The sequence below is a fragment of the Candidatus Palauibacter sp. genome, assembly GCF_965213655.1.
Taxonomy (GTDB): domain Bacteria; phylum Gemmatimonadota; class Gemmatimonadetes; order Palauibacterales; family Palauibacteraceae; genus Palauibacter.
The window spans coordinates 458901-516571 of the sequence record NZ_CBDBZT010000003.1; the positions used below are offsets into that span (position 1 = coordinate 458901).

41 protein-coding genes and 2 pseudogenes (2 of these 43 cut by a window edge) are annotated in these 57671 nt (G+C 67.9%); 22 read left to right on the forward strand and 21 right to left on the reverse strand.

Features of this window, described 5'->3' with window-relative positions:
• From ACOOGH_RS04265 to ACOOGH_RS04275, 3 genes are all read left to right on the forward strand, one after another.
• Positions 1 to 2709, forward strand: partial view of an Ig-like domain-containing protein gene (locus ACOOGH_RS04265; protein WP_420447736.1) — the 3' portion only. It extends 363 nt beyond the left edge of the window; only the last 2709 of its 3072 coding nucleotides appear in the window; its start codon lies off the left edge, out of view; its stop codon occupies positions 2707 to 2709.
• Between the two features lie 62 nt (positions 2710 to 2771).
• Positions 2772 to 5279 carry a CehA/McbA family metallohydrolase gene (locus ACOOGH_RS04270; RefSeq protein ID WP_420447737.1) on the forward strand — a complete coding sequence of 836 codons (2508 nt, stop codon included), beginning with the start codon at positions 2772 to 2774 and terminating at the stop codon, positions 5277 to 5279.
• Positions 5276 to 5740 (forward strand): NUDIX domain-containing protein, encoded by a 465-nt coding sequence (locus tag ACOOGH_RS04275; protein WP_420447738.1) that lies wholly within the window; start codon positions 5276 to 5278, stop codon positions 5738 to 5740. The genes ACOOGH_RS04270 and ACOOGH_RS04275 overlap by 4 nt, the downstream gene beginning before the upstream one ends.
• On the opposite strand, the gene ACOOGH_RS04280 is transcribed toward ACOOGH_RS04275, so the two are convergent.
• Complete coding sequence (locus ACOOGH_RS04280; RefSeq protein ID WP_420447739.1) at positions 5737 to 7188, reverse strand: sodium:solute symporter family transporter; 1452 nt, start codon at positions 7186 to 7188, stop codon at positions 5737 to 5739. The two genes, ACOOGH_RS04275 and ACOOGH_RS04280, sit on opposite strands and share 4 nt — an antisense overlap.
• A gap of 219 nt (positions 7189 to 7407) precedes the next feature.
• Between ACOOGH_RS04280 and ACOOGH_RS04285 the strand changes: the two genes are divergently transcribed.
• From ACOOGH_RS04285 to ACOOGH_RS04305, 5 genes are read left to right on the forward strand one after another with little or no spacing between them, the layout of a single operon-like run.
• Positions 7408 to 7875, forward strand: coding sequence for a hypothetical protein (locus ACOOGH_RS04285; protein WP_420447740.1), 468 nt, complete (start codon positions 7408 to 7410; stop codon positions 7873 to 7875).
• Positions 7876 to 7931: 56 nt separating this feature from the next.
• Positions 7932 to 9227, forward strand: coding sequence for a pyridoxal phosphate-dependent decarboxylase family protein (locus tag ACOOGH_RS04290; RefSeq protein ID WP_420447741.1), 1296 nt, complete (start codon positions 7932 to 7934; stop codon positions 9225 to 9227).
• Positions 9228 to 9242: 15 nt separating this feature from the next.
• Positions 9243 to 9914: a hypothetical protein gene (locus ACOOGH_RS04295; protein ID WP_420447742.1), complete on the forward strand. Its 672-nt coding sequence runs from the start codon at positions 9243 to 9245 to the stop codon at positions 9912 to 9914.
• Positions 9915 to 9917: 3 nt separating this feature from the next.
• Positions 9918 to 10556 carry a thymidine kinase gene (locus ACOOGH_RS04300; protein WP_420447743.1) on the forward strand — a complete coding sequence of 213 codons (639 nt, stop codon included), beginning with the start codon at positions 9918 to 9920 and terminating at the stop codon, positions 10554 to 10556.
• Positions 10557 to 12383, forward strand: a complete 1827-nt coding sequence (locus ACOOGH_RS04305; RefSeq protein WP_420447744.1) for a gamma-glutamyltransferase family protein — start codon at positions 10557 to 10559, stop codon at positions 12381 to 12383.
• Between the two features lie 16 nt (positions 12384 to 12399).
• On the opposite strand, the gene ACOOGH_RS04310 is transcribed toward ACOOGH_RS04305, so the two are convergent.
• The 4 genes from ACOOGH_RS04310 to ACOOGH_RS04325 form a co-directional block, all read right to left on the reverse strand.
• Positions 12400 to 13311, reverse strand: coding sequence for a Kdo hydroxylase family protein (locus tag ACOOGH_RS04310; RefSeq protein WP_420447745.1), 912 nt, complete (start codon positions 13309 to 13311; stop codon positions 12400 to 12402).
• 31 nt (positions 13312 to 13342) lie between these two features.
• Positions 13343 to 13789 carry a RidA family protein gene (locus ACOOGH_RS04315; protein WP_420447746.1) on the reverse strand — a complete coding sequence of 149 codons (447 nt, stop codon included), beginning with the start codon at positions 13787 to 13789 and terminating at the stop codon, positions 13343 to 13345.
• Positions 13790 to 13852: 63 nt separating this feature from the next.
• Positions 13853 to 15976 carry a PQQ-dependent dehydrogenase, methanol/ethanol family gene (locus ACOOGH_RS04320; RefSeq protein ID WP_420447747.1) on the reverse strand — a complete coding sequence of 708 codons (2124 nt, stop codon included), beginning with the start codon at positions 15974 to 15976 and terminating at the stop codon, positions 13853 to 13855.
• Between the two features lie 162 nt (positions 15977 to 16138).
• Positions 16139 to 17893, reverse strand: a complete 1755-nt coding sequence (locus ACOOGH_RS04325) for an N-acyl-D-amino-acid deacylase family protein (protein WP_420447748.1) — start codon at positions 17891 to 17893, stop codon at positions 16139 to 16141.
• A gap of 137 nt (positions 17894 to 18030) precedes the next feature.
• Here ACOOGH_RS04325 and ACOOGH_RS04330 point away from each other — a divergent pair, with 137 nt between their 5' ends.
• Together ACOOGH_RS04330 and ACOOGH_RS04335 are read left to right on the forward strand one after the other, a co-directional pair.
• The gene (locus ACOOGH_RS04330) at positions 18031 to 20094 is read left to right on the forward strand and encodes a S9 family peptidase (RefSeq protein WP_420447749.1); all 2064 of its coding nucleotides are present in this window, start codon (positions 18031 to 18033) and stop codon (positions 20092 to 20094) included.
• A gap of 57 nt (positions 20095 to 20151) precedes the next feature.
• Entirely contained in the window at positions 20152 to 21450 is a 1299-nt protein-coding gene (locus tag ACOOGH_RS04335) for a CaiB/BaiF CoA transferase family protein (protein WP_420447750.1), read from the forward strand.
• Here ACOOGH_RS04335 and ACOOGH_RS04340 read toward each other — a convergent pair.
• A complete protein-coding gene (locus ACOOGH_RS04340) occupies positions 21386 to 22765 on the reverse strand; it encodes a M24 family metallopeptidase (RefSeq protein ID WP_420447751.1) in 1380 nt (459 codons plus the stop codon). The genes ACOOGH_RS04335 and ACOOGH_RS04340 overlap by 65 nt on opposite strands.
• Before the next feature lie 152 nt (positions 22766 to 22917).
• Between ACOOGH_RS04340 and ACOOGH_RS04345 the strand changes: the two genes are divergently transcribed.
• Positions 22918 to 24351 (forward strand): amidohydrolase family protein, encoded by a 1434-nt coding sequence (locus tag ACOOGH_RS04345; RefSeq protein ID WP_420447752.1) that lies wholly within the window; start codon positions 22918 to 22920, stop codon positions 24349 to 24351.
• Positions 24352 to 24372: 21 nt separating this feature from the next.
• On the opposite strand, the gene ACOOGH_RS04350 is transcribed toward ACOOGH_RS04345, so the two are convergent.
• From ACOOGH_RS04350 to ACOOGH_RS04365, 4 genes are all read right to left on the reverse strand, one after another.
• The gene (locus ACOOGH_RS04350) at positions 24373 to 28734 is read right to left on the reverse strand and encodes a hypothetical protein (RefSeq protein WP_420447753.1); all 4362 of its coding nucleotides are present in this window, start codon (positions 28732 to 28734) and stop codon (positions 24373 to 24375) included.
• Positions 28716 to 29993, reverse strand: coding sequence for an ATP-binding protein (locus tag ACOOGH_RS04355; protein WP_420447754.1), 1278 nt, complete (start codon positions 29991 to 29993; stop codon positions 28716 to 28718). Before ACOOGH_RS04355 ends, ACOOGH_RS04350 begins: the two co-directional genes overlap by 19 nt.
• Before the next feature lie 42 nt (positions 29994 to 30035).
• Entirely contained in the window at positions 30036 to 31097 is a 1062-nt protein-coding gene (locus tag ACOOGH_RS04360; protein ID WP_420447755.1) for a YpdA family putative bacillithiol disulfide reductase, read from the reverse strand.
• Positions 31098 to 31170: 73 nt separating this feature from the next.
• Positions 31171 to 31857 carry a hypothetical protein gene (locus ACOOGH_RS04365; RefSeq protein WP_420447756.1) on the reverse strand — a complete coding sequence of 229 codons (687 nt, stop codon included), beginning with the start codon at positions 31855 to 31857 and terminating at the stop codon, positions 31171 to 31173.
• A gap of 155 nt (positions 31858 to 32012) precedes the next feature.
• Here ACOOGH_RS04365 and ACOOGH_RS04370 point away from each other — a divergent pair, with 155 nt between their 5' ends.
• Positions 32013 to 32795 carry a class II aldolase/adducin family protein gene (locus ACOOGH_RS04370; protein ID WP_420447757.1) on the forward strand — a complete coding sequence of 261 codons (783 nt, stop codon included), beginning with the start codon at positions 32013 to 32015 and terminating at the stop codon, positions 32793 to 32795.
• Here the strand turns inward: ACOOGH_RS04370 and lhgO are convergent.
• From lhgO to ACOOGH_RS04395, 5 genes are all read right to left on the reverse strand, one after another.
• Positions 32783 to 33985 (reverse strand): L-2-hydroxyglutarate oxidase, encoded by a 1203-nt coding sequence (gene lhgO / locus ACOOGH_RS04375; protein ID WP_420447758.1) that lies wholly within the window; start codon positions 33983 to 33985, stop codon positions 32783 to 32785. The genes ACOOGH_RS04370 and lhgO overlap by 13 nt on opposite strands.
• Positions 33982 to 34839, reverse strand: coding sequence for a hypothetical protein (locus ACOOGH_RS04380; protein WP_420447759.1), 858 nt, complete (start codon positions 34837 to 34839; stop codon positions 33982 to 33984). Before ACOOGH_RS04380 ends, lhgO begins: the two co-directional genes overlap by 4 nt.
• On the reverse strand, positions 34836 to 35927 hold the full coding sequence (locus ACOOGH_RS04385) for a hypothetical protein (RefSeq protein ID WP_420447760.1): 1092 nt from the start codon (positions 35925 to 35927) through the stop codon (positions 34836 to 34838). The genes ACOOGH_RS04380 and ACOOGH_RS04385 overlap by 4 nt, the downstream gene beginning before the upstream one ends.
• A gap of 82 nt (positions 35928 to 36009) precedes the next feature.
• Positions 36010 to 37218 (reverse strand): winged helix-turn-helix domain-containing protein, encoded by a 1209-nt coding sequence (locus ACOOGH_RS04390; RefSeq protein WP_420447761.1) that lies wholly within the window; start codon positions 37216 to 37218, stop codon positions 36010 to 36012.
• Between the two features lie 339 nt (positions 37219 to 37557).
• Positions 37558 to 39897 carry a response regulator gene (locus ACOOGH_RS04395; protein WP_420447762.1) on the reverse strand — a complete coding sequence of 780 codons (2340 nt, stop codon included), beginning with the start codon at positions 39895 to 39897 and terminating at the stop codon, positions 37558 to 37560.
• Positions 39898 to 40342: 445 nt separating this feature from the next.
• On the opposite strand from ACOOGH_RS04395, the pseudogene ACOOGH_RS04400 reads away from it, so the two are divergent.
• Positions 40343 to 40517: pseudogene (locus ACOOGH_RS04400) on the forward strand (IS30 family transposase); the annotation flags it as partial.
• A 567-nt stretch (positions 40518 to 41084) separates the two neighbouring features.
• Here the strand turns inward: ACOOGH_RS04400 and ACOOGH_RS04405 are convergent.
• Together ACOOGH_RS04405 and ACOOGH_RS04410 are read right to left on the reverse strand one after the other, a co-directional pair.
• On the reverse strand, positions 41085 to 42317 hold the full coding sequence (locus ACOOGH_RS04405; protein ID WP_420438216.1) for an IS256 family transposase: 1233 nt from the start codon (positions 42315 to 42317) through the stop codon (positions 41085 to 41087).
• Positions 42318 to 42517: 200 nt separating this feature from the next.
• Positions 42518 to 43697: pseudogene (locus tag ACOOGH_RS04410) on the reverse strand (IS3 family transposase).
• A gap of 193 nt (positions 43698 to 43890) precedes the next feature.
• Here ACOOGH_RS04410 and ACOOGH_RS04415 point away from each other — a divergent pair.
• Positions 43891 to 44124: a hypothetical protein gene (locus tag ACOOGH_RS04415; protein WP_420447763.1), complete on the forward strand. Its 234-nt coding sequence runs from the start codon at positions 43891 to 43893 to the stop codon at positions 44122 to 44124.
• 260 nt (positions 44125 to 44384) lie between these two features.
• On the opposite strand, the gene ACOOGH_RS04420 is transcribed toward ACOOGH_RS04415, so the two are convergent.
• Together ACOOGH_RS04420 and ACOOGH_RS04425 are read right to left on the reverse strand one after the other, a co-directional pair.
• Positions 44385 to 45155: a SprT-like family protein gene (locus ACOOGH_RS04420; protein ID WP_420447764.1), complete on the reverse strand. Its 771-nt coding sequence runs from the start codon at positions 45153 to 45155 to the stop codon at positions 44385 to 44387.
• 24 nt (positions 45156 to 45179) lie between these two features.
• Positions 45180 to 47357, reverse strand: a complete 2178-nt coding sequence (locus tag ACOOGH_RS04425; protein WP_420447765.1) for a prolyl oligopeptidase family serine peptidase — start codon at positions 47355 to 47357, stop codon at positions 45180 to 45182.
• A gap of 80 nt (positions 47358 to 47437) precedes the next feature.
• On the opposite strand from ACOOGH_RS04425, the gene ACOOGH_RS04430 reads away from it, so the two are divergent.
• The 8 genes from ACOOGH_RS04430 to ACOOGH_RS04465 all read left to right on the forward strand — a co-directional run bounded on the left by ACOOGH_RS04430 (position 47438) and on the right by ACOOGH_RS04465 (position 56057).
• The gene (locus ACOOGH_RS04430) at positions 47438 to 48688 is read left to right on the forward strand and encodes a DUF418 domain-containing protein (protein WP_420447766.1); all 1251 of its coding nucleotides are present in this window, start codon (positions 47438 to 47440) and stop codon (positions 48686 to 48688) included.
• A gap of 40 nt (positions 48689 to 48728) precedes the next feature.
• The gene (locus ACOOGH_RS04435) at positions 48729 to 50792 is read left to right on the forward strand and encodes a M1 family metallopeptidase (protein ID WP_420447767.1); all 2064 of its coding nucleotides are present in this window, start codon (positions 48729 to 48731) and stop codon (positions 50790 to 50792) included.
• Between the two features lie 60 nt (positions 50793 to 50852).
• On the forward strand, positions 50853 to 51140 hold the full coding sequence (locus ACOOGH_RS04440; protein ID WP_420447768.1) for a hypothetical protein: 288 nt from the start codon (positions 50853 to 50855) through the stop codon (positions 51138 to 51140).
• Positions 51137 to 52072 (forward strand): ABC transporter ATP-binding protein, encoded by a 936-nt coding sequence (locus tag ACOOGH_RS04445; protein WP_420447769.1) that lies wholly within the window; start codon positions 51137 to 51139, stop codon positions 52070 to 52072. Before ACOOGH_RS04440 ends, ACOOGH_RS04445 begins: the two co-directional genes overlap by 4 nt.
• A complete protein-coding gene (locus ACOOGH_RS04450; protein WP_420447770.1) occupies positions 52069 to 52902 on the forward strand; it encodes a hypothetical protein in 834 nt (277 codons plus the stop codon). The genes ACOOGH_RS04445 and ACOOGH_RS04450 overlap by 4 nt, the downstream gene beginning before the upstream one ends.
• Before the next feature lie 63 nt (positions 52903 to 52965).
• Positions 52966 to 53202: a hypothetical protein gene (locus ACOOGH_RS04455; protein WP_420447771.1), complete on the forward strand. Its 237-nt coding sequence runs from the start codon at positions 52966 to 52968 to the stop codon at positions 53200 to 53202.
• A 48-nt stretch (positions 53203 to 53250) separates the two neighbouring features.
• Entirely contained in the window at positions 53251 to 54297 is a 1047-nt protein-coding gene (locus ACOOGH_RS04460; RefSeq protein WP_420447772.1) for a hypothetical protein, read from the forward strand.
• Positions 54297 to 56057 carry a stage II sporulation protein M gene (locus ACOOGH_RS04465; protein ID WP_420447773.1) on the forward strand — a complete coding sequence of 587 codons (1761 nt, stop codon included), beginning with the start codon at positions 54297 to 54299 and terminating at the stop codon, positions 56055 to 56057. The genes ACOOGH_RS04460 and ACOOGH_RS04465 overlap by 1 nt, the downstream gene beginning before the upstream one ends.
• On the opposite strand, the gene ACOOGH_RS04470 is transcribed toward ACOOGH_RS04465, so the two are convergent.
• Together ACOOGH_RS04470 and ACOOGH_RS04475 are read right to left on the reverse strand one after the other, a co-directional pair.
• The gene (locus tag ACOOGH_RS04470) at positions 56035 to 57342 is read right to left on the reverse strand and encodes a DUF58 domain-containing protein (RefSeq protein WP_420447774.1); all 1308 of its coding nucleotides are present in this window, start codon (positions 57340 to 57342) and stop codon (positions 56035 to 56037) included. The two genes, ACOOGH_RS04465 and ACOOGH_RS04470, sit on opposite strands and share 23 nt — an antisense overlap.
• Positions 57343 to 57353: 11 nt before the next feature.
• On the reverse strand, positions 57354 to 57671 hold the final stretch of the coding sequence (locus ACOOGH_RS04475) for an AAA family ATPase (RefSeq protein ID WP_420447775.1). Its footprint extends 630 nt past the window's final position; 318 of the gene's 948 nt are visible here — the last part of the coding sequence; the start codon falls outside the window, past its right edge — the gene reads right to left on this strand; it ends in the stop codon at positions 57354 to 57356.

Here is a 57671-nt window from a genome sequence, read left to right on the forward strand (position 1 = left end):
CTGGACCTGCACGACGCGACTGACGGAAAAGACTGGACCGCAAGGGACGACTGGGGGGACGACGCGCCGGTCGGCGATTGGTACGGCGTCGAGGCCAACGCGGAGGGCCGGGTCGTGGCGCTTCGCCTAAGCGAGAACGGACTCACTGGCCAACTCCCGGAGAGCCTCGGAGATCTGGCGTTCCTCACGGAGCTGAGGGTGGACGGAAACGCCCTCACGGGCCCACTGCCGCTGTCTCTGTCGCGCCTCGGCCTCCGGCAACTCCACTACGGCGGTACCATGCTGTGCACGCTGAGCGACGAGGCGTTTCGCGAGTGGCTGGCCGCCATCCCGTCACGCGAAGGAGATGAGCTGGCCTGCAACGAGGAACGGCAGGACCTGGCGGTGATTTACGAGGCCATGGGCGGACCGAGGTGGCGGAACTCGGCGAACTGGCTGACGGATGCGCCGCTCGAGACCTGGTGGGGCATCCAGGTCGACGAGTCGGGGAGGGTCAGCGGCATCCATCTGTACAGCAACGGCCTGTCAGGACGGATCTCTCCGCGGATAGGAAGGTTTCCGCATCTGAGACTGCTGCGGTTCGACGGAAACCAGGTTACGGGCCCCATCCCGCCGGAGCTGGGCGACCTCACCGAACTCCGACAGCTGGAGCTGGACGGGAACGACCTCAGGGGTGCGATCCCACCGGAGCTCGGGAAGCTGGAGCACCTTGAACGGCTGTTCCTGCACGACAACCAACTCGTCGGCGCCCTCCCCCCCGAGTTCGGGAATCTCGTCGAACTTCGCCTGTTCTGGGCCCGGAACAACCTGCTCGAAGGACCAATCCCGCCCGAACTCGGAGCCCTGGTTCGGCTGGAGTGGTTGGACCTCACAGGGAATCGGTTCGAAGGGCCCCTCCCGCCGGAGCTGGGCGAGCTTGCGCGCCTGCGTTACCTGGATTTGAATCGAAACAGGCTCTCCGGCCCCCTCCCATCGCAGTTCGGCCGACTCGCGCGCCTCGAGGAACTGTCCCTGGCGGACAACATGTTCGCGGGCCCCCTGCCACCGGAGTTCGGTCGCATGGCCAGGCTCGATGGACTGTACCTGCAGAACAACCACGAACTTTCCGGCTCCATCCCCGAGACGTTGACTTCGCTCGATCTCGAGGAATTTCTCGCGGGTGGCACCGAACTGTGCGCGCCGGATGAACCTGCCTTTCAGGACTGGTTCGCATCCATCCTGAAACGACGCATCCGGCGATGCGAGGGGGAGGGGGCGGCCGAGGCCTATCTGACGCAAGCCGTGCAGTCGCGAGACTACCCCGTCCCGCTCGTAGCCGGGGAGAGTGCGCTCCTCCGCGTTTTCATCACGTCCGAACAACAGACCACCGCGACGATCCCGCCGGTCCGGGCCACGTTCTTCGTGGGAGGCGCCGAAGGGCATGTGGTGGAAATCCCCGCCGGTTCCTCCGCGATCCCGACCGAGGTGCGGGAGGGCGAACTGGAACTGTCGGCGAATGCGGAGATCCCCGGCGACGTGATTCAGCCCGGACTGGAAGTGGTCGTCGAGATCGATCCCGACGGTACGCTCGATCCGGCACTGGGCGTCGCGCGACGCATCCCGGAGACCGGACGGGCGGCGGTGGAGGTCACGGCCATGCCTCCCCTCGGACTCACCTTGATCCCGTTCATCTGGGCCGGGGACAACGACCCCGCCGCCTCGATGCTCGTCGCGGAGATCCATCCCGACCACGAGATCCTGTGGCAGACGAACAACCTGCTCCCGGTCGGCGCCGTCGAGATCACGACATACCGGCCGGTAAGGCTGGACTTCAATGACGCGTTTGCCGTTCTGAGCGAAGTCTCACGGATCCGGGCCATCGAGGGAGGCAGCGGCCACTGGAAGGGGCTGATGCCCGATCTCGAGGGAGCCGGCGGCGTCGCCTGGATCGGCGGCAAGACGAGCGTGTCGCAGCTCAACGAGTCCACCATCGCTCACGAACTCGGGCACAACTTCAACCTGCGCCACGCGGACTGCGGGAACGCCGCGGGTCCGGACCTCACCTTCCCTTGGCCCAACGCCGCGATCGGCGCCTGGGGGTACGACCCGCGCGACGGCGGGTCGCTCGTACCCCCGGACTGGGCGGACCTCATGAGCTATTGCCCCCCCGAGTGGATCAGCGATTACTACTTCACGAACTCGCTGCGCTACCGGCTGGCGGACGAGGGTTTTCCCGCCCGCGTCCCGACCGCCGCGACTCGATCGCTCCTCGTCTCCGGACAGGTCGCGGCTGACGGGACGCCCCGGCTCGATCCCGCCTTCGTCATCCATGCGCAGCCCGTCGTGCCCGCCTCCGGCGGCGACTACGAACTGCGGGGCGCGCGCGCCGACGGGAGCGAGCTGTTCTCGCTGAGGTTCGATGTGCCGGAGATCGCCGATGGCGACGGTAGCTCGGGTTTCGTCTTCGCCCTTCCGGTGGAGGAGACGTGGCCGGCGGGACTGGCGCGTCTCTCGCTCACTGGTCCGGGCGGTCGCACGGAAATGACGAGTGGGAGCGAACCTCCGATGGCGATCCTGCGGGATCCGGAGACCGGCGACGTACGCGCCATCTTTCGGCACCTGCCGGCCGGTCCGCTCGCCCTGAGCGCGGCGGCGGCACAGGCGCCCGAGCCCGGCCTCGAAATAATGATCAGCCACGGGCTCCCCGACATGGCGGCCTGGCGGCGCTGACTCCAGCTTCGTCTGCCAGGGTCTCGTCCAGGTGTGGACTTCCGCGTGAGGAGGTAGCGCGCATGCGATCGCAATCGGCTTCCCCGTTCTCGGCTTTGCCCCGCCGAGTTCCGTTTTTTCTGCCTGTCGCCGCGGCCGTGTTCGGACTCGCGCTGTCGCCCGCAAGCGGGAACGCGCAGTGGACGCACCGTTACCCGAAAGTCGCCGGGTACAACCACCACGTGTACCTCGAGGGCTACGAGCTTCCGATGCTCACGGCGGGACCCATCGATCCGGCCCCGTCGCCCGACGGCGAGCGGGTCGCGTTCGCGTCGCACGGATGGATCTGGGTCATGGATCTGTCCAGCGGGGTGGCGCGGCGGCTGACCCGGGGGGGCGGGATCGACGCTCGGCCCGCGTGGTCTCCGGACGGGCAGGTCATCGCGCTCGTACGCGACGATACGGAAGACACCGAGATCGTCTGGGTCGCCGCGACGAGCGGCGCGGAACTGGGCCGCGTCGACAGCCCCGGCCTCGAACTCGACCCCGCGTTTTCCGCTGACGGGACGAAGATCTTCTACTCGTCGGCCGAGTCGGAGGCCGGGGCGCTGGATCTGTGGGCGGTGGACATCGCGAGCGGCGTCCGGCGACCGGTGACCGACGCGCCGGGGATCGAACTCAAGCCCCAGCCGGGCGAGCGCGCCCTCGTCTACCTGTGGAAGGGCGGCGGACGCGACCGCGTGGTCGTGCGCTCGGGCGACTCGGCCGAGCCGCGGACGCTCATCGAGGGGAGCCTCGCGTCCATGGCGCGCCCTGCCCTCAGTCCTGACGGGTCGACGGTCGCCGTCAACTGGCCGACGCAGGAGGGGTGGGATCTGCGGCTTCTGAGTGTCGCCGACCCGGGGCCATCGATCCTGCTGGCCTCGGGAGGCCTGCCGCTGACGCCGGCGTGGGATCCGTCCGGCGAGTGGGTCTACTTCTCCGAGGCCGACGAGGATGAACGGTTGAATCTCAAGCGCGTGCGGGCCGCGGGTGGTTCTGTCGAAGCAGTTGAGGTGACGGCCTGGGACTGGGGTGCGGCGACGGCGAGTCTCCGGATACGGACGGTGGCCGGGCAAGGCGGCGCTCCGGTGGCTGCTCGGCTCGCGGTCGTGGGCGGCTCGGGCCATCCCCTGATTCCGGACGGACCTGCCGCGCGGTTCGACGGACAGAGCGGCCGCGTTTTCTTCTATTCGCCGGGAGTGATCGAACTCACCGTTCCTGCCGGCGAGGTCACGGTCTCGGCCGTCCAGGGGCTCGCCACGCCCGAATCCTCCGCGACGGTGCGGGTGGACGCGGCGTCCGGCGCCGCGGAGGTGGAGGTCGTGCTCTCTCCTGTCTGGGATGCCCGCGCGGGCGGCTGGAGTTCAGGGGAACATCACTTTCACCTCAACTACGGCGGCCTGTACGACCTCTCGCCCGAGGACCTGGCACCGATGATGCTCGGGGAGGCGCTCGATTTCGCCACGCCTCTGCTCGCCAACCTCCACAACCGGTTCGAGGACCAGGACCTGTGGACGTGGCGGCACTCCGGCGGCCCGCCCTTCGTCCGTTTCGGGCAGGAGGTCCGTTCCCACTTCCTCGGACATCTCGGGTTGATCGAGACCGATGACCTGTTCTGGCCCTGGGTGTGGGGACCCGGCTACCAGGTCTACGGCTCGGACGACCGCGTGAACGCCGAGCCGCTGCGCCATGCGCGGGCGCAGGGGGGCTTCCAGTACTACGTGCACCCGGTCAGTAACCGAGGTTTGGCGCGCGCGACGCCGTGGGCGGAAGCCTCGATCGCCGACCTCCGGGGCGCCGTACCGGTCGAACTCGTCGCCGACGCGGCGCTGGGGGATCTGGACGCCCTCGAGATCGTCTGCCTGTGGAGCGACGAAGTTCTTACGTCCCAGATCTGGCACCTGCTGCTGAACGCCGGCCTCCCGGTCGTCCCCTCGGCCGGAACCGACGTGATGAACAACTTCTACCGGACGATGGCCATCGGCACGTCGCGCGTGTACGCGCAAACCGGAGCCACCCAGAGCTGGTCCACCTACATGGACGCGCTCCGGAACGGACGGACGTTCGTGACGAACGGTCCGTTCCTCGACTTCAGCGTCGGCGGGACGGGTCCCGGCGGCGTCGTGGCCGCGGGGGAGGTCTCGTGGTCGCTCGGCGTCGCCACGGCGACGGAAGTGGAGCGAGTCGAGGTGTTGGTGAACGGCGAGGTGGCCTGGAGCGGGGAGAGCCTCGACGGGCCGGGTTCGCGCCGCTTCGACGGCGAGCTGAGGCTGCCGGAGGGGGGCTGGGTCGCGGCGCGCGCCGTGGGCGGCCCCGCGCGCTGGCCGATGATGGCGAACTACCCGTTCGCCCACACGGCGCCGGTATGGATCGGGGGCGTCGGCAGTTCCGACCCGGCTGCCCGCCGGGAGGCGGCCGCCGAACTCCTCGCGATTCTGGACGTGGCGCGCGCCAGGCTGGTCGTGGGCTACGGAGGGGCGGAGATCCCCAATCTCCTTGGCCGCTTCGACGCCGCGCGGGAACGGCTGGAGGCACTGGCCGCGCGATGACGCCCCGCCGTCCCGCGATTGCGCTCGTCATCGAAGAGTCCGTGGCGTCCGGGCTGCCGGGAACGGCGGGAGCGCCCCCCCGCTGGCTCCTCGTGCGCCGTCCCGCTGACGATCCCGATCTCCCCGGCGTGTGGGGCCTTCCCGCCGGCTCGCACGCCGAGGGGGAGACCGACGAGGCCCTGGTCCGGCGCATCGGACGGGAGAAGCTCGGCGTGGAGACCGCGGACCTCGGCCGCCTGCGCGAGGGTCATATCGAACGCCCGGGCTATCGGCTCGAGATGCGCCTGCACTCGGCCCGCATCGCTGCGGGCGAGCCCCGCGTGCCCCAGTCCGTCCCCGGCATCACGCAATACTGCGAATGGGGATGGAAGCCCCCGGTCGAACTCCGCGACGGAGCCGACCGGGGATCGCTGTGCTGCCGTCTCGCCCTCGACTTTGCAGGACTGCCGGGACCGAGTTAGAGCTTGATATCGAGGCGCCGTGCCGCGGCCAGCGGCGGCGCTGCGAGGCCGCAAGCGACGTAGGCGGCGAGCGAGAGCGCCATGGCGGGGAATACCTCGTGCACGGCCTCGGAGAACGGGACCCAATCCCAGCACAGCAGCACCACGAAACCGGTCACCAGCGAGGCGACCGCCCCCGCCCCCGTACCGCGCCTCCAGAGCAGGCCGAGCACCACGGCGGGGAAGAAGCAGGCCGCGTAGAGGCCGCCGGAGAATGCGGTCAGCGTCACGATGCTCCCCGGCGGGTTGAGCGCGAGCCCGGCTGTGATGATCGCGAACAGGGCGACCCAGAACCGCGTATTGGCCACCGCGCGCCCCTCGTCCGCCTGCGGCCGGAAGAGCGAGATCACGTCCCGCTCCCACGTCGAGGCCATCACGAGCAGCACGCTGTCCAGCGACGACATCGCCGCCGCGAGCATGGCCACGAGGATGAAGGCCGCCGGGAACGCCGGCAGGATCCCCGCCTCCCCGAGCAGCGTCGGCACGACGAGATCCGATTCCGCGAGGCCGCTGCCGATCACCGCGTGGGCGTAGAGCCCGATCGGGAGCAGCAAGATGTACACACCCAGGAACGCGACCGTCGACACGATCAGTCCACGCCGTACCGCCGTCGGATCGGCGAGCGCGTAGAAGCGCGAGAGCTGTCGCGGGTCGACGATGAACTTGAGCGTCCCCGCCACGATGATCCCGATGAGGACGGGGAAGGGCATGGCCGCGTCCCATCGGAAGAGTTCCGACGTGGCTGGCGCCGCGCGAATCGCGTCGATCGCGCCGAGTCCGCCGGCGCTGTTCAGCGTCCCCCAGAAGAGGAGAATGGCCGCGATCGACATCACGATTCCCTGGACCGCGTCCGTCTTCACGACGGAGATGAAGCCGCCCACCGCCGTATACAGCACGACGACGATGAAGACGAACCCGATCGCCCCCCTGTAGGGGATGTCGAGGAAGATCTCGAGCAGATTCCCGATCCCCTTGAAGACCGCGATCATGTACAGGAAGCTGGCGAAGATCACGACCACCGCCGCCAGGACGCGCGCCGCCCGGCTCTCGAAGCGGAAGCCCACATAATCTGCGAGCGTCACCGAGTCCACGGCTCCGGTGAAGGCGCGCAGGCGCGGCGCGACCCACACCCAGGCCGCGAGCGAGAAGACGACGACGGCAGGCGCGAGCAGCAGCCAGGGCGCTCCGTAGGTGTACGCCTGTCCCGAGAAACCGACGAAACTGTTCGTGCTCGAGTAGGTCGCGAAGAAGGAAAGGCCGAGGACGACCCCGCCCATCGACCGGCCCCCCACGTAGAAGTCCGCCCGCCCCTTCGTGCCGCGGCGGCCCTCGATCGCGTGCCGCACGAGCAGCGCCCCGTACACTGCGAGGAGAGCCACCGCGATCCAGTGTGTCTGCAGCCAGGCCATGCGCTTGTCGGGTCTCGGGTTCGGAGGATTGCCTCGGGTCAGGGCCCGGCGTCCGCGAACCCGGTATCTGACGGGACCCCGCCTCGCCAGACAAGCCCCGGGTCCATGCCCAGGCCGGTCCGCGCCCGGTACGTTGCCCCGCCAATCTCCTGGTACAAGGTTGGATTTCAACGACTGGTAAAGGTCGTGGCACGGGGTCGCAGCGAGAGGAGGCAGCGGATGTCGAGTCGTTTCAGGGGTTCCGACCTGGCCGCGAACATCAAGGCGGCGGTCATCGCCTGGGTCGTGGCCATGGGCGGCTCGCTGCTGCTGGCCGCTCTGCTCCTCGCGCTCTCGGCTCTCGCGTCCGGGTCCGATTCGCTCGCGTCGGTATTGATCTTCGGCGCGTTCGTCGCGTCCCTGGCTGTCCTCTTCCTCGCCGGCTTCGTCTGCTCCAGATTTGCGGCCAGCCGCCCGGCCGTGTGGATCCTGATCGTCCTCCTCCTCCTCCCCGGGCTGCTTCGGAACCAGTGGGGGAGTCCCTGGGTTCTCGTGGGTGGTGGCGGGGGGATGTCCCTGTATGGAGCGGACTTCGTGACGCGGCTGATCGGCGAGACTATGGGGGCGATCTTTACCTGGCTGGTGGGGATTCTTCCGGTACTCGCGGGAGCCGGCTACGAGGAAAGGCGCCGATTCGCGTCCCGCTAGCAGCCGCGGGCTACACTGGTACCAGGTCACACCATCGTCCCACGGAGGGTATCGAAGTGGCACAGGCAACGAGCACCCAGAGTCCCGAAGTCCGGACCCGCAAGCGCCTCCCCGAGCGGGGAATCGACTGGGAGACGCTCAAGAGCGAACTCCTCGGCCGGAAGGCGATCGACTACGACTGGAAGAACGGCCGCGTCCCGTATCTCGTCTACTACGTGGACGAGGACGTGAAGCAGGTGCAGGACGCGTCGCACGCGACCTACTCGGTCGAGAACGCCCTCTCGGGTCAGGGTTCCTTCCCCAGCGTCGGGGCCATGGAGGACGAGGTCATCCAGATGGGCCTCGACATCTTCAACGCACCCGAAGGCGCGGGCGGACAGTTCACCTCGGGCGGGACCGAGAGCATCTTCCAGGCCGTGAAGGTCGCGCGCGACATGAAGCGGGAGGCGCGCCCCGACCTGGGCCGGCTCAACATCGTCGCCGCCTACAGCCGGCATCCGTCAGTGGACAAGGCGGCCCAGATCCTCGACCTCGATATGAAGTACGTGGATTGCCGGTCCGACTGGCGTGCGGATGTGGACGCCATCCGCGAAGCGCTCGATGAGGCTTCGATCTTCATCTACGCCGGGGCACCCACGATCTACTACGGGCTCATCGACCCGATGCGGGAACTGGGAGAACTGGCCCTCGAGACGGGCGTCCGCCTGCACTCCGACGCCTGCTACGGCGGCTTCATCTCGCCCTTCGCGCGGGAACTGGGGTATCCGGTGCCCGATTTCGATCTCTCGGTGCCCGGCGTGTCGAGCCTGTCGGCCGACCTCCACAAGTTCGGGTTCGCGCAGAAGAGCGCCTCGCTCGTCCTCTTCGCCGATGGCAACGACCTCGACTACGCTCGGTACGTCGTCCGCGATCTCGCCGGCGGCACCTACGCCTCCGCCACCGCCCAGGGCTCGCGGCCGGGCGGCGCGGTGGCGTGCGCGTGGACGATGCTCCAGCACCTGGGCCGCGACGGATACCGGGAGATCGTGCGCGGGATCATGGAGACGACGCGTGCGGCCATCGAGGGGGTGAAGGCGATCGACGGCCTCTACGTGTTCGAGCCGGAGGGCGACACGAACCTCTTCCGATACGATGTCGAGCCTGGGCAACCGTTCAACATCTTCGCCGTCGCGCGGCTCATGAACGAACGCGGCTGGATGATGGGACAGCACCATGTGCCGCCCGCCATCCACCAGCCCATCACGTCCGTGCACACGCCGGTGCTCGACGAGTACCTGACCGACCTCGCGGAGTGCGTGGCCATCGCCCGTCGCGATCGCCTCCACGACACCTTCCTCGACGGCACCTACTAGCCAGGGAGGTTCCGGATGCCGGTCGGACTGCTGGCGGCGCTGGTCATCGCGTTCCTGACGCTCTTCGGGGTCGGTACCCGGTACTACGTCAACGGGGACCTCAACGCCATCCATTGTCTGTTCAGCCTGTTCTTCTCGACCAACCTGCTCATCTGCTATTGGGAGGCGTGTCTCTTTGTCCGGCGTGACTACATCGAGAAGCGCGTCGAGCACTGGCGCGAACGGCGGCGCGAGACCGGCCGCATACCCGCCGGCGAGTTCCTTGCCACCCGCGTACCGTTGGGACGGTTGCTGTCTCCGACAGTCTGGGCGGATGTGTGGGCCACGTACTCGACGGTCGATCCGGCCTACACGGATCGCCGGACCTTCGGCTTCAACGCCGACATCGCCAACGGGTTCGCTACGCCGCTCCCGACCCTGGTGCTCTATGCGGCGTACAGCGCGGGCGTTCTGCCGGCCGTCGTTGTCGGCATTGTGGGGGTCGGGCTGTTCTGGCAGTGGGTGTATGTGTCGTCGCTGTACTGGGTGAGCTTCTTCGTGGCCGGGGAGCACCGCGGCATCAGCCGGGGCGAGTTCTACACCTACGTGGGCGCCACGAACGCCGTGTGGGTGTTGTGTCCGATGTTCGGTCTGTACGTCTCCATCCGCCTGATCCTGGACGGCAACTACGGCATTCTCGGCTTCTGATCGATGCTGCACAGAGCCAGACACGGATGGATCGAAGTCGTCGCCGGCGTCATGTTCAGCGGCAAGTCCGAGGAACTGATCCGGCGCGTCCGGCGAGCCCTCATCGCCGGGCGGCGGGTTCAGCTCTTCAAATCACACCTCGACGACCGCTACGGCGGCCAGTTCCGGATCTCGTCCCACGACGGGCGGGAGATCGACGCCGAACCCGTGTCCAACTCCGTGCAGGTCGCCGAGAAGATCCGCACGGCGACGCAGGTGGTCGCCATCGACGAGGCCCAGTTCCTGGACGACGGCATCTGCGAGGTCGCCGACGCGCTGGCGGACGCCGGGATGCGGGTCATCGTGGCCGGCACGGACATGGATTTCCGCGGCGAGCCGTTCGGTCCCATGGGGCTCCTCCTGGCGCGCGCGGAACGCATCGACAAGCTGCACGCGATCTGCGTGGTGTGCGGCGACCCGGCGACGCGGAACCAGCGCCTCATCGACGGTGAACCGGCCCCCGCCGAGGGCCCGACGATCCAGGTGGGAGGCTCCGAGTCCTACGAAGCGCGCTGCCGTCGCTGCCACGACGTGCCGAAACGGGACCGGGCGCAGAGGGAATTGTTGCCGAGGCGCGGAACAGCTGAATGGAAGGGGACCTAGATGAAGACGCACACCTGGACGAGGCTCGCGCTGTTCGCGGCATCTCTCCTGCTCCTGCCGCTGGAGGCCACAGCCGGGCAGTTGTCGCACCGGCCTGCGGTGCCGGGCCCGAACGGGCTGGTTACGGCGGGCCATCCCCTGGCGTCCATGGCGGGTCTCCGCACACTGATGGCCGGGGGGAACGCCGCCGATGCCGCCGTCGCGACGCTGGCCACGCTGAATGTAGTACGGCCACAGATGTCCGGGATGGCGGGGAACGGATTCGTGACCCTGTACGACCGCGTCTCCGACCGCGTGTACTCGCTGGCGGGCACCGGCGCGGCTCCGCTGGCCCTGGATCCCGCGAGCCGCACCGCTGACGAACTGAACAAGGGGATTCACGCGGGTGTCGTCCCCGGCCTGTTCGGCGGCTGGATCGCACTCCTCGACCGTTTCGGCACCATGAGTCTCGCCCAGGTGCTGGCCCCGGCCATCGACTACGCGGAAAACGGCCATCCCATCGAAGCGTCCGTCGTGGCGTCGATCGAATCTCACCGGGAACTGTTCGAGAGCTTCCCCTCGAGCCGGCGCATGTTCCTTCCCCTGGGGCGGGTGCCCGAGCCCGGCGAGACGTTCCGGATGCCCGACTTGGCGAACACGCTCCGGAAGGTGGTCGAGGCCGAGCAGATGGCCCTGGCGGCCGGCAAGACGCGGTCGGAAGCGCTGCAGGCCGCCTTCGACCGGTTCTACCGGGGCGACATCGCCGTGGAGATGGCCCGCTTCTACCGGGAGAACGGCGGCGACTTCACCATGGAGGACTTCGCACGCTACGAGCCCATCTGGGCGGAGCCCCTCCGCACCACCTACCGGGGATACGATGTGTACACCAGCCCGCCGACGTCGCGCGGCGGGCTGGAGGTGACGATGCAGCTGAACCTCGTCGAGGGCTTCGATCTGCGCTCCCTCGGCGCCGGAAGCGCGGAGACGATCCACCTGCTGTCGGAGGCGATCAAGGTCGCGAAGGCCGACGTCTATGCCTACGCGGCCGATCCCGCCCTGGTCGACATGCCTCTCGACGAATTGCTCTCCAAGGACTACGCGGCCGCCCGCCGATCCCTCATCGACCCATCCGGGGTGATGGTGTACCCGGGGCCCGGGAATCCGGTGCGGGTCGACGAATTCCAGTCGAGCCGGTCGGGTGGGGCCGCGGCGGGAGGGGAAGTGCTTGGGCGGCGAGGCCATCTTGCCGAGGCATCGTACGCGGGGAGCACGACCAGCTTTTCCATCGCCGACCGGTTCGGAAATGTGGTGGCCGCGACGCCCACGCACGGTGGGGCCTTCGGCACGGGCGTGGTCGTTGGCAACACCGGCCTGACCTTCAACAACGGAAGCCGTATCGGCTCGACTTCTCCCTATCCCGACCACGTGAACTACGTCCGGGGCGGGCAGATTCCGATCCTCAACAACTCCCCCATCATCGTGCTCAGGGACGGCCGGTTCCATGCAGCCCTCGGAACGCCGGGCGGCGAGACGATCGGCCAGACGCAGTTCCAGGTGCTCGTGAACCTCCTCGACTTCGAGATGCCGATCCAGGAGGCCATCGCGGCGCCCCGCTTCGCCCTGAGCGGAGAGCCGAACTTCTACATGCCGGGAGCCGAGGTCCATTTCCGTCTGGAGGATCGACTGCCAGGCGACGTGGTCGGGTCGCTCGAAGGGTTGGGATACACCGTCGAGCTTGCGCCCGGATATGCCTTCGGCAGCATGCAGGGCATCACTCTCGATGCCGTCACAGGAGCGCTCATGGCGGGCGCCGATCCCCGGCGCGTCGCCTACGCCGTGGGTTGGTGAGGTCCCTGGCTTCCAGCTAGCCTCGGGCGCCCGGGCCGGACCCGGCGCGCCCGCGAAGGATGTTGATGGGGGCGAGTTCCGGGCGGCGGCAGGCGGCCAGCCGAAGGATGAACGTGTCGACTAGGGCGTGCCGGCCCGACACGCTCGCGTGGCTCACCATGTCGGTGAGCACCATCCAGGCGGAGAAGGGTGGGAAGCGAATCTCGCGCCACGTCTCGTCCCGCTCCTGGAAGGATGGCGTGTCCTTCATGTAGTTGTGGAAGCGCCGCATGCGCCGGTCGTACGGACTGGAGTCCGCCAGCACCGCCTCCCCGAGTCCCGCCTTCGCGATCCCCTTCAACAGGCGCCCGCGGAGGCGGTCACGAGCGCCCCGCTCCAGCGGGCCGCCGCCCGCGACGCCCGCCTCGGCCCCATAACGTGCGAACACGTCGGGAAACGTCCCCTTCGTGCACCACACGCGGTCCTCCTCGGGGTTCACGTTCACGAAGAAGCGCAGGATGCGATCGCCGTCCGTCGCCCCGTAGGCGCCCGCATCGAAGTGGATGAGTTCGTTACTGGCATGTGCGGAGAGGCCGCGGCCCCGCTCCTGGATCGGACGGAAGCTCGTCGTGCCCACGGTCCATCCCGCGGTGAGCCCAGGCAGGCAGTCACGCAGGAAGGCGCGAACGCTGGCGCCGTGCGCGGTGAGCGTGGCGCGAACCGCGTCCCGCAGCCCTCCGTGCCCCCTCACGCCGCGCAGACGCCCACCCTCCGGGTGAAAGCTGACGTTCTTCGCTTTCAGTTGGCGCGGAAGTTCCGCCCGCAGCCGCTCAAGGTCGCGATCCGGCGGGAGTTCCACCGGACAGGCGGGGAAGAAAACGATCTCCCCCCGCTCCAGCGCGTCGGCGAGATCGGGCCGGGGCCCGCGCCCGGGCCCCGCTTCGGTCACCAGATCCCGCTCCCGGCTCAGATGCCCCGGCTCAGTTGCGGGAGCCGATCGCCATCACCTCGAAGCGCGCCCCGAAGAGCAGCGGGCCGGAGCCGAGAAAAGCCCGCGCCGGGAAGTTCTCGGTGAAATAGGTCCGGTAGACCTTGTTGAAGACGTCGTACAGGTCGACGTCGGAGCAGAACACCTGTACCGAGACGAGGTCGTCCATCGTGATCCCCGCCTGCTCGACGGTGCTCTTGATCGCCTCCATGACGAGCCGGGCCTCTTCCTCCGCATCGTTCGGCGGACGGCCATCGACGAGACCCAGCGACCCCGACACGAAGAGCAGGTCTCCAACCCACACGGCGCCGCTGAAGGGGAGGACGCCTTCCTCGCTCGCGTGCCGTGGATTGATGTACTCACGCTGAGCCGCAAGATCGGGAGCCATGGCAGCGAACCCTCCGGTGGCAAGAAGTGAGATCCTGATGAAGCGCTTCATGCGTTGGTTCCTCTCGTTCTCAATCGTTTGAACAAAGGGCAAATGGCGGTCCGGTGTCGGCGGTCAGTCGCCGCCGCCCGCCGCCGCCTCGGCCGCGATCGCCTCGCGTGCCTGCGAGACGACGTATGCCTGGATCAGGCGCAACTGCTCGGAGTTGAGCAAGCCTTCGTAAGACGGCATCCCCTGCAGTTCCCGGCTGCCGCCCAGGACGATGTCCTCGAAATTGCGGTGCACGATGTCCGTCGCCCGCTGCAGGTTCGGCATCGCACCCTCCGAGCCGCCGCCCGTCCCGTGACAGTGCCGGCAATACTGCCGGTAGAGTTCGCCCCCGCTCGCGAGCGAGGCCGCGTCCGCGGGAAGGTCGGCGGCGACGGCGGGCACGCTCACCGGCCGCTTGCGCCGCGGCTCCGGCATTTCCCCGGTGCCGCCGAGCACGAAGGTGAAGACCCGGCCTCGCTGCTCGTAGTTGGCGGCGTCGCCGTAGGGCGCTCCGCTCCGGCCGCGCGAGCCTCCCCAGCCGGCCGCCACCGTCACATACTGGCGCCCGTCAACGAGGTAGGTCACGGGGCCGCCCAGGATACCGAGGCCGGTGGCAATCTCCCACAACTGATTGCCGTTCTCGGCATCATAGGCGACGAAGCGGCCGTCGCCGCCGCCCTGGAAGACAAGCCCGCTCGTCGTCGTCATCGTCCCGCCGTTCCAGTAACCGAGAAGGGGGACGGTCCAGCGGGCCTCCTGCGCCTTCGGGTCCCACGCAACGAGGAATCCGGCGTCGTCGCGCGCCCCGTACCGGCTCATGTGGCCGACGTTGTTCACTCTCGGCCCGAAGCTGTGGTCCTCGATCTCGAGGTTCGTGTACACCCAGTCCGGCGGCTCGCTGCGCTCGACCCACCCCTCCTGGATCGGGAGGTACATGAGCCCCGTCTCCGGGTTGAAGGACTGAGGCTGCCAGTTGTGGCCCCCGAGGGCGGCCGGCGTAATCATGGTCCACACCTCCGCGTGTACGGCTTCCGGGCGGTCCGTGGGGCGGCCCGTCTCCAGATCGAGTCCCTCGGCCCAGTTCTGGACGATGTACTCCTGTCCGGAGAGGAACTCGCCCGTCTCGGCGTCGAGGACGTAGAAGAAGCCGTTCTTCGGGGCCTGCATGATGACGCGTCGCATGCGGCCGTCGAACTCGAGGTCCGCCAGAGTCATCGGCTGGACGGCCGTGTAGTCCCAGTGATCGCCGGGCGTCGTCTGGAAGTGCCACACGTACTCGCCCGTCTGCGGGCGCAGGGCGAGAATCGAGGCGAGGAAGAGGTTGTCGCCGCCCCCGGGGCTGCGGAGGTTTCGGGACCAGGGGGAGCCGTTGCCCGTCCCGATGTAGAGGAGATCGAGGTCGGGATCGTAGATGATCGAGTCCCACGCAGTGCCGCCGCCGCCCGCGACCCACCACTCGCCGTTCCACGTCTCGGCCGCCATCTCCATGGCCTCGGATTCGAAGCCGTCCGCCGGGTTGCCGGGCACCGTGTACGTGCGCCACACGAGTTCGCCGTTGTCCGCGTCGTAGGCGGAGACGTAGCCCCGGACGCCGTATTCGGCGCCGCCGTTGCCGATGATCGCGAGGCCCTGAACGACGCGAACCGCGCCCGTGATCGTGTAGGCCTCGTTCGGGTCGATGGTGAGCGCCTCCCACACGACATCGCCGGTCTCAGCGTCGAGGGCGATGAGGCGGCCGTCGATCGTGCCCACGATCACCTTGCCCTCGTAGAGCGCCACGCCGCGGTTCACCACGCCGCAGCAGGCGAGACGCCCCCGGATGCGCGGCACGCCGGGGTCGTGGCGCCACAGACGCTCTCCGGTGCGCGTGTCGATGGCGTGCACGACGCTCCACGGCGCACTGATGTACATGACCCCGCCCACCACGAGCGGCGTCGCCTCGACCCCGCCTCGCAGCTCGATGTCGTACGTCCACGCGAGGCCGAGCTGGTCGACGTTGTCGCGCGTGATCTCCTCGAGCGTGCTGAAGCGGTCTTCCGCGTAGTTGCCGCCGTAGGTGAGCCAGTTTCCGTCGGGGCGCGCGGCCACGAGCACCGCGTCGGTCACATCGCTGGCGCTCCGCACGCTTGAAGGCTCGGGCGCCGGTGCGTCCGCGGTGCAGGCGGCGGTTGCAACGAGGAGCAGCAGAGCGTCGGGTCGCATGCGCATGGTCTCTCCCGGTCACGGAGGTGGGGTACGGCCTCAACCGAACAGTGTACGATCTAACACTTTCCGACGTCGCCAGTCACGGCCAGCACGGACAAGCTCATGAGAACGAGTGTGGCACGGCAACCGCACGGCCGGGTTCGAGACGGTGCCCGGCCCGGGCGACTAATTTGCGGAGTTCCGCTGCCGCAGGATGACTGCTCCGGGGAGTTCGTCCGTGAACTCGCCGTTGTCCACCGTGAACACCCCGTTCACCAGCACGTAGTCGACTCCCTCGCTGAACAGGTCCGGCTCGAGCACGGTGGCTCGGTCCCGGAGGCGCTCGAGGTCGAACACGACGACGTCCGCCCTGTACCCCTCGCGCAGGAAGCCTCTGTCTTCGAGGCCGATGATGCGTGCCGGCAGTCCCGTCATCGAGCGCACGGCGAAGGGCAGCGTGATCGCCTGCAGGTCCTTCACGTAGCGGGCGATCTTGCGCGTGAAGGCGCCGAAGTGACGGGGGTGCGCGCCGGGGCGCGAGGCGAACGCGGGTACACCCTCGACCCCGCTCACCGCCGCGTCCGAGGCTGTCGCCGTGTAGTCCTGGCGGTAGTAGTTGATGATGTCCGCGTCGTGAATCCCGTACCCGCGCGTCCAGGCGCCGCCGAGCACCTCCGGGTATCCCTCCAGCGCCATGTGAACGACGACCTCCTGATAGGTGACGCCCATCCGGCGGCCCAGTTCCTCCAGCGTGCGGCCCACGTACGTCGTATCGGGATAGCCGACCACGACCACGCGGTCCGGTCCCCCGTTGTGATCGACGATCCACTCGATGTCGCGGGCGATGAGGCCCTGGAGTTCCGGGTCCGCCCAGCGACGCTCGAGGTGCGTCCGGGCGTCGTCGAACATCCCCTCGCTGCTGTAGACCGGACTGTCCCTCCCGCCGCTCGTATCGACCGTGTCGTGTACGAGACTCCAGCGCGGGATCATGGGCCGCGCGCCCCCGCCGAACGTCTCGTACGGATAGACGTCGAGGTAAACCTCGAGCCCTTCCTCCCGCGCCCGGTTCACGACCAGCGTGTCCTGCCCCGAACGGCCGAAGCTGGAGCGGCCCCGCGCCTTGTGGTGGCTCGCCACGACGCGGATCCCCGTCTCGCGGGCGATGTTCACGGTCTCGGCCAGCCCCTGGTTCCCGTCCACGGGCCAGTCGTCCACCGTGCTCGGCAGTTCCCAGAGCGGCATGGCCGCCTCGCTCCGCTGGTGCGCCACGTAGAAGCCGTCGTAGGGGGCCACGGCTTCGGCGAGGGCGATCATTTCCTGGGGCGAACTGAAGCGGGCGGGGCGGTATTCGACGCCGGCCCCCAGCCCCCAGGCCCCGGACTCCATACCTTCGCGAACGAGCGCCTGCATGCGGGCGATCTCTTCCTCCGTCGCCGGACGCTCGTAATCGTCCCCCATCACTTCGGCGCGCACCGTGCTGTGTCCGACCATGGGGACGAAGTTCATCGCGTGTCCCAGCGAGCGCAGCGAGGCGGTTTCGGCGCTGAGCGGCCACGTCTGATTGCGGCCGTCCGGCCCGCCGATCACGGTCGTGAGCCCCTGGCTGTTCAGGCTCTTCGCCCGCCGCGCCTCGAGGTGCTCGGAGGTCATGGCCCGGTCGGCGTGCGAATGCAGGTCGATGAAGCCCGGCGAGACGTACATGCCGGCGGCGTCCACGACGCGCCGCGCCGTCGCGTCGCCGAGCCTCCCGATCCGCACGATCCGGTCGCCGGCGATGGCGATATCCGCTGCGAACCAGGGATTCCCGGTGCCGTCGATGACGCGCCCGTTCCGGATGAGGATGTCGTATTCCTGCCCGGAAATCCGGAAGGGGAAAGCTCCGACCGCGAGGGCGGCGCCCACGGCCAGAACAACGGCGGATCGTGCCTTGAACCGAATCATGTCGAATCACCCCGGGGGGATCGAGCAACATTGTCGGAAGACCCTGACAAGCCGGACGATAACGTGACGGTTGCCCGCGGGTCGAATCGGAGAGATATGTTTCGAGTCCTGTCCCCGTCCGACCCCGGGAGTCGAAGATGCGTGAGAAGAGCCGTTTCAGCTTGCGTCCGACGAGGTTCGCCGTTGTCCTGCTCGCCGTTTCGGGCCCGCTGGCCGCTGGTCCGCTGGTCTCCGGCCCGCTGGCCGCGCAGAGCCATTTCGAGCCGATGGACGTATTCGAACTCGAATACGCCGCGGATCCGCAGATCTCCCCCGACGGGAGTCAGGTTGTCTACGTGCGCACCTCGATGGACATCATGCGCGACGCGAAACGCTCCGAACTGTGGATCGTGAACGCGGACGGCTCCGACCACCGGCGCCTGGGCGTTGGAGGGTCCCCACGGTGGTCGCCCGACGGGACGCGCATCGCCTACACGGCGGACGGACAGATCCATGTGCGCTGGATGGACACGGGCGAGGAGGCGACGCTCACCCAGTTGATCGAGTCTCCCCGCGGGCTCCGCTGGTCGCCGGACGGACGCTACCTCGCGTTCAACAAGCTGGTTCCATACGCGGCGCCGAGCCTCGCCCCCGCACCGAAGCCGCCCGCCGGGGCGGAATGGGCGGATCCCCCCATTATGGAGGACCGCTTCAAGAACCGGCAGGACGGGGTCGGCTACCTCGACTTCGGGTACGACCACCTCTTCGTAGTCCCCGTCGAGGGGGGGACGCCCACGCAGGTGACGTCGGGCGACTTCCAGCACCAGAGCCCAGCCGCCTGGACACCGGACGGCGCCCATCTCGTCTTCTCCTCGAACCGGAATGACAACTGGGTCCACGACTACCGCAACTCTGAACTCTACATCGTCTCGATCGCCGGTGGTGACGTGCGCCAGCTCACGGATCGCCCGGGCCCCGACCGGAGTCCGGCCGTCTCTCCCGACGGGCGGCGGATCGCATTCGTGGGCTACGAGGACCGGACCCGCACCTACCAGGTGAGCCGACTCCAGGTCATGAACCTGGACGGGAGCGGGCAGCGCGTGCTTACCGGCGGCCTCGACCGCAGCGTCTCGAACCCCGTGTGGGCCTCCGACGGAAGCGGCCTCTACTTCCAGTACGACGACGAGGGGAATTCGAAGCTCGGCTTCGCACCGCTCGCCGGCGACCTCGAGGTGCTGGCGGAGGATCTGGGGGGCACGTCCTACGGGCGGCCTTACGGTGGCGGATCCTTCAGCGTCGCCAACGACGGGAGCTTCGCCCTCAACCAGACGCGTCCGGAATCTCCGGGAGAGGTCGCGGTAGGCGTGAGGGGTGGTGGCGCGGGTCGCATCACCTCGCTGAACGACGACCTGCTCGCGAACCGGCAGCTGGGCGAGGTCGAGGAGATCTGGTGGGACTCGTCCTTCGACGACCGTCCCATCCAAGGGTGGGTCGTCAAGCCGCCCGACTTTGACCCGGGTCGGCGCTATCCCCTGATTCTCGAGATCCATGGGGGGCCGGTCTCGAACTACGGCGACCGCTTCTCGGCGGAGATGCAGCTGCTGGCTGCGGCAGGGTACGTCGTCCTGTACGCGAACCCGCGCGGGAGCACGAGCTACGGCGAGGAGTTCGCGGACCTCCTCTATCACAACTATCCCGGCCAGGACTACGACGACCTCATCTCCGGCGTCGACGCCGTCATCGAGCGCGGGTACATCGACGAGGACAATCTCTTCGTCACCGGGGGGAGCGCCGGGGGGATCATGACGGCCTGGATCGTGGGCAAGACCGACCGCTTCCGGGCTGCGGTCGCCCAGAAACCCGTCGTCAACTGGATCAGCAAGACGCTCACGGCGGACAACTGGTACGGCTACTACCACAGCCGCTACGAGGGCCTCCCGTGGGAGAACCCGGAGGCGTACTGGGAGTTCTCGCCCATCTCGCTGGTGGGGAACGTGAACACGCCCACGATGATCATCACGGGGGAAGAGGATCTGCGGACACCGCTCTCGGAGTCGTACCAGATGTTCCACGCGCTCAAGCTGCGCGGGATCGACACGGCCGTGATCCGGCTGCCCGGCGCCTCGCACGACATGAGCCGCCGCCCGAGCCAGCTCATGGCCAAGATCGCGAACATCGTCGCCTGGTTCGACAAGTACCGGACGATGCCGACGACGAGTTGACCCCGCCGGCCGCCCACTGGATCGGCACTTGACCCCCCGAACCCGGGAGATCTACCCATGACCGACTCCGGTCGGCCGCTGGCGGGCGTGCGCGTCGTCGCCCTCGAGCAATACATGTCCGCCCCCTACTGCTCGCTGCTGCTCGCGGATGCGGGCGCGGAGGTCATCAAGATCGAGCGCCCGGGACTGGGAGATCCGCGCCGCTCCATCCCCCCGTTCGTCGAGAAGGACGGCGTGCGCATGGGCGTCGGGTTCATGGCGTACAACCGGAACAAGAAATCCCTCGCGCTCAACCTCAAGAGCGACGAAGGACGCGACCTCTACCGGGCCCTCGTGGCGAAGTCGGATATCGTGGTGGAGAACCTGCGGCCGGGGTCCGTCGACCGGATGGGGCTCGGCTACGAGGCGCTGTCGGAGGTGAATCCGGGGCTGATCTATGCGGCCGTGTCGGGGTTCGGGCGACTGCCGGGCAGGGAGGGGCCGTACGGCGACTGGCCGTCGTTCGATGTGGTCGCGGAGGCGATGGGCGGCGTCATGCACATGATCGGCTTTGCCGACAAGCCTCCGTCCCCCTCGATCTACGGGATGCCGGACCTCTACGCGGGGATGGCCGCGGCGCACGGTGTCACGATGGCGCTCTACCGGCGCACCGTGACGGGGAGGGGCCAGTTCGTGGACTCCGCCATGTACGACGGCGTGCTGTCGCTCAACGAGCGCATGGTCTCGCTCGCGGCGAACACCGGGGCGCGGCCCAGGCGGGGCGATCCGCCCGGCTTCTACCCGCGCGGACCGATGCCGGTGAGCGATGGATACGTCGCCTTCACGATCCCCGACGACATCATGTGGCGCCGCTTCTGCCGCATGCTGGGGCGCCCCGACCTGCTGGACGATCCCCGCCTGACGTCCCCCGACCTGCGCACCGAGCACCGCGCGCTCCTCGACGAAGTCGCGCGGCCCGTATTCGCCGAACTGACCCGCGATGAGGCGGTACGACGGCTCCAGGAGGTGGGCGTCCCCGCCGGGCCGGTGCAGACCTCCGAGGACCTGCTCGAGTGTCCGCAACTGGAGGCGCGCGGGGTGCGGGTCACGGTGGACTACGAAGGCCTGGGAGAGCTCCAGTTCGTCCGCACGCCGCTGCTGACGTCTGACGCGCCGGACGTGCCGGTGAACCCCGCGCCGACGCTGGGACGGGATACGAGACAGATCCTGGCCGAGATCCTCGAACTCTCCGCCGCGGAGGTCTCCCGCCTTGCGGCCGAGGCCGTCATCGGTACGGACCAGGGACAGACGGCTACCGGATCAGGTGCAGTTCGGTCTGACGGCGCAGCATCCAGCGGATCTCTCCGTCGAGCGTGATCTCCGCCTCTTCCTCCTGAGCCATGCGCACCGGCTGTCCGTCCCACTCGGAAACTGGGGTCGTGACCTGGAGTTCGGTGGAGAACCACATGCCGGGGATCACCGGAGGATCGCCGCGGCCGGGGACGCCCGTCTGGTAGTCCCACAGACCGATGAGGGGACCCGCGCCGTGACCGTGGTCCCCGATCGGGTGCGTGTACATCGTCCCGTTCAGTCCCTCTGCTCTCATCGTCTCCAGCACCGAGGCGAGGATCTCGTTTCCGGTGCGTCCGACTTTCGTCTCCTCGAGAAGGATGTCCTGGAGGCGGTTCGAATTCGCCAGCGCGCGCCGCAGGCCCGCGGGCGCCTCCGTCTCGCCCTCGCGGAGGACATAGGCCATGTGCTGCGTATCGGTCGCGAGTCCGAAGGCGACGAGTCCGAAGTCGCAGTGGAGCACGTCTCCGCGCTCGATGACCGGCGCCGTCACGCCGCTCATGTCGACACCGCGCCGCTGCACCGAGACCGAGGGCTGAAACCACGAGTCGAGCCCCAGGTCGTGCACCCGCTGCCGCATCCACCACACCACATCGGCGGTCGTGGTCCGGCCGGGGACGATGACGACCTCCGAGAACGCCGTACCGATGATCTCGTGGACGACCGCCTGGATCCTGCGGTAGACGGGAGTCATCGAAGGCACGCGCATGGCGAGGTATTCGATCGCGAGCAGCGGTTCACGGACCACGCGGCTCGCGAGATCCGGGCCGAGCGCCGCCTCCATCTGTTCCCACTCACCGGCCGACAGCCCGTCGGCAAAGTTGTGGTCGTGCGAGATGTTCACCGCGATCCGTCGCGGGTCGCGCTCGCGCACCATGTCGGCGAACAGGCCCCACTGATCCGCGCCCCAAAGTTCCGCCTGCCGTCCGTCCGGTGCGGTGGCTGTAGCGCGTACGGCTTCGTAGACGCCGCCCTGAGAGCTGCCCCCCAGGGCCAGACGTTCCACGCCCGCCTCCTGCCCCCGGTCGTGGAAGATGTAGATGGTCCGGCGACGGGCAGCGAAGGTGGTGGGAGAGACAAGTGCCCGGAAGACCGGATCCTCGTTGTACTCCCGCATCGTGACGACCCACATGTCCACGCCGTGCTTCCGCATGAGCATGGGCAGGTTCGTCTCGAGCCGCTCCGCCAGCCACGCCTGCTGCGTACGCGCCTGCTCCCGAAGCGTCCCGAACGGCCGCTCAGGTTGGTAGTCCCGCGCCTGCGCTCCCAGCGGAGTGAGCGAGAGCTGAGGCACTCCGCCGACGGACAGCGTTAGAGCGGCGAGCATCGCGATCGTCTTCATGTCCGGACCTCCATGGGTATCGAGCGTCGCCCCATCCTCGGCCACGGGTCGTCGCCGTTCAAGGCACGCCGGCTCTCTTCTTCCCGGAAGACCGCCCGTGTAGTCTTCGGAACTGCCTGAGGACAACCCGCGGCTACGCAGGGGAGGGACACATGATCCGTAAGCTCACGAGGCTCGGGACACTCTTGGCGCTGGCACTCGCCCTCGCCGGGGGCACAGGTCCTTCGACCGCCGCGGGACAAGCGCTCGCGGTCACCGGGGCGACGGTCATCGATCCCCTCGCCGAGTCTCCCCTCGAGGACGGTGTCGTCCTGATCGAGGACGGGCGGATCACCGCTGTCGGCGCGGCGGGGGCGGTGGTTGTTGCCGCGGGGACGCCTGTCATCGACGCGCGGGGCAAGTACGTGATTCCCGGGCTGATGGATGCGAACCTCCACCTCTACCTGAACCTCGATCTCGAGACGCTGATCAAGTACGAGGGGCGCTATCACGAGATCGTGCTCGAAGCGGCGCAGCTCACCCTCAAGAGCGGGCAGACGACCGTCTTCGACACCTGGGGGCCGCTGGATCCGCTGGCGAAGGCGCGCGACCTGATCAACGCGGGGGACGCGCCCGGGAGCCGGATCTACTTCGCCGGCAACATCATCGGCTTCGACGGGCCGCTCTCGCGGGACTTCCGCGGCGAGGCGGCGGCCCACGTGAGCAAGGCCTTCGTGAACCGCACGAACGAGGCGTGGGAACGGGGGACGGGCCGGGACCTCATGTGGATGACGCCGGATTCCGTGCGCGCGGCGATCCGCGACTACACGGGGACGGATGTCGACTTTCTGAAGTACGGGTCGAGCAGCCACGTGGAGATGTACTTCATCTCCTTCTCCGAGCGCGTGCAGCGGGTGATCGTCGAGGAGGGGCACCGGGCGGGCATGACGGTCCAGACGCACACGACTTCGGTCGAGAGCCTCGACATGGCGATCGAGGCCGGGGTCGACATCATCACGCACGGCGACATCTCCGGTCCGGTGGTCCCGATTCCGATGGAGACGATGCGGAAGCTCGTCGAGCGGGATATCGCGGTGTCAGTGCTCCCGATCACCCAGCGACGGCTCGACGCGCTGCAGGAGCACAACCCCGACGGCACGCTCACGCCCTACATGGTTGTCGGCCGCGAGAACCAGGCGCGGATGATCGAGGCGGGCGTCTCGATGCTCCTCTCCACCGATGCCGGCATCAAGCATCCGGTGCTCCTCGCGGAGTCCTCGACCATCGCCTCCGATACCGTCGATCAGCGGACGAAGCTGGGCGAGGGCCACTTCAACGCGCTGGCCGCGCTCGAGGAACTGGGGATGGCGCCGATGGAGATCCTGCGGTCGGCCACCAGCCACATCGCCCGCGCCTACGAACTGGAAGACGAGATCGGCTCGCTGCAACCGGGGATGGTGGCGGACCTCGTCATCCTCGACGCGAATCCGCTGGAGGCCGCCCGCAACTACCGATCGATCCGCGCCGTGATCAAGGACGGGCGGCGGGTCGACCTCGACGCCCTCCCCGTGGCCCCGATCATCAGCGTCCTGACACCGGAGAACTGATTCGCGCGAGTGTCGGTCGGATCAGGACTTGGCAGAGGCGTACTTTCCGGAGGGGCTCACGTCGATCACGACAATGCCGATCTTCGCCTGTAGCTCCACAGCGAGCTGCTCTTCAAGTCGCTCCTTCAGTTCGGCGGCGGTCCGCGGCAGACGGCCGCACGGCGGTACGACCCTCATGTGTTCAGCTCCGAACCACAGCACCAGGTAGATGCCGTAGCCCTCCGATTCCGGTGCACGCGTGTACTTCGCGGCCAGTTGTTCGTCCGCCGCGCGCCAAACGGCTCGATGCAAAGTCCGCTTGATCTCCACTGGAACGGCGACGTGCGATCCGAACGCGACCCGGATATCTGCCTGGCTTTCGTCGGCGTATTGCGCTTCGGATTGCACATCCACCCCGTACGGTTGAAGTCGCAGCCCCAGATCGGAGAGAAGCGCATCTCGGCAATCGTTCTCGTGCTGCGGCCGCACCGGCCGACCCGTCTTTGGATCACGATGCCAATACTGTCGCCAGTCGTTCGTCGAGTCGTCTCGGATGCGCTCGGCGAGTTCCTCCAGCGTGTCGCGTACGAGGGCAGCGAGATCCGCCGCGCTAGCTGGACGTCCACCCTGGAGCGTCTTCTGAATCGAGGCCACCCCGGGCGTGTCGTGCTTCGCCACTCGGAGTCTCTCAGCCTGTCTCTCGCGAGCCCGTGCCAGCTCTCCGCTCCAGCCATCCAAGGCCGGATCGGTGGCGAGCGATTCCAGCACGGCGGCGGCCGCGTCGTTGGCGCGCTCGGCGAGCGCAGCGATCAGACGGTTGAGCAGCGGCTCGGCCCGGAGCTGCGCCACCTGCCGGTCGCTGAGGAAACCCACGCCCTCCGGTGGTTCGTAGCGTCGCGAGCGCTGTCCAAGCGCCCTCAGAAAGTCGGCCAGTTCCTCCGCTTTCCAGTCGTCGAACGGAAGCGAGCCTCGAAACCGATTGCCGGGCGACACGAAGAAATCGACGATGTGATGGATGCGCACGTCGCGGCCATCGACCGAAAAATCGACAAGTTCGGGCAGGCACTCTTCTCTGGCCACGAACAGCCCGGCGCACAGCCACTGAATCCGCGTCGCCACATCCATGCCTCGGCGCAGCAGTCGCTTGCGTACCACATCGGCGAATTCCGCTGGCGGCATGTTCCCCGAGTCGACGGCGGCCCACAGCACTACGCGCAGCGTCTCCACTTGCGGTCCGGTGCAGCGACTGGGGAAGGCACCGAACATCCTCGGCACGGCGAGCGGTGCCACGCTCGCGTAGGCTGGATCCCGGCTCAAGTCGCGGACATGCCGGCTTGGCCCGGCCTTCTTCCGCACTTGGGCGCGGTGTACGGCGACCAACGCGTCCGCTACCGCCTCCGGATTCGAGCTGAGGGTGCGGCGGTACCAACGGGGCTCCCCCACCTCGTCACCTTGCCCGTCTGCTCGGGCCCTACCCTCGGACTGCGGAGCGCGTGGCGTGGACGCGAGGTAGGCCTCGATCACCCTTCTCAGCCCCGGCTCGTCTCGATCATCCGATGAATCCCGAATATTGCGGCCCGCAAACAATGAAACGTGTTGTTCCGAAACGAGGTAGTAGCCAAGCGCCCGCAGCAGCCCCGCTTCGTCGAGAAGTTGCGACGGATCGTGGCCCGCGCGCTCCTCCTCCGCCAACCCCGCCAGAAAAGGGAGGGCAAAAAAGGAGAACTGCCCACGCCCGTGCATTCGAGCGGTCTCAGTCAGGCTGGGCAAGCCGTCACGCGACAACAGCTTCCGAAACCCGGCCAGCGTGGCGCGCACGAGTGCATCGTCGCCGTCGAGTCGTTGACGCAGCCGCGCCACCGGATCCGCGCTGGCCCGGTCGTCGTTCGGTTCATCGAAGTAGACCTGCGCGAGTTCATTCAAGAGGGCGGGGCGGCAGCGTCCGTCCCCCAGTTCCGCCGCATGCTCCCGTACCGCAGCCGTGTATTCCTGGCGCCGTTCCCGGATGACGCTCACGGTGGCATCATGCTGCTCCGTCGACTCGACGTTTCTGCGTTCCCAGTCTGCCAGGGCGTCCAACCTTTCGTCGTTCCACCCACGCAAGATCGGCTGGTCACGAACCGCACGCGCTAGATAGTCATCCGCCGGTGGCGGACCCCAGCCGTCTCGGGCCGACGTGGCCCAACGAAGGAGTTCAATGGCGGCGATGGGTCGCTCTTCCACGAGTCGCACTGCCGATGAGAGACACCATTCGCGGAAGTCATCGGGCGCGTCGTTGGTGATGAACTTCAGTCCAACAGGGTTCTCGAACCTCCGTTCTCCGATTTCGGATTCGCGACTAGTGAGATCTTGGAGAATGAGTTTTCGACGCACGGTTTCATGCGAGTCGAGCCAGTCCCGGATGCGCGACTCGGCGTCGGAGAAGAGACTGCTGACCGACACGCCATCGTAGTGCGCTGGCCCCAGGCCCGTGCGTGCGGCGGCCGTATCCACAAGACCAAACCAGCGGTACAGGTCCGACGCGCTAGCCTTATCTCCGAAGAGCTCGAGTCCGCGTGCAAGGAGTTCCAGCACGATGGATCCGAACCCGTCGTCCGCCAGCGCCGAAATCACGTCGCGGGCGCGGTTGCAAAGCGAGTCGAGCAGTTGGTGGATCTGCTCGGGATCCGACTCGTCGATGAGGGTGCTCCAGAACATGCTATAGGATGTGGCGCCCGGGGGGCGGGGCCGCGGAGCGAGGTGATCCCAGATCTCGGCGGGAGGGAGGTCGTGCGGATACATGCGGGCGAGCAGGGTTCCGAGCAGTTCGTTGTCATCGTCCCGCAGGCGACCCGCCTCGATGTCGGACAGGATGTCCCGTAGTACCGGGGACCGGTCGGGATGGTCGGCAAGGAGACGGTCGAGTGGCGCCAACGCCTTGCATCTGACATGATCCTGCCAGGTATCGTCACGAACGATTCGGAGCAGAGCCCGGTGCCCCATCTGGTGGTCTGCCGCCGGTGACGAGCCATGGTCGGCGCTGACAGCACGGAATCTCCAGGTGAGCCCCCCGAGCAGTCGCGCAACGAGCATCTGTCTCGCACTCGTTCGGATGGGAGAGGAGATCAACTCCCGCAGCGCGGATCCGTTGCGGCTTCCGGCCAAGGCCCCGAGCGCGGCCGACGATGGCAACGCAAGAGGGAGGCCGGGGCTGTTCTCAAGATGCCTGAACAGTGCCCGCCGCTCACCCGGCGTGAAGTCCGTCGCGTCGCCGCCGAACGCCACGGCAATCGGGTCCGCGCGGATCAGAATGGTCCGCGCCTCCGGATTCAGCGACGCAATCCACGCGGAAAGGCCTCGGAGATCCGGCAACGGGATTCCATCATGCCCCAACAGCAGTGACAGTACTCGCCGCACGGTGGTCCTGTGAGGCGTGCGGATCCGTCCGTCCACGTACCGGGCGCCCAGAAACTCTGAGATGAGCCGGTGGACGGGTGTTCGCGCGGATGAAACGCCAGCGAACAATCGCGAATCCAGAGCGGCGAGTAGCGCGTCCCGATCCTCCCCGTCCACATCGTCGTCCACGTCGCACAGGGAGAGGATGTCGGGATCGTCCGTGTCGGCCGCCGTCCAGCCCTGTTTCCCTGTGAGCAGCAGGAGAGCGCACAGCTGTCCAGCCGCGAGCAGGACCGCGTCTCGAGACGGCTGGGTCCGCGCCCGGCGGGCGTCCCGGTGCTCGGGATTTCGCTCCTTTGCAATTTCCCGGCAGGCGTTCTCGAACGCGGCCCGGGGGCTGTCGGGCCAGCCATCCGTCTCCACCGCGTCGAGGAGTACACCGAGCAATTGTGGATTCCACAGGAAGGCTTCCAGCCCGTGCTCCTGCGCCTCGAAGATGAACTCCTCGGCATCGTCCCTTCGGCCGGAAACGAGCCTGCGAACGTCGTCGCGGGACAGTGGGTTCAATGTCAGGGTCCGAATTGTCCCGGTGCCCGTAACGGAGGAGAGTTCCCGTTCATCTCCGGGCTCCAGCCAGCTACTCGTACGGCAGGCGAGGCGGAACGCGGGGGTCCCGAGTGCCTCGAGTTTCTCGACGACCTGATCTAGCGGCGTGCGGGGGTCGCCCGCAGCGGCGCGCAGCTCGTCCAGCCCGTCGATGAAGAGCGTCCGGTCACGCCATTCCGGTCGGCGCGCCGGATTGCCCCGAAGAAACTCTCGCGTCGTGAGGAAGATTCCGTCGGCCCGCTCGGCTTCGGCCCGGAACTCCGTGGTCTTCCCCAATCCGGGCTCGCCAAGCAGGACATAGCCCCGATCAGAGTCGAAGTCGGCCAGCGCGAGGCCCTCCCGTTGGGCTGCGGCATCGTTGTCCGGCGACGAGGCCGGGCTGACGGTGCGCGGTACGCGCGAGTTCATGTCTCGTTCAGCCATTCTTCGGCACCAACCGACAGGAATTCGTTAAGGGGCACTCCGCCCGTGCCAACGACCCTGGTTTCGGCATGGGGAAAGCGGTCCGCGAAGACGTCCAGCCCGGCCGTCGGCCGACCTGTTCTGCCGCTCTTGGCCTCGATCCCGAGCAGGCGGGGACCGCGCGCGAGAACGAAGTCCACCTCATGAGGAGGGTCGCGCCAATAATGCAGCCGGGTGCCTGTCGCGCGAGTATTGAACAGGTGCGCGCCCACCGCGCTCTCCACGAGTCGGCCCCAATAGGAGTGGTTGGTCCGCGCTTCTTCGAGTGTGTAGGCGGAAGGCGCCGTCATGAGCGCGGTGTTGAGCACGTTGAGCTTCGGCGACGAGGCCTTCCCCAGATGTGGAGCCGGCGTGTACCGGGACAGGCCAGTAACCAAACCCGCATCTGAAAGAAGATTGAGATATCGCGCGACCGTAGTTGTGTTACCGGCGTCCTGTAGCTGACCGAGGAGCTTGTTGAAGGAAATCAACTGGCCGGAATAGTGCGGGGCCAGTTCCATGAATTGGCGCATCAGCGCCGGTTTCGTCACGCGTGCCAGTCCGACGATATCCCGGTCGATGGCGGGCGCGATGATCGAGCGTGCGATGTGATCCCGCCAGACAGCTAGCCGCTTGGCCTCCGGTCCAGAGGAAAGTGCCCCGGGATATCCGCCAAGGAATAGGTACTGCTCGACCGTGAGGCCAAAGGCCCGCGCCATCTCCCAGAGCGACCAGTGAGAGGTTGGCAGGGTGTTGAATCGCCCCAGGAGACTCTCGTGAAGTCCGGTGAGCATGTGCCACGGCGCCGACCCGAGGAGAACGACCCGCAACCGGCGTTCCGCTCGGCGGTCCCCGTCCCAGAGTCCCTTGACGACGTTCGACCAACGCGGAGTGTGCTGAATCTCATCGAGGACTAGTACGAGACCCTCGTCCGCCCTGTCCGCCGCCCGTCGGGCGCTCTCCCATACTTCGACCAGCCACCGCTCGTCGCGGGAACCGCTCGCCGGGATCGTATCCACGCCGTCCAGAAGTCCCAGCGCGTGGGACTCATCGGGCGTGGGGTCATCGAGTGGAACGTACCAGCACGGTCGCCCGGATACTTCCAGCCGCCTGCGGGCCTGGAGGGCGATGGTCGTCTTGCCGGTCTGGCGAGGCCCCGTGATCGCGATGATGCGCATGGCCTCGTCGTTTTCCAGCATCCGCACAAGCTGTCCCACGTGGGGGCGTTCGTAGGTATTCATGCCCAACAGTACGTCGCTGAGCAAAAATACTCAAGAGCGTACCTATAGACAATTTGGGCGCCGGGATCGGCGCACGGCGCTCGCCAGGTGAGCGGCGATGCGGGCGCCGTGCTCGCGGCCGTTCTCGATGAAGATCTTGTTGGCGTTGAAGCCTGCGGCGATCACGCCCGCGATGTAGACGCCCGGCTCCGTCGTCCCCATGGTCGCCGGGTCGTGCGCGGGTATCCCCGTGTCCGGATCCGACTCGACCCCCAGGCCCTCCAGCAGCGCCGCGTCCGGCCGCCAGCCTGTCATCGCGAGTACCCAGTCGTTCGCGACCTCGGTCTCCTCCCCGGACGACTCCTCGACGATGGTGGCCTTCCCCGTGCCGAGGCGGGCGACGCGGGATCCCCAGTGCATCGGGATCTCGCCGCTCTCGATCCGGTTCTCGATGTCGGGCCGCACCCACGGTTTGACGCCGCGGTCCAGGGTGTCCGCAAAGTGCACCATGCGGACGCGCGCCCCGTTCCGGTACAGGTCGAGCGCCGCCTCGACCGCCGAGTTCCCGCCTCCCACGACGAGCACATCCTGATCGAAGAAGGGGTACGGCTCCTTGAAGTAGTGGATGACCCGCCGGTGCCGATCCTCACCTTCGAACCCGAGCCGGTTCGGTTCCCCGAATCCCCCGGTGGCGACGACAACGGCCCGCGAGGCGAGGCGATCTTCCCGGCCGTCCCGCGTGCGGGTGTGGACGGTGAAATCGGCTTCCGCTCGCTCGATGTCCGTCACGTCCTCGTACTGGCGGACCCCGATGCCGTGGTGCGCGACGACGTGCCGGTAGTAGGCGAGGGCGTCGCGGCGAGTGGGCTTCGGCTCGGGGATCGTGAACGGCACGCCCCCGATCTCCAGCCGCTCGGCCGTGGAGAAGAAGGTCATGTACGAGGGATAGTGGGTCAGCGACTCGGTGATGCAGCCGCGGTCGAGGATCGCGTAACTCAGTCCGCATTCCTTCAGGGCGACCGCCACGGCCAGCCCGCAGGGGCCGGCCCCGACGATGATCACGTCAAGCGGATCCGAGACTGATTCCGGCTCGGAGATGGAGTCCGGCGTCACCTGCACTGTCACCCGCGCTTCTCAGGAGGATTGGTGAGCGCGGGATGGTAATCACTGAGCCGGGAACGGGGAACCGCGGTGGGCGTCAGCCGCCTTCCGACCCGGCTTCTTCTTCAACGAGCGGCCCGGTACAGGTGGGTTGGCGTTCCGTCAGTGTGGCGCGATCCTCGCCTGCGAAGCCCTCCAACTCGTCGGGCGGCGTACCGACGAACGCGTAACAGGGGATGGCAGGCGCGAGTCCCCGGAATCCGGAGATCCAGGCTCGAGTCGCCGCTACCCGGGCTCCCCATCCGTCTTCGGTGCGAATCAGGTCCAGGTGGACGTATTCGGGGAGGCCGTGGTCGGAGAGTGCGCCGAACTCGGGAAGGTCGTCGAGCGCGTCGGCATGGGTTCCCCGCGACTCCAGGTGGCGATCCTGTGCCTCGATCAGGGCTTCCAGGGCGGCCTCCCGGCTCTTCCGGGTGCGCTCCGCCCAATCCTCCGTCACCACATAGGGCCCACCGACGCGGACCTCGATCCCGAAGTACTTCTCGATCCACCTCCAGCACACGACCTGTCCCCAGTATGCGTCGCGTGCCGCGTGCTCCCACTCCGACTCATCGCCCTCGAAGACTTCGTCATCGAGGATGAGAACCTTCTCGGGCATATTCGCGTCGCCTCCTGCTCGCGGAGAGCATCCGAGCGCGTCCTCCGGTCCCGGAGCGTGCCCGAAGTCGAGGGCTCCGGTGGATCCGGCGGAGAAGAGCAGGAGTGCGGCGACGATGCTGGTCATGAGATTCCTCCCCGCGGCTGGGCCTGAGGCTCCTTCCGCCCATCGAACGCGCGCCAGAGCCGCATCGTGACAGTCGGAATCCGCGCTTGATCCGGCAAGTGTCCCGCATGAGGTTGGGCGAGGTTCCGCAAGTTCGGTTCTTCAGGAGGCACGTGATGAGCACGGTAGAGACCGCATTCGCTTCCGCTCCGTCCCCCGCGGAGATGGACATCGAGGACGCCGCGATCCGGCAGGCGCGTATCGATTTCGCGGCCGTGCACCGGATCATCGTGCACGAGGACATGCACGAGGGGACGTGGAACCACTTCAGCTGCAAGGTGCCGGGCAGGCCGGGCCATCTCCTCATCACGCCGGGGCAGACGCATTTCTCGCGCGTGACGGCGAGCAGCCTCGTCGAGGTGGGTCCGGACGGGCGACCCGTGGGCGGGGCAGGGCGGCTGAACGTGAGCGCGTGGGCGATTCACGAGCCCGTCCAGCGCGCCCGGCCGGACATCATGTGCGCGCTTCACATCCACGCCCCGTACAGCACCGCCCTCGCGTCCATCGACGGATGGATGCTCGACGAGCGCGGGAGCCAGAATGCGGCGGTCTTCTACGGAAACTGCGCCTACTTCGGCTACGAAGGGATCGTCACCGAGGCGGACGAGGGCGAGCACATGGTCGAGGCCCTCGGCGACAAGCGGGTCCTCTTCCTCGCGAACCACGGCGTGCTCATGGTTGGCGACACGATCGAGAAGACGATCCTGTGGCTGTACCAACTCGAGCGTGCCTGCATGAACGAAATGCTCGCGCTGCAGACAGGCCGGAAGATCCGCCCCATCCCCGTGGAGGCCGCCCAGCAGAACGCCGCCATGTCCGTCGAATCGGCCGGCGAGGCCGGGTACCTCGAGGGCATGAAGGAAATGCTCGACGCCGAAGGCCAGGACTACGCGACCTGAGAAAGGGCGCGCTGCGCGATGTGCCCCCCGATGGCCAGGCAGGCCGTTGCAGCGGGGGAAGGCGCGTTGAGCACGTTCACGACCCCCGGTCCTTCCCGAATCACGAAGTCGTGGATCAGGGCGCCGTCGGTGTCCACGGCCTGCGCCCGGAGGCCGGAACGCCATTTATCCAGGTGGCGCATTTCGAGTTCGGGAAGCATGGCGCGGGCCTTTCGCACGACCGAGCGTCGGTGGAGCGACCGCCACTGTTCCTCGACGGCGGTTCGCCAGTGGGTCTGCGCCAGGCGCCGGAAGCCGCGGTAGCTCAGCGCCTCCAGCGCGTCGGGAAGGCGCGCCGAGAAGCGGCCGTACGCCTCCCGGCCCCAGGCCCACACCGCGTTGGGCCCGAGTTCCACGCATCCGGTCACGTTCCGAGTGAAGTGGACGCCGAGATGGGGCAGTCGAGGATCGCGAACCGGGTAGATGTGGCCCCGCACGAGGCCGGCGGCGGTTTCGGAGAGGCCCCAGTATTCGCCCCGGAAGGGGAGGACCTTGAGGTCGGGCTTGTGGCCGAGGATGCGCATCACGCGGTCGACGTGCAGCCCGGCGCAGTTGACGACGACGCTGGCCGTGATGTCGCCCGGGGGGCCGGCGAGCACGGTGTGGTGCCCGGAGCGGCGGGCTTCCCGCACCTCGAAGCCGGTGCGGATGCGGTGGCCCGCGCGGGAAAGATCCGCCGCGAAGGCTCGCGCCACGTCACCGAAGTCGACCGCTCCGGTGGCAGGGACGTGGAGCGCCTCGACGCCGCGCGCGTGCGGTTCGATCTCCGCGATGCCGCCGGGGCCGATGCGCTGCATCGCCACGCCGTTCGCCGTCCCGCGCCGTTCGAGTTCGGCGAGGGAGGTGAGCTGATCTCGCGAGGTGGCGACGACGATCTTGCCGGTGCGCGTGGTCGGAATGCCCCGCTCGGCGCAGTAGCGAAAGAGCCCCTCGGCCCCCTCGGTACACAGCCGCGCCTTGAGCGACCCGGGCGCGTAGTACAGTCCGGCATGGATGACGCCACTGTTGCGGCCCGTCTGGTGTACCGCGACCTCCGGCTCCTTCTCGAGCACCGTGAGCGAGAGGTCCGGCCGGGCCCGCCGGATCGCGTCGGCCGTCGCGAGCCCGACGATGCCGCCCCCGATGACGGCGATGTCGAACGGCTTCGTCATCCGCCTCCCGAGTCAGCTTCCTGTCCGACGACGCATTCGGGGGTCTCGCCGCGGACCCAGGCGGCGAGCATCTGCCACTCGGGGTCGTCCGTCGAGTCCCAGCGGCGGGGGCCGCCGTGGAAGTAGTCCCCGCCCGCCGTGGGGGCGAGGGGATGCGTGAGGAGTCGGCTCATCATCGGCTCGCCGGGCTCCACGTAGCGGCGCGTGACCGCAAAGTTGCCGCGCGACTCCTCCTGATTCCAGAAGTCGCGGTCCTCGGGGATGTGCCGCGCGAAGCCGCGCGCGCCGGTCTCGTGACAGTGGATGCACTCCACGTCGCCCGGACGCTTGTCGAGGTACATCCGCTGTACACAGTCCCGGAAGAAGTCGAAGTCCAGCCGGGGCGGGGCGGGGCGCTCGGCCGGATCGGCGGCCGCCACCCAGTCCGCCATCGCGCGCCATTCGGGGTCCGACTTCGACTCGAAGAACTTCCCGCCCACGTGGAACGCCGCGCCGCCCGCGGGCACCTCGAGCGCCTTCCGCAACAGACGGCTCCCGTCCGGATCGCCCGGCGTGACGAGGCGCGACACGACCTCGAAATTCCGGCGGGAATCCTCTTCCGCCCAGTACACCTCTCCGTCGTCCGTCTCTCGTAGGCGCTGAAGACGGAGCGGCGTCCCCTGCTCGGCGTGACACGTGACGCAGGGCGCGCGCCCGGGTCCCCATCCGCCCCGGTCCTCGAGGAAGATGGGCTCGACCGTCTCGCGATAGCGCTCGAAGCTCAGGGGTGCCTGGCCCATGGCCTCGCTTGCGCCGAGAGTTGACGCCACTAACGCGAGGCCGGCCGCCCGCCCGAGTTGTTGAAGCGGGCTCACGGGAACACCACGGTCTTGTTGCGCTTCGGAGTCTGTCCCACGGGGATACGGGCGATCTCCACCATCTCCTTCGTGTCGACGACCGATACGTCGTTGGAGCCCGCGTTCGCGACGTAGAGATACCGGCTGTCGGGCGTCATCGTGAGCCAGTCGGGGATGTGGCCGACCTCGACCCCGCCCAGGTACCCGAGATCCGGCAGCGACCACGCGTAGGCGTGCCCGTTGGGCTTGCTCGTGGACCAGAGTTGCCGTCCGTCCGGCGACACCGCGAGGCCGTGCCCCGGCGACCCCTGCAGCGCATCGTTCGTCACCCGCGAGATGGGAAGCGAGGGCATGTCGAGCTTCTCCACGACCTTCCGCTTCTCGAAGTCGACCACGTAGACGCCGTGATAGTTCGAGATCTGCACGAAGAGGCGCTTGGTCGATCCGTCAGGATGCGTCTCGAACGCCATCGGTCGGACGCCCCCATCGGCGTATCCTCCCGTCGTCCTCCCGCTGAAGTGGAGCGACCAGATCGCCTCGTCGATCGATGTATCGATGATCGTCAGCGTGCGCGCCCCGATCATCCCCGCCGCGACGTACCGTCCGTCGGGAGACATGAAGACGTTGTGCACCGTCCCCAGCGTGGGGATCGACTTCACGACCTCGCCCTTCTCCAGGTCCACGATGTCGACGCAGCTGCAGTCCTGGATGATCGCGACGTACACCTTCCGGCCGTCGTTGCTGATCGCGACGTTGTGCGGACGTCCCGAGAGCGGAATCCGGTCCGTGACCTCCATCACGTCCGTGGGGACGATCTCCAGCGTGCGGTGGATCTCGTTGCTGAAGTAGAGCGTCCCGCCATCCGGCGCCGCCGCGACCCCGTGCACCTTGGGGATCCCGTCGATCACCTGCACGACCTGGTTCGTGGCCGGATCGATGATGTGGACGTGGTCCCCCGCCGAGTTCGTCTGGACGATCCGCACCATCCCCTCCTGCGCCATGACGGCGGTGGCGGAGACGAGCGCCGAGGAGAGCGCGACGGCGAAAAGGCCCGGGAAGATGGTCGCGAGAGAATGGGCGCGGCAGGGCCGGAACAGGTGCTTCATCGTGAACCTCCGAAGTTCGCGAGAACCTTCCCAACGGTACGGCCCGGTAGTCTCGTCGGTCCATACCCCCGCGGGGCCGGGCTCAGCTGCTCGGTGGCATGGCGATGTCGACCGCGCCGAGGAAGTTGGCGAGGTCTGCGATGGCGTCGTCCAGTCGGGTCTTGAAACGCGCGGAGGGAGCGAAGTCCGGCTCGAAGTGGAGAGCCCGGATCTCGAGTACGCCGCGGTCTCGGTGCAGCTTGGGGTCGAGCCGGCCCACCAACCGGCCGTCGTGAAGGATCGGGAGGACGTAGTAGCCGTACCTCCGTTTCGCGGCGGGGACGTAGATCTCGATGGTGTAGTAGAAGTCGAGGAGTTCGGCTGCGCGCTTCCGCTGCCAGAGCAGGGAGTCGAAGGGGCAGATGAGCGTCGTCCCGGCGGGCTCCGCGAGCTCGTCGATGCCGTCCACGTGTTCGGGCAGGGCGTAGCAGGGGCCCCGCAGCCCTTCCACTTCCACCTCCACAATCCGCTTCTTCCGCAGGTTACGGGCGATGACGCGGCGCCGCTCGGCCGCGTTGAGTTCCGGTCCCGTGAAGTAGTTGACGAGGTGTCGCTCCGGGGCGAAGCCGCAGCCGGAGAGGGCGACGAGAAGCCAGCTGTCGTGGTACTCCGTGAGCGAGGCTGCCGGCCCGATGGGGTAGACCCGCTCCGCCACGTCGTACACGCACCGGAAGTGCCGCCGACCGCTCACCGCCACACGCCCGTCGTGCCACAGGAGCTTGAGCGACCGCTTGTCCTCCTTCAGACGCCACGCGAGCGAGTCGGTCTTCTCCTCGCGCTCGGCCGGTTGCGGCTGGAAATCGACGCTCTCCAGCGGTCCTTCCGCGCGCAGCCGCCGCAGCACACGCCGTTTCGATGCCGTCGACGTCGCGAATCGGTCCCACCACGCACGCCCCGACCAGCTCGCGGGAGGGAAGCGTCGCATGCGCCGCCGTCCGAGAGGGAGATGGGAGATGGGAAGGATCGAAGCCTCGTGTCCCCAGTACTCGTAGGCGAGGCGGTCCTCGTACACCCAGCGGTCCACGTCCGCGCGGTCGTACGGTCCGAACCGGCTCCAGAGGGTGAGGTAGTGCGCGCGGTCCACGACGTTGACGCTGTCGAGTTGGAGGGCGCCGGTCCGTTCCAGATGGCCGACGAAAGCGCGCCGGTCGAGCCGCCTGGAGCCCCGCGGCTGCGCGAGACCCTGCCGGTGCAGCCACAGCCGGACCACCGCTTCCCGCGAGATACGGATGGACCGGCCGCTCGGCGTCATTCGGGCGTCCGCCTCGAGTGTCGGCGTGGCCCGCCTTCTGCCTGGGCAAAGCGGGGTTTGCCCAGCGGGACGCAGCAACTGGCGTGGCGCCGCTCGTCGGACCAGCGGTCACGGAGTGGGGGCAGCGTGTTCCCGAACCCGAGCATGATCACACCTCTCCGTTGACTTGCCGTCGCCACTGCGCGCGCCGCGCGTTGCCCGTCCAACATAGCGGAGAACGTACACCGAGTCCGACTGCTCGGGGTGGCCTGTCGGCTTGCGGATGCGGCGGTCGCGCGACGACGGGAACAGCGGTCAGTGGGTCGAACGGCGATGCCTCGGTCGCGCTTGGTGCTTCCGCTAGCCGGGGGACAACGCCTCCGGGCGAGCGCAGCGGTAGCCGACCCCGCGCTCAGTGAAGATGTAGGTGGGCGCGGCCGCATCGTCGGCGAGTTTCCTCCGGAGCTTCTTCACGGCAGTGCGCAAACGTCCGGTGTCTTGCAAGTACCGATACCCCCACACCTGGCGGAGGAGCGCCCCGGTTGTCACCACCCGTCCTTCATTGGCAAGGAGGAGGCGAAGGAACTCGAACTCGATCGGCGTGAGAGTGATCTCTCGGCCGGCCAGACTCACCCGGCGTCGTCCACAGTCCACGGCCAGATCCCCGAGCACGAACGTCTCGGGCTCGGTCCGGCGCCGGAGCGCCGCGCGGATCCGCGCCACGAGTTCGGTGGGGGAGAACGGCTTGACGATGTAGTCGGCCGCGCCGGTCTCGAGCGCCCTGGCGATCGTCTCTTCCCGCCGGTAGCCGGAGATGAAGATGACCGGGAGATCGGCCAGTTCCGGGACCTGCTCCATGACTTGGATCCCGTCGGTCCCGGGAAGCATCAAGTCGAGGAGAACAAGGCGAGGCTTCTCGGCCCGGATGATGATGGAAAGATCATCGGGATCGCCCGCCACGATCGGGGCGTAGCCCGCCCGGGTGAGCACGTCGCGCACGTAGCGGAGGGTCTGGGGATCGTCATCGACCACGAGGATCCGGACTTGCTCCCCGTTCCCTACGGACGGCGGCCGACCATCGGGCGGTGCCCCCTCCGCGGATGTCTGCGAGGCAATCGGGATCGTGAAGGTGAAGCGCGCACCGAGGCCCGTACCTTCGCTCTCCGCCCGGATGCGACCGCCGTGCGCCTCCACGAGACCCTTGCAGATCGTGAGGCCGAGTCCCATGTCTCCCGCGAGGGTGGACCGCTTACCGAAGAGGTTGGGAAGTCGGTCGGGCGGGATCCCACGGCCCTGGTCCGCGACCGAAATCGCCACATAGCTGTCCTCGCGCACCCCCTCGACCCGGATCGGGGACGAGGGACGGGCGTGTTGGCCAGCGTTCGAGAACAGGTTGGTCAGCACCTGGACGATGCGTTCGGGGTCCGCCATCACCCACGGCAGGTCCGGCGGAAGGTCGACAACGATGGCGGGCTGCCCACCGCCGCTCAGGAAAGCGGTGCGGGCGCGGTCCACGAGCGTCATGATGCTCGTGGGCTCGGGTGCGACCGTGAGCGTGCCCGCTTCGATCCTTCCGGCGTCCAGCAGGTTCGAGATGAGTCCGCGCATGAGGTCGGCCTGACCGTCAATGATACGGAAGAACTGAAGCAGCTCGGCGCTGGGAAGAACCGGGAGCGTTCCGAGTACGGTCGCCGTCGAGCCCTTGATCGACGTGAGCGGCGTGCGAAGCTCGTGGCTCACCATGGTGAGGAACTCCGCCCGCTGCCGCTCCAGCTCTTCGAGCGGAGCGAGGTCCTGCATCGTGACCACTACCGATACGACCTCACCCTCTCCCGAACGGATCGGCGTGACGTTCATGAGCGTCCGGACGCTTCTGCCATCGGGTACCGAGAGTTCGATCTCCTCGGCGCGCAGTGTCGCGGCGCCTTCAAACTGCCGGGCCAGGGGCAACTCCTGGAGCGAGAACTCCCTCCCGTCCGGGAGTCGCGTCGTGACGATCTCCAGCAGCTGCTCCGGCGGGTGTCCGGGGGTACGCAGGCCGGTGACGATGCGCTCGGCTTCACGATTGAACGAGACTGCCCGTCCGGTTCCGGCGTCAAAGACGGCCACGCCGACCGGCGAGGTCTCGATGAGCGCCTCCAGGTCGGCCCGTGCCCTCTCGACCTTCCGGTGTGTCCGGGCGTTCGCGATCGCGGTCGCCGCCTGGGAGGCGAACAGAGTCAGGATCTCCTCGTCTTCGGAGGTGAATTCCTCGCCGCCGTCCTCCTTGTCGGCCAGGAAAAAGCTCCCGAGATGCTGGCCACGATGGCGCATCGGGGTTCCTTGGAGATGCCTCGTTCGCAACGGGTTCGGAGACAGCCCCAGCGACTCGATGTGGCCCGGAAAGTCCCCCAGTCGGATCGGCTGAGGGAGGCTCCGCAGGTGCTCGAAGAAGCGTGGCCCGTCGGGCCACTCGATCATCTTCCGACGCTCCTTCGCGGAAAGGCCCGAAGTGACGAGTTCGCAGATCTTGCCGCGCGCGTCGAGCGTCGCGATTAGGCCGTAGTCCCGACCGGTGAGCGCGCGGGCACCCTCGATGGCCGCCTCGAGTACGGTCTCCAAGTCGAGGCTCGCGTTGATGCGCAGGATCGCCTCGCTCAGCCGCGAGATGCGATCATCTGCTCCCGCGTTCCCGGGCCGTGACGGACCTCGATCGTCCATCGCTTCACTCCGGTCCAAAAAAGGGGGGTGCGGCCGAGCCGGCAGAGCCGCCACCGAGCGCTGGAGGGCACTTCAAGGCGCTCCCGGCGGGGTGGAGGATAGCGGGCAATAGGCGGCCAGTCACGTATCGACATATATAGTATAGCAATCAATATAACAAGCTCACAAATGATTCCGCGATCGGGCAACGGCGGCAGCGTGGCTTCACGGCTCGGCCCGCAGGCCTGAGCGGCCAGGGGTGACGAGGGGAAGAGCCCACGTTCGTTGGCCAGGTGCTCCCTGGAGCTGTACCGGCGGTCTCAAGCGGTCAACGCAACATCTTGGCAGCGGCTGTTCAACTGCCGGGAGGTATGCGATGTAGCCAACGGGAGGAGTACGGGGGGGCTGACCGAAGCGGATCGGGTCGAGATGGGGGACCGGATCAAGAACGGGCGAACGCCTATCGTCGCTGTACGTACAGACCCGCGGCGCGCTCAAGAAGGAACTCACGGCGTACCTGCGGCCCGGGTCGCACGCGACGACGGTCACCGAGGCACAGGCCCGCAGAGGGGCGGCTGAAGGACATGGTCTCCATCTCCGAGCGGCCCGCCGAGGCCGCGGACCGAGCCGTACCGGGCCACCCGGCATTATAGTCGCCGCGGGGCTCGATCGAGTCACGCTTCAGACAGGAAAATCTGAATAATAGACACAGAGCGGCCACAAACGATGGCCTAGATTCCAAGCGGGAGCTTTGGGCGGTGCGTCCGCGCCCCAAGCGCCGAGTTGAAGCAGGATCGGGCATACTTGGAGAAGACACGATGAGGACGTTCGCGATTGTGACGGTAGTGTTGGTCGGGTGTTCTGAAGCGCCGTCAACCTATGAACCACCGCCGCAGATGAGCGTCACCGGCGTTCGGAACACTTCTCCCAAGGCGCAGTCAATGGTGCCGACCTCGGTACGAAGGGTTCGGGTGGGCGTAGAGGAAACGATCAGTTCGGTATGGGTTGACCGGATGTTCTACGATCGGGAGAACGACGCTGATCTGCGGTACGCATTCGCCTCGGAAGACTCGGCTCTATCGGTTCGAGTGGAGGGCGTCGGAGATTCGGCTACGGCGTACCTTCTCGCTAGTAGTCTGCGGAAGCCAGTTCGGGTGAAGCTGACCGCAATGGGACTGTCAGATTTTCTGTGTAAATGGCCCTCGCACTCATACGGGCACTCGGCCCTCGAACACGATCGACAGGTGGTTCAGGGCGCCGGTCCAGTCCTGAACGGGCCGGGTCCAGCGCTGTGACGCCCTCTCGATCGCAAGGTACAGCACTTTCCTGACCGCCTCCGGGGTTGGGAACGCGCCGCGCTTCCTCGTCACCTTCGTGAGCTGCGCGTTCAGGGCCTCGATCGCGTTCGTCGTGTACATGACCTTGCGGATCTCGGGCGGATAATCGAAGAACGGGGTCAGGTTCGCCCAGTTCGCCCGCCACTTCCGGCTGATCATGGGGAAGCGCTCGTCCCAGCGCTGAGAAAAGGCCTCCAGCGCCGTCTCGGCCGCCTCCAAGCTCGGAGCCCGGTAGATGGCCCGCAAGTCCCTGGCGACCGCCTTGCGCTCCTTCCAGGCGACGAACCGGAGCGAGCCGCGCACCAGATGCACGATGCAGAGCTGAACCTGCGTCTTCGGGAACACCGACTCGATCGCCTCGGGAAAGCCCTTGAGGCCGTCGATCGCTGCGATCAGGATGTCCTCGACCCCCCGGTTCTTGAGTTCGGTGAGGACCGAGAGCCAGAACTTCGCCCCCTCCGCTTCGCCCACCCACAGCCCCAACAGCTCCTTGTTGCCCTCGAGCGTCAGGGCCAGGGCAAGGTAGACCGCGTGCGTCCGGACGTGGCCCCGGGAACGCACCTTCACGTGGATCGCGTCCAGATACACGATCGGGTACACCGTATCCAACGGCCGGCCCTGCCACGCCTTCACGTCCTCCAGGACCGCGTCGGTCACCGCCGAGATCAGCGACGGTGAGACCTCCACCTTGTACAGCTCCTTCAGGTGACCCTGGATCTCCCGCGTCGTCATGCCCCGCGCGTACAGCGCGATCACCTTCTCGTCGAACCCGCCCAGCCGACGCTGGCCCTTCCTGACGAACTTCGGGTCGAACGTCGAATCACGGTCCCGAGGCACCTCGATCTCGAACTCCGACGTGTCCGTCTTCACTCGCTTCCGCGTACGGCCGTTGCGCGAGTTGCCGCCGTTGCGGCCCTCTCTCGCGTGCTTCTCGTAGCCCAGGTGGTCGGTGAGCTCTCCCTCCAGCGCCCGCTCCACCACCCGCTTCGTCAGCGCCTCCAGAAGACCGCCTCCGCCCATGATCTCTTCCGGGCTGCGGCCCTCCAGCAGGCTGTCGAGAAGCTCGTCTACCTCCCGCTCCGTCGCATCCTTCTTCCTCGCCATGGTCTCCTCCCGCTTCCAGAGTCTACTCCATGGCCATTTACACAGAAATCAGCACACTCCCGACCGCAATCGATCCGGACAGTGGAGCTGTCCCGCTTTCACGGACGGTTAGTTTCTGTGGTTGATCGTCTCGGGCTCTTCTCCTTTCGGCCTCTCTCAGGCGCTCGGGAGAGGACGTCCGTGCGCGCCGCCGGTGCGCCTCAGGCCGCATGGTTCCTCTCGTAGTCTGCCGGCGACTCGTAGCCGAGTGCGGAGTGCAGCCGCCGGGTGTTGTAGAAGCCCTCGATGAAGCCGAAGACCTCCCGTCGCGCCTCGTCCGCCGTGCGGAAGGAGCGCTTCCAGATCAGCTCGCACTCGAGCGTCGCGAAGAACGACTCGCACATGGCGTTGTCGTACGCATCGCCCGCCGAGCCCATGGACTGGGCGATGCCCGACTCGCGACAGCGCTCCCCGAAGGCGAGCGAGGTGTACTGCGAACCCCTGTCGGAGTGATGGACGATGCGCCCCCGGGGACGACGGCGCGCGAGGGCCATCGACAGCGCGGCCTCGACGAGTTCGGTCCGCATGTGCGTCGCCATGGCCCAGCCGACGACGCGACGGCTCCAGACGTCGAGCACAACGGCCAGGTACAGCCAGCCCGCCCAAGTGGGCACATACGTGATGTCGGCCACCCACAGCTCGTCGGGCCCGGAGGCCGAGAAGTCCCGCCTCACCAGGTCCGGCGCGGGCCGGGCCTCGGTGTCCCTCTTCGTCGTCGCCGTCTTGAAACGCCGCCTGGTCGCGCCCTCGATCCCCAAGCCCCTCATCAGCCGCCCCACGCGCTTCTGGCCCACCCGCTCGCCCTCGGCCCTGAGCGTCGCGTGGATCCGCGGACGGCCGTACGTCTCGCCGCTCCCGGTCCAGATCGCCCCGATCCGCGCCTCGAGTTGCGCGTCCCGCCGCGCGCGGTCCGAGGCAGGACGCTTGAGCCAGTCGTAGTAGCCGCTGGGGGAGAGACCCAGCACCCGGCACATGGCCCGAAGCGGAAACTCGGCCCGGTGCGCCTTCATGAACGCGTACCCCCGCCGGGGATCGATCCGCTCTCCTGCGCGGGGCACCGCCGCGCAGCGGTGGTCAGGCCGCGGCTTTTTTTAGGATGTCCCGCTCCATCCTGAGCCGCTTGTTCTCACGCTCCAGGCGCCGCAGTTCGTTGCGCGCCTCCGTCGTCAGCCCGTCGCTACGGAACCCCTCGTCCACGTCCGCCCGCCGGACCCAGTTCCGGATCGTCTGCTCCGACGGATCGAACTCCCGGGCGAGTGACGCGGCGCTACGCCCGCTCCTCGCCAGTTCCACCAGCCGCTCCCTGTACTCGGACGGATACCGCCCCTGCCGGCCCGCCATAGGACACCTCCTTGCTTGACCCCAATGGATAGGTGTCCGTCAAAGCGGGGCAACTCCAGACTGTGCTCCTCCCGTGTTCGAGTACCCACGTACGATCACACAGGACGTTACCGCTACAGGTGCGACCGTGTCCGTCTCTTGGGTCGTATCTGACTGGGGCCAGTCGTCAACGGAAGCGTATACGACAGGAACGGTGACGACCACGGTGCTCGGGTATCCGATCATCAACGGAGTCGAGGACAGGGATCACGCATCCAAGTTCATACAGGCGGGATCTTCGGTATCGGTGACCTTCGACAGCGAGATCGAGGGGTGGTATCTGGTCTTCGTCGCGTCAGCAAAGAACGGCAATAGCGAACTCGGTCCGAACGCGAGCTACTACTCCACAGGGGCTGTCATCGAGTGGGTCACAGTAACGAAGCCGTGATTCCGAAGCTGCGGGAGCGTCTGGCTGCGGTTCGAATCGCCCATACGTCCGAGAGTGTCCTGGATCCGATCACCCCCGCTTCCCCCGCCGACCTGCGGAACCGGACAGCGCCGAGATCTGTGGCGTCCAGAGTCAGCGGGCCGCGTCCTCGGCTGCCACGGCTCCAGATCCCAGGTGCTTCCGGAACCAGGTCAGCGGCCGGACGCCTCGACGTGTCGACCTCCGGAGGGCTCAGGAGCGCGCTCAGGCTCGACAGATGATCACGCCCCTCGGTCGGCTTCGACGAGTCGGAGTTCCTCGAGGGGCACGTAGAAGCGGGCGTAGCGGCGCCCGTCGGACCAGCGGGGAGCCCGTGCGTCCTCGACGAGCACGGTGGCTCGCTTCGTAATCCGGTTCACGCGTCCCGTCAGGGGCTGGCCGCGGAAGGCGAAGTTTACCCGGGAGCCCACCACGATGCCGTCGCGGGCGGCGCGCTCGGAGTGGGTGATGAGCTGGTGGGTGTGCGCCCGGTGGAGAAAGAGGCGCCGGGCGATGCCCCGAAAGCGTGCCCGGCCACAGTGGCTAATTTCCCAGCAGAGAAACTCCGCGAGGTGCACCAGTTCGTGCTCGAAGATCCGCTGCAGCGCGTCGAGGCGGTGTCGGCACGGGAGCCCGCATGCCGTCACCTCCCGGTCGTCCTCCCCGAATCCGTCGAAGAGAATCGATGTGGCGACCGCGATCTCGAATCGCGGGGTGTGACCTCGACGTTCGAAGCGCGTGGTCTTGCCCCCCGCGCGCGTCATGCGTCCGGAAAGTCGGAAGGAGAGGGTGCCCGGCCCCAGGATCCCTCCGCAGAGACCATCCAGAAAGCGCCCGTCATAGGCGGTGAACAGGGACGCGAGATCGTCCTGGCCGATCTCCGTGAAGTTCGGCTCACGAACGTGCGAAGATCGGCCGAGGAGATCGGTCGCGATCTCGTCGGTCCACGCGCGGACGGCGGCCTCTCCCGGTTCCCGGGTGAGCAGGAGCCGCGAGAGAGCTTCGGTCGGCACAGAGGGGGGCGGCGCCCCGGCGGCTCAGCGGGTCGCGTCCTCGGCGGCGACGGCTTCCGATCCCAGGTGCTTTCGGAACCAGGTCAGGATCCGCTCCGAGACGTCCATGACAAACTTCGGCTCGCGCGGCCCGTGCGGCGTGCGCGGGTACACGACCATCTCGGTGGGGATGCCGCGACGGTCGAGCGCCCGGTAGAACTCCTGTCCCTGCGTGAACGGGACGCGCAGGTCCTCGGCTCCGTGAATCACCTGCGTCGGCGTCACCACGTTCGCGATGTGGTACATCGCCGAGTGCCGCTCGTAGCGTTCGTAGTCTTCCCAGAATTCGACGCCCATGTGTCCCACGAGATAGTCCTGGATGTCCGTGGTCGTCGTCATCGAGACCAGGTTCGGGAGTCCGGCCCCCATGCTCGCGGCCACGAAGCGGTCCGTCTGGGTGACGGCCCATGAAGTCATGTAACCGCCGTAGCTCCAGCCCATGAGGAGGAGCCGGTCGGGGTCGGCCACTCCCATGTCGATCACGTGGTCCACGCCCGACATGAGGTCGCGGAAGTCACCGTAGCCCCAGTCCTGGAAGTTCGCGTAGCGGAAGTCCTTCCCGTAGCCGGTGGAGCCGCGGGGGTTCGGGCGCAGGATCGCGAAGCCCTCCTGGGCGAAGTACTGCAGCATGTACGCGGCCGGGTTGCCCGTGAAGCTCTGGCTGAAGACGCCCGCCGGCCCGCCGTGCACGTTCAGGATCAAGGGTACGCGCTCGCCCTCCTCGTAGCCGACGGGATAGGTGAGGAGGCCCTCGATCTCGAATCCCTCTGTCGATGTCCACGAGACGAGTCGGGTGGGGCCCATCTCCGGGCGCGGCACGTCGGCATGGAGGTCCGTGACCCGAGTCGGCGCGTACCCGTTCGTGGGCGAGACGAAGACGTCCCACGGTTCTTCTGTGGTCTGCCAGGTGAAGGCCATGCGGTTCGCGTCGTGGCTGAGCGCGACCGAACCGACCACACCGTCTCCGTACGAAATGAACCGCATCTCGCCTCCGTCGACAGGAACGGCTAGCACGTGCCGGCGCGTCCCGAGCGATTCGAGCAGGAGCAGTTCGGAGGAGTCGCCCGACCAGGCCAGCACGGACGCGCTCCGGTTCGGCGTGTCCAGCCGCCGCGCCTCGCCCCCCTCGGCCGGCAGGACGTACACGTCGCCCAGCCCGATCGGCTCCGGCTGGTTCCCGGTCGAGACGTAAGCGATCCACGCTCCGTCCGGGGACCAGAGTGGGCTCCGCTCGATCCCGGCCCCGCCGACGAGCAGCGTGACCTCCCCGACCGCGGCCGGGTCGGTGTCCGCATCCCCGGCCGAATCTTCGTCCTCGTCTCCCTCGTCTCCCCGCGCGGCCAGGAGTTCGGCGATCGCTGCGGCGTCCGGGACCGTCGTGGTGGAGAGGTCTCCGCTCAGCCGCCCCGTGTTGATGCGGGGATCGGCCTGGTGCGCGAACACGATCCGTCCCCCGTCGGGGGGCCAGCTGAATCCGGTGATGTGGAAATCGCCGGCTGTGAGCCGAACCGGCGTCGCGGGTTCGTCCGACTCGGGATCGACCGCGACCACGTACAGGTGCGAGAACTTGTAGTTCCGGTCCACGAGGATGACGTCCCGCTTTTCCTCCCGCGCCTTCTTCTCCTCCGCGGTTGGCGGGTCCCGCATGAGGAAGGCGATCCGCGTCCCGTCGGGCGACCAGCGGTATCCGCCCACCGACCCCTCCGCGTTCGTGAGTTGCCGGGCCTCGCCACCGGCCAGCGGCAGCGCCCACAGCTGGCTCCCCGCCTCGCCCTCGCCCTCGCGACCGGAGGTGAAGCTCAGCCAAGCGCCGTCGGGCGAGAACTGCGGCGCCCCCGCCGACGCCTCACCGCGCGTCCACTGCGCGGCCCGCGCGCCGTCCGCGTCCGTCATCCAGATGTGACTCAGATACTCCGACTGCGGTCCTTCCATCAGCGGCTCGCGCACGACGAAGGCGATGCGGGAGCCGTCGGGCGAGATCGCGGTGCCGGAGACCGAGCGGTATTGCATGCTCAGCGACGGGGTCCAGGCATCGTCGGCCTGGGCGCGGGCCTCCTTTGCCCCGAAGGAAGTGGTCAGGACTAGAACCGCGGCCAGCGCGAGGAGCCGCCGCGGGGTGCGGAGGAGGAAGGGCTGAGACAGAATGTTCCCGGACCTGGGCATGATCACACCTCTCGGTTCACTTGGCGTCGTCGCGTGCTCGCGCATCGCACCACGCGTCCAACATAGCGAACAGGTACACGATGTCCGAGACGACGCGAGCCACCCCCGCCGGCACTCCGGTGTCGGGAGCCGACCGCATCCAGGCGATCGACCTGCTCCGGGGCGTCGCGGTGCTGGGCATCCTCATCGTCAACATCTGGAGCTTCGCCTGGATCTCCGCCGTGTACCCGAACCCATCAATCGCCGCGGGCGGCGGTCTCCAGGGCACCGACTTCTGGATCTGGGCTGCCGTCAACGTGTTCGCGGACACGAAATTCATCTCGATCTTCTCCCTCCTGTTCGGCGCGGGGTTCGCGATGATGAGCGAGCGCATGGACCGGCGGGGCATCCCCGGAGGCCAGCTGCACTATCGCCGCCAGTCCTGGCTCCTCCTGATCGGACTCCTTCACGCCTACGGGATCTGGCACGGCGATATCCTCGTCCCGTACGCCCTCTGCGGCTTCATCCTGTACGGGTTTCGCAACTGGGCGCCCCGCCGGCTGCTGTGGGCCGGCGGGTGTGCGGTCGGGATCGTCGTCCTCGTCATGGGCGTGGCCGACTGGGCCATTCCATACTGGTCCGCGGAGGAGCGGGCGGCCGTCGCGGCGCAGTGGGCGCCCCCCGCGGCGGCGATAGAAGCCGAGATCGAAGCCATGCGCGGGGGCTGGGTACAGCAGATGCAGATCCGCGCCCACTATGCCTTCCTCGTCGAGACCGTCGCCTTCGCGGGCTACCTTCTATGGCGAGCGGGGGGCCTCATGCTCGTGGGCATGGCCCTGCACAAGCTGGGCGTCCTCTCGGCGCGTTGGCCGGCCTCGTTCTACCGCCGGCTGGCCGCGTGGGGACTGGGGCTGGGCCTGCCGCTCGCCGCCGCCGGTGTTTGGTACAACGTGGCGGGCGGGTTCGCGTGGGAGCAGTCGAAGCTCGGGGGGAGCCTCTTCAACTACGTCGGCTCCGTCGGTGTCTTTCTGGGCTACGTGGGGTTGGTGATGCTTCTGGCCCGGAGCGGGCGCCTGGTTCGCACTCGGGCGCGTCTGGCCGCCGTCGGCCGCATGGCGCTCACGAACTACATTGCCCAGAGCGTGCTCTGTTCGTTCATCTTCTACGGCCACGGGCTGGGCCTGTTCGAGCGCGTGGGGGGCGTGGGGTGCGTCGGCATCGTAATGGGTATCTGGGCGCTCCAACTGGCGTGGTCGCCGTGGTGGCTCGCCCGTTTCCGCTTCGGACCCCTGGAGTGGCTGTGGCGTACGCTCTCCTACGGGCGGCGACAGCCCATGATGAGGATCGTGTGAGCGCAATGAGATTGAACACGGCATGACACATGGAGATTCGATGAAGGGGATGGGAGTCGGGACGCGGGTGCTCTCCCGGACGACGCTGGCCGCGCGGTTCGCCCTGGCGCTGACCGCGCTGGCTGCCCTGACCCCGGCAGGCGGTCTGGCTGCGCAGGAAGATGACCGCGAACAGAGGGAAGCGGCGGAGGCGGCCGAACTCGCCCGTCTCGACTCCCTGCGCAGGATCTTCGATCCGGCCGGGGCCTTCGAGCCCCTCGACCTCCCGGAGCCCGGAGCGTTCCGGGATGCGGCCGGCGCCCCCGGGGAGGCTTACTGGCAGCAACGCGCCGACTACCACATCCAGGCCACGCTCGTCGACGACCGCATCGAGGGCACCGAACGCATCACCTACACGAACAACAGCCCGGATTCCCTCACCAGCATCTGGGTGCAGCTCGACCAGAACCTCTTCCGCGAGACCAGCTACGGCGCGCAGAGAGCCGAAGGACTCGACGGGGATGTCCGCCACGGCGGTTTCTTCAGGGACGGGGGTTTTGTCATCTCCGGCGTGCGCGCCGACTTCGAGGGCGAGATGACGGTCCCCGAGTACCGGACCGAGGACACGATGATGGAGATCCTCCTCGGCGAGCCCCTCCCGCCGGGCGGAAGCCGGGTAGAAGTGGAGATCGATTTCGCGTTCGAGATCCCGGAGACGGGCGGCGACCGGATGGGGCAACTCGACATCCGGGGCGGGATCATCTATCAGCTCGCACAATGGTACCCCCGCGTCTTCACCTACGACGACGTGAACGGGTGGAACCAGTCTCCCTTCCTTGGGCAGGGCGAGTGGTATCTCGAGTACGGCGATTTCGATGTCGAACTCACCGTCCCGCGGGATTTCGTCGTCGTCGCGACGGGAGAACTCCTCAATCCCGAGGAAGTCCTCACGCCGATACAGCGGGAGCGGCTCGCCGAAGCGCGGCTATCCGAGGAGACGGTCCACCTCATCACCCCCGACGAGGCCGGAGAGGATCACACGCGGCCGCCCGGCGAGACCCCGCTCACGTGGCGCTTCCGCGCGGAGAACGTGCGCGACTTCGCGTGGGCCGCCTCCGACCGCTTCGTCTGGGACGCCGCCGGCTGGGAAGACGTCCTCATCATGTCCGCCTACCCGGAGGAGAGTCTGGGCGGGCGCGGTACCAGCGGCTGGGAGCGCTCCACCGAGTATCTCCGCCACAGCATCGAGTACTACTCGGAAAAGTGGCTCCGCTATCCCTATCCCGTCGCGATCAACGTGGCTGGCCTCGCGCTCGGGATGGAGTATCCGATGATCATCTTCTGCTCCTGGCGTTCGCGCGGCGCCTTTCTCTTCTCGGTCACGGATCACGAGATCGGACACACGTGGTTCCCCATGATCGTGGGGTCCGATGAGCGGCGGTACGCGTGGATGGATGAGGGCTTCAACACCTTCATCAACTACTACTCGGGTATCGAGTTTTCGGGCGGGGAGCCCATCCTGGGCCAGCTCATGTCACCGGCCCAGATCGCGACGGACACGCGCGTCCCGACTCACGCCATCTATACGCCGGCCGACAGCATTCCGGAGGCGGACATCGGGGTCCTCGCCTACAACAAGCCGGCCGCCGTCCTCGTCCTGCTGCGCGAGGAGATACTCGGGCCCGACGTGTTCGACGAGGGCTTCCGCGAGTACATCCAGCGCTGGGCGTACAAGCACCCGCAGCCGGCGGACTTCATCCGCACCATGGAGGACGTGTCGGGGCGGGATCTCGACTGGTTCTTCAGGGGCTGGATCTACGAGGACGCGATCCTCGATCAGGCGATCGCCTCCGTCACCCGCCTGGGGGACACGACCCGCGTGGTGCTTGAGAACCGGGGCGGCATCCCGATGCCGCTCGAGGCGCGGATCCTGTACCGGGACGGGAGCGAGCAGCGTTACGACGTGCCGGTCGAGGCCTGGCAGGAGAACGGCACCTACGTCCTGGAAGTCGCCGATGGGTTCGTCCGCAACGTGCAGATCGATCCGGACGGCGTGCTGCCCGACGTGAACCGCGGGAACAACGTGTGGGGCCGGGGCATCGTGGGCCGGCGTCCACCGGGCTGACGGGGCGGGCCGCCATCCATCGCGTGAAACCTCCATGCCGCGCCGTTCGTCGGGCTCCTCATGGGTGAATTCGTCGCGGTTCTCGGGGTTCTCTTCGTCATCGGCGTGCCCATGCTCGCGCTCGCCACGAGGTTCGCCCTCCGGCCGTTGATCCGCGATCTCATCGAGGCGCGGGGCCCCCGCGCGCAGGACCGCGAGACGATCGAGCGGCTGGTGCACCGGGTCGCACAACTGGAGCACGAGGCGATCGAGCGGGATCGGCGCCTGGATGAACTCGCCGACGCGGAACTCTTCCGGCGCCAACTCGAAGATCCAACCAAAGGCGGAAGGCCACAGGACTCTACATGACGATCATCGAGACCGAGGGACTGTCCAAGCGGTACACGGCGCTGCGGGGAGAGGGGACGCTCGCCGTCGACCAGCTCTCCGTGCAGGTGGAGGCGGGACAGGTGTACGGCTTCCTCGGGCCGAATGGGAGCGGGAAGACGACGACGATCGGGATGCTGCTCGGGATCATCAACCCGAGCGGGGGTGCCTTCCGCCTCTTCGGCGGTTCGTCGCCGGCGGAGCTTCACGCCGCGCGCCAGAGGATCGGCGCCACGCTCGAGTATCCGAACTTCTATCCCTACCTGAGTTGCCAGGACAACCTGCGCATCGTGGCCCGGGTGAAGGGGAGCGCCGAGACGGAGATCTCCGAGGTGCTCGACACCGTGGGCTTGGCCCCGCGCCGGAAGACGAAGTTCAAGGCGTGCTCGCTGGGCATGAAGCAGCGGCTCGCGCTCGCGGCCACGATGATCGGCGATCCGGCACTAATCATCCTCGATGAGCCGGCCAACGGGTTGGATCCGGCGGGGCAGCGGGAGATCCGCGGCATCATCCGCGAACTGGCCAGCCGCGGGAAGACGATCTTCCTCTCGAGCCACATGCTGCACGAGGTGGAGCGCACCTGCACGCATGTCGCGATCATCGAGACCGGCCGGCTCGTGCGCGAGGGGAGCGTGGACGAACTCACCTCCGCCCGCACGGTGGCCGCCGTGGGCGCCGACGGTGAGATGGAGACCCTGCAGCGGGCCGTGTCGGAGTTCGAGGGCGCGGGGCATACGCGCGTGGATGGAAACAGGGTCCTGGTGCAGCTCGCGGACGGCGGTCTCTCGGAACTGAACCGTTTCCTCGCCGGCCGGGGAATCTACGCCTCACACCTGTCGCTGGAACGGCAGTCGCTGGAGGACGCCTTCATGGAGATCACCGGCGCGCCCGAAGGCTTCGGAGAAGTGCAGTGAAGGGCGGGCGCGTGTTCGTCGTGCTGCTCCGCAACGAGTGGTTCAAGGCGAGGAAGCGCCTCGCCTTCTGGATTCCTCTCGGCTTCTACGCGCTCGTCACCTTCGGGACGTACGCGTATCCGTTCCTCCAGGAAAGCGAGGGCTTCCGGCTCCCGGAGGTCTGGACGATGGTGTTCGGGAACGAAGGGGTCCAATTCCTGATCTTCTCCGGTCTCACGGTCATGCTGCTGGCGACGCCGGAATTCAATTGGCGCACGGCGCGCCAGAACGTGATCGACGGCCTCTCGAAGTCCCAGTGGTTCTGGGGCAAGTCCCTCCTGCTGCCCTTCGTGGCTCTTGCCTTCCTTGGCACCCACATCCTTATCCCGGGCGTGCTCGCGCTCATTCGAACGGACCTGGGCGCGGCCACGGAGCCGCTTGTTCCGGCATCGGTATTCGCAGCGACGGGAGGCATGGTCCTCGCCTTCCTCAGCGTCGGGGCTCTTGCGCTCTTCGTGGCTTTCGCGATCCGGCGGACGGGTGCCTCGCTCGCGATTTGGATTCTTTGGGTCGGCCCCATCGAGTCCGGCATGCTGCGGGCGCTCGTCATGCGCTACCTGCCGGATTACACGGATTGGCTCGACTACCTGCCGTTCGGCACCGCCGCCCGGCTCCTGGACTACCGGAGCTACGACACGACGATCGCCGAGGCGATGGCCGCCGCCGCGGAGGCGGCGGGGCGCCCGGTGCCCCCAGCGCCGGACCTCACGGGCCATGCGATCGCGGCCGTCGCCTGGGCAGCCTTCTTCCTCGCCGCCTCCTTCATCTGGTTCCGCCGCCGCGACCTCTGACCCCGGCGACGCCTTGCGCGGCCGTGGTCGGCGACTAGCCTTCGCGGCAGCGGGAGGGACGCTATGAGAATCGAGACTTGGTACAGGAACCGATACGGGAGCATACCGCCGCACGCCATCCCGGTGGCCCAGTTCGGTTCGACGCTCTTCTGCGCGTGGTACTGGGCGAGGTCGATCGACGAACTCGGGATCGCGCTCGTAGCCTTGCTGATTGCGACGTACTCCACGGCCGCGCTCTTGATAGGCTTGGAAGGGGCGAGGCTGATTCCCGCTTGGCGGACTTCTCCGGGCGGCACCTGAGCGAGGGAATGATCCCCCGGGTGGGGATCGACGAAAGGCGTCCCGTCCGTGTACAGCACATGCCTGTTCTGCAAGAGGCCACTGGGGTCCAACGAGGTCGTCGAGACCTTCCCGGTGGGACGCCGGCTCGCGTTCGATGCGGCCAGGGGCCGGCTGTGGGTGGTGTGCCGGAAATGCCGACGCTGGAATCTGACGCCGCTCGAGGAGCGATGGGAGGCGGTCGAAACGTGCGAGCGCCTCTTTCGCGCTACGCCGCTGCGGGCGTCCACCGACCAGATCGGCCTCGCCCGCCATCGTGAGGGCCTGGAGCTGGTTCGCATCGGGAGACCGCCCCGAGGGGAGTTCGCTGCATGGCGCTACGGCGACCAGTTCCGGAAGCGGATGCGAAAGTGGCAGTTGGCCCTCGTGGGGAGCGTGGCGGCCGGTCTCGCGTTCGTGAATCTGCCGGGCGCCATCGCCAGCGGTAGCGCCTGGGTCCTTCTGTTCGTGACCGCGACCCGCCCGGTCGCCAAGGTCGGGATCGGGGGCGCAGAGGCTGGTGGAGGCCCCGTCGGGCCGGGGACGGTCGTCAAGTTCACGGAGCGCAACGTTCGCTCGATCCGTATGCTGCCCGCCGATGACGAGACCGGATTCACAGTCGATATCCGCCGGGGGATGAGCCCGTTCCACGAAGCCCCGCGCGCGTCGTTCATGGGCGAAGACGCCCGGAAGGTCGCGGCGGCGGTATTGCCGGTGGTCAACGCGAACGGCGGCACGCGGCGCGCGGTTCAAGACGCCGTGGCTGAGATCGAGGTCCAGGGACACCCCGGCCGCTACGTCGCCCGGGCGGTGAGAGGCAACCCGGACGTCGACCGGGAGAGCCCCCCGGGATTCGTCACGAACCATGCGCAAGCCCACGCGACTGGCGCTGGAAATGGCCTTGCACGAGGAGCAGGAACGGCGGGCGCTGGAGGGCGAGCTTTGGATGCTGAGACAGGCATGGCAAGAAGCGGAAGAGATCGCGGCGATCGCGGACCGACTCCTGCTCCCGGCCGGGACCGACGCCTTCTTCGAGAAGTACGGAACCCGGCGGGGATCCAGGTTGAGTGTGCGTGATGCGTGAGACGCGGACGGGGCTCCACCGCCGGATCGCGCTGGAGACGCCGGAGCACGTCAAACTCGAGTACCAGCTCGCCGATCTGGGGTCGCGGGCCGCCGCCCTCGCGCTCGATCTGGTCATCATCGTGGCGGCGATTCTGGCTGTGGCGCTCGTCTTCCAGTACGCGGGCGCCTTCGGACGACCCGTGCTCTACATCGTGAGCTTCTTCGCGGTGTGGGGCTATTTCCTCTTCTTCGAAGCGGTGTGGGACGGACGCACGCCGGGGAAACGCGCGCTGGGACTGCGGGTGCTGCACGACGGCGGCGAGCCGCTCTCATTCCAGGGGTCGGTGCTTCGCAACCTGATCCGGATCGTGGACCTGCAGCCGGGGGCGACGGGGATGGCGGGGGCCGCCTCCATTCTGTTCAACCGTCGGGCGCAGCGACTCGGCGACCTGGTGGCCGGTACGATCGTCGTCCGGGACACGGGGGGCGGCGAGATGTTCGGAGACGAGCCATCGACGACGGGTCGGGCGGGGCGCCCCCGACTCACCGTCGAACAGTTCGCCCTGCTGGCGGGTTATGTGGCGCGCCGAGCCGGGCTGGAACCGGAGGTCCGGCGCCGCGTGGCCGCCTCCGTCTGGGACGCGGTGCGATCGGCGGCCGGCCGGGACGGCGTGGACCCCGAGGCGGCTCCCGATACGCACCTCCTCCGACTGCATGACGAAGAGGCTCCACGGCACGCCGCGCGCCAGGGTGGGGCGAGTCTTCAGGCCGCGGCCATGGCGCGGGAGCGCCGCGAGGCCTGGGCCACTTACACGGACCTGGTCGAGAAGGGGCGCGCCGGCGGGCTGGATCGGTTCAGCGAGGCGGAGGTCCGCGCGTTCGGTCGCCTGTACCGCGGGGTGACGGCGGACCTGGCGCGAGCGCGAACCTATGGCGCATCGCCGGGACTGCTGGAGGCGGTGGAACGATGGGCCGGGGCAGGGCACAACCTGCTGTACCGTGCGAAGGGAAGGGCGGCGGTCCCGCTCGGCCGCTGGACCGCGCGAGAACTGCCGCGGGCGGTGCGGCGCCACCACCGGTTGGTGCTCCTCGCGGCCCTGCTTCTCTTCGGCCCCATGCTGGCTTCGTACTGGGCCGTCCGGGATCAACCTGCGCGCGCGCGGGCGATCATGCCGGCCGGGATGCTGGCGAGGGCCGAGAACACCGCCCGCGGGGACATCAACGCTTCCTACGTCGAAGTCGAGGGCACCGAGCGCCCGACTCTTTCCTCCGCTCTGGTGACGAACAACGTGCGCGTCAGCTTCGTCGCCTTCGCGGCCGGGCTGCTCGCCGGCGCGGGCACGGTGCTGATCCTCGTCTTCAACGGCGTCCTGCTCGGGGCCGCGTTCGGGCTGTACGCGAATAACGAGGCCCTGGGCGTGATCCTCGCCTTCGTCTTCCCGCACGGGGTCATGGAACTGACCGCCATCTGTCTGGCCGGCGGGGCGGGACTGGGGCTCGGGTCGGCGCTCCTCGTACCCGGACGGCGCACGCGCCGGGAGGCGCTGAGGGAGCGAGGTCGGACCCTCCTCTCGCTCGTCGGCGGTTCGGTACTGCTCCTGATCGTGGCGGGGTTGGTGGAGGGGTTCTATTCCCCGTCCGCACTTCCGGCCGTGGCGAAATTCGCCTTCGGTGGTGGCACCGCGCTCCTGCTCGCCGCGTACTTCGGTCTTGCCGGCCGGGGCCCCGAGGCCGACCCGCGAGCGGAGGTCAGAGCAGTCCCCGCTCCTTGATCTCGACGTACTTGTCCAGGGTGCGCACGAGAGCGTCGCCGGGTGGCGTGTCCACGATGAGGATCCCCGACTGGCGCATGACCTGAAGCGTCGTGGCCCGTGACTGCACGAGTTCCTCCGCGGCGGCGCGATGGAAGACTGCGGCCTCATCCTCGGCGGGCTGCGTCGCGGCCGCTTCGAGGGCCGGGTTGCGGATGGCCACGGCCAGCGGCAGGTGCGCCCGTCCGATCCGGGCCAGAGAGGTCACGAGGGCCTTCGAGACGGCCTCGTCGATGACATCGCAGAAGAGGATGACGAGCGACCGCTTGCGGAACGTCCGGCCCAGGGTGGCGAGCGCGAGCGGGTAGTTGGGCTCCACCGGCCGGGTCTCCACGCCGGCGAAGATCCGGGCCAACGCGGCCGGGTCGGACCGGCGGGGCGGCGACAGATGCCGGATTTCGTCGTCGAACACGACGGTTCCGACGCGGTCCCCGAAGCTTCGCGCGCGGTTGGCGAGCATCATGCCCGCCGCGAGGGCGAAGTCCACACGTTCCCGGTCCTGCAGCCGCTCGCGCATGTGGCGGCCGGCGTCGATCGCGAGGACGACGGTCTGGCTGCGTTCGGCCTCGTAGTTGCGGACGACGAAACGCTGGCGCTTCGCCGACGCCTTCCAGTCGATGATCCGGGGGTCGTCCCCCTCGGTGTAGTCGCGCAGACTTTCGAACTCGCGTCCGTCGCCCCACTGCCGGCTGCGGCGCGAACCCGCCGTGCGGAGGCCTTGCCGAAGCGCGTGACCGCTTCGGTCCCGAAGCAGGCTCCGGATCCCGGGCTGCACCTGAAGGGTGTGCGTCGCGTCCACGGTGGAGCGCCGCCAGGCGAACCCCCACGGCGAGCGCGTTCGCAGGTGGATCGCCCCCATGACGAGGAACCCGCGCGTGCGAGGCCGCATCCTGTAGCGGGTGCGCACGACGGAGGTGGGGGGGATGTCCAGCCGCACCCCCGCCTCCCACGCTTCGCGTCCGTCAGCTCCGGGGAGGCGCCGCAGGGAGGGGTCGAGGTCGTCGGTGAGCAGGATCGAGAGCCTTCGCTGCGTCGGGTTGGCCACATCGATCCCGACGTCGGTGATCTCTCCGAGCGCCGCGATGCGCGGCACCGTGCGCGAGGCCGATGGAGACCGCGTCCGCCGGCCGTCGACCCAGGCCAGGAGAAGGATGACCGCATCCGCCGCCAGGGCGCCCGTCGCCGAGAACAGGAAGACGAACGAGGTCAGCCCGAGCAGCCACAGAGTCCGCCCGCTGGGGACCACCGAGATGCGGACTATCGGGGCGCCTCCAGCGTCTCGAGGAGCGCCCGCAGTTCATCGTCGGAAGAGCGTCCCTCGACCTCCGCCTCGGCGGTCAGCACGACGCGGTGCCGCAGCACGGGGAACGAAAGCGACTTCACGTCGTCCGGGGTGACGAAGTCCCGGCCGTGCAGGTACGCCTCGGCCCGTGCGGCCTGGAAGAGGGCCACGCCCGCGCGCGGACTCGCCCCCAGCGCGAACGCCTGGTCGTCGCGCGTGGCCCGCACGATGCCGGTCACGTAGCGCCGGACCCTCTCGTCCATGTGGACGCCGTCCACCTCGCCTCGCGCCGC

Excerpts from the sequence above, each read along its gene's own strand:
- ACOOGH_RS04355 (WP_420447754.1), bottom strand. The coding sequence starts at position 29,993 with ATGAATACCTACGAACGCCCCCACGTGGGACAGCTTGTGCGGATGCTG.
- ACOOGH_RS04425 (WP_420447765.1), bottom strand. The coding sequence starts at position 47,357 with ATGCCCAGGTCCGGGAACATTCTGTCTCAGCCCTTCCTCCTCCGCACC.
- ACOOGH_RS04440 (WP_420447768.1), top strand. The coding sequence starts at position 50,853 with ATGGGTGAATTCGTCGCGGTTCTCGGGGTTCTCTTCGTCATCGGCGTG.
- ACOOGH_RS04430 (WP_420447766.1), top strand. The coding sequence starts at position 47,438 with ATGTCCGAGACGACGCGAGCCACCCCCGCCGGCACTCCGGTGTCGGGA.
- ACOOGH_RS04390 (WP_420447761.1), bottom strand. The coding sequence starts at position 37,218 with ATGACGCCGAGCGGCCGGTCCATCCGTATCTCGCGGGAAGCGGTGGTC.
- ACOOGH_RS04300 (WP_420447743.1), top strand. The coding sequence starts at position 9,918 with ATGCTGCACAGAGCCAGACACGGATGGATCGAAGTCGTCGCCGGCGTC.
- ACOOGH_RS04285 (WP_420447740.1), top strand. The coding sequence starts at position 7,408 with ATGTCGAGTCGTTTCAGGGGTTCCGACCTGGCCGCGAACATCAAGGCG.
- ACOOGH_RS04340 (WP_420447751.1), bottom strand. The coding sequence starts at position 22,765 with ATGAAGACGATCGCGATGCTCGCCGCTCTAACGCTGTCCGTCGGCGGA.
- ACOOGH_RS04320 (WP_420447747.1), bottom strand. The coding sequence starts at position 15,976 with ATGCGCATGCGACCCGACGCTCTGCTGCTCCTCGTTGCAACCGCCGCC.
- ACOOGH_RS04345 (WP_420447752.1), top strand. The coding sequence starts at position 22,918 with ATGATCCGTAAGCTCACGAGGCTCGGGACACTCTTGGCGCTGGCACTC.
- ACOOGH_RS04455 (WP_420447771.1), top strand. The coding sequence starts at position 52,966 with ATGAGAATCGAGACTTGGTACAGGAACCGATACGGGAGCATACCGCCG.
- ACOOGH_RS04385 (WP_420447760.1), bottom strand. The coding sequence starts at position 35,927 with ATGAAGCACCTGTTCCGGCCCTGCCGCGCCCATTCTCTCGCGACCATC.
- ACOOGH_RS04325 (WP_420447748.1), bottom strand. The coding sequence starts at position 17,893 with ATGATTCGGTTCAAGGCACGATCCGCCGTTGTTCTGGCCGTGGGCGCC.
- lhgO (WP_420447758.1), bottom strand. The coding sequence starts at position 33,985 with ATGACGAAGCCGTTCGACATCGCCGTCATCGGGGGCGGCATCGTCGGG.
- ACOOGH_RS04275 (WP_420447738.1), top strand. The coding sequence starts at position 5,276 with ATGACGCCCCGCCGTCCCGCGATTGCGCTCGTCATCGAAGAGTCCGTG.
- ACOOGH_RS04395 (WP_420447762.1), bottom strand. The coding sequence starts at position 39,897 with ATGGACGATCGAGGTCCGTCACGGCCCGGGAACGCGGGAGCAGATGAT.
- ACOOGH_RS04330 (WP_420447749.1), top strand. The coding sequence starts at position 18,031 with ATGCGTGAGAAGAGCCGTTTCAGCTTGCGTCCGACGAGGTTCGCCGTT.
- ACOOGH_RS04280 (WP_420447739.1), bottom strand. The coding sequence starts at position 7,188 with ATGGCCTGGCTGCAGACACACTGGATCGCGGTGGCTCTCCTCGCAGTG.
- ACOOGH_RS04315 (WP_420447746.1), bottom strand. The coding sequence starts at position 13,789 with ATGAAGCGCTTCATCAGGATCTCACTTCTTGCCACCGGAGGGTTCGCT.
- ACOOGH_RS04270 (WP_420447737.1), top strand. The coding sequence starts at position 2,772 with ATGCGATCGCAATCGGCTTCCCCGTTCTCGGCTTTGCCCCGCCGAGTT.
- ACOOGH_RS04445 (WP_420447769.1), top strand. The coding sequence starts at position 51,137 with ATGACGATCATCGAGACCGAGGGACTGTCCAAGCGGTACACGGCGCTG.
- ACOOGH_RS04405 (WP_420438216.1), bottom strand. The coding sequence starts at position 42,317 with ATGGCGAGGAAGAAGGATGCGACGGAGCGGGAGGTAGACGAGCTTCTC.
- ACOOGH_RS04350 (WP_420447753.1), bottom strand. The coding sequence starts at position 28,734 with ATGGCTGAACGAGACATGAACTCGCGCGTACCGCGCACCGTCAGCCCG.
- ACOOGH_RS04295 (WP_420447742.1), top strand. The coding sequence starts at position 9,243 with ATGCCGGTCGGACTGCTGGCGGCGCTGGTCATCGCGTTCCTGACGCTC.
- ACOOGH_RS04305 (WP_420447744.1), top strand. The coding sequence starts at position 10,557 with ATGAAGACGCACACCTGGACGAGGCTCGCGCTGTTCGCGGCATCTCTC.
- ACOOGH_RS04335 (WP_420447750.1), top strand. The coding sequence starts at position 20,152 with ATGACCGACTCCGGTCGGCCGCTGGCGGGCGTGCGCGTCGTCGCCCTC.
- ACOOGH_RS04365 (WP_420447756.1), bottom strand. The coding sequence starts at position 31,857 with ATGACCAGCATCGTCGCCGCACTCCTGCTCTTCTCCGCCGGATCCACC.
- ACOOGH_RS04370 (WP_420447757.1), top strand. The coding sequence starts at position 32,013 with ATGAGCACGGTAGAGACCGCATTCGCTTCCGCTCCGTCCCCCGCGGAG.
- ACOOGH_RS04435 (WP_420447767.1), top strand. The coding sequence starts at position 48,729 with ATGAAGGGGATGGGAGTCGGGACGCGGGTGCTCTCCCGGACGACGCTG.
- ACOOGH_RS04465 (WP_420447773.1), top strand. The coding sequence starts at position 54,297 with ATGCGTGAGACGCGGACGGGGCTCCACCGCCGGATCGCGCTGGAGACG.